Here is a 57,671-nt window from a genome sequence, read left to right on the forward strand (position 1 = left end):
AAGAACAATCGCTTTTACTGCAAATGCCAGTCCAATGTTTTGATACACAATTTGCTTGGTTTTTTTGCCGATGTTTATCGCTGTAAATATTTTATATGGCTGGTCATTTTGAATGACAATATCTGCAGTTTCAATTGTTGCATCACTGCCTAAACCACCCATTGCAATTCCTGCATCGGCAAGGGCAACTACTGGTGCATCGTTTACACCATCGCCAACAAAAGCAATTTTTAAGTTTTCAGATTTGAGTTCTTCTACTTTCTCTACCTTATTTTCAGGCAATAAATCGCCATAGGCTTGATCGATATTTAACTCTTTGGCAACAGCATCAACAACGGCTTGTTTGTCTCCCGAAAGCATTACTGTTTTTACATTTATTCTATGTAAACTTTCGATAGCTTGTTTGGCATCTTCTTTTATTTCGTCTGCAATTAGAAAATAGCCAGAATATTTTTGATTGATGGCAATAACGATAATCGTGAAAGGTGTATTGTCGATTTCGGCATCATAACTGATATTGAATTTCTTCATCAGTTTTACATTTCCTGCCAAGATTTCGTTTCCATCTACTTTGCCTTTTAATCCGTGTCCTGCAATTTCTTCGACGTCGGTAACGGTTGTGTTTTTCTCTGTTCCTTTTGCATATTCAATAATAGCTGTTCCAACGGGGTGAGTCGATTTGGTTTCTAATGCAGCCGTAAATTTTACTAAATCAGCTTCGGAAATATCCACAGCAACCACTTTTTGAACTTTGAAAACGCCTTTGGTCAGTGTTCCTGTTTTATCCATAACGACCACTTGAATGGTTGCCATTATATCCAGAAAATTAGATCCTTTGACCAGAATTCCGTTTTTACTTGCTGCACCAATTCCTCCAAAATATCCTAACGGAATGGAGATTACTAACGCACAAGGACAGGAAATAACCAAAAAGATTAATGCTCTGTACAACCAATCGCTGAAAACATAATTATCGACAAAAGCAATAGGTATGAGACAAATGGCAATAGCTGCAAACACTACTGCTGGCGTGTATATTTTGGCAAATTTTCTGATGAACAATTCGGTTGGTGCTTTTTTGGCGGTTGCTTCCTGCACCATTTCCAAGATTTTTGAGAGCTTACTATCTGAATAAGCCGTTGTTACTTCGACCAAAACAACTGTATTCAGGTTTATCATTCCAGCAAGAACGGTTTCGTCTTTTTGTTTGGTATCAGGTTTACTTTCTCCTGTTAGGGCAGCAGTGTTGAACGAAGCGGTGTCAGAAATTAACTTTCCGTCCAGTGCCAGTTTTTCTCCAGGTTTTAATTGAATAATTTCTCCAATTGTGATTTCAGATGCTTTTTTAGAAACAGCATTTTTACCTTCCATTACAGTTGCAGTATCCGGTCTTTGGTCTAATAATGCTTTAATGTTTGATTTTGCCCTTTGAACTGCCAATGTTTGAAACACTTCGCCAATTGCATAAAACAGCATTACAGCAACACCTTCTGGATATTCGCTAATTGCAAAAGCTCCAATGGTAGCAATACTCATTAATAAAAACTCTGAAAATATTTCACCTTTTCGGATGCTTTCAAATGCTTCTTTAAGCACAGGTAATCCAACAGGTAAATAGGCTATTATATACCACGCAGTTCTAACCCAATCTGTAAACCAAGTTGGTGTAAAATAGTTGTCGAAACCAATTGCGACAAGTAATAGTGTAAAACTTATGATTGCCGGTAGAAACATTTGAAGCGTGGTTTGGTCACCGCCTGAATGGTCGTGCTCGTCATCGTCTGAATGTTCGTCGTGGCTGTGCGCATCGTGATTGTGACCGTCATCGTGATCGTCATTGTTTTTGTGCTGTGCTTTTACAGGTTCGTCATCGCCACAGCAACTGTCTTTTTTGGTTTTGGCTTTAGTTTTTTTATCTGCCAAATGATTTATTTTTACTTCTTGTGAGCAACAAGTCATTTTGCCTTGTGCGTCATAAATATGCTTGTGTTTTGGGTCTGTATTTATCATAGATATTTGATTTTAATTGATTTAATTTAGATTAGATATTGCACTAATAGTAAGTGCCACAATAATTGTATTGAATGTAAATGATATTAAACTATGCATTAAAACAAAACGCCTAATTGTTCTTGAAGTTATTACAATGTCTGATACTTGAAAAGTCATTCCGATTACAAACGAAAAGTAGGCAAAATCTAAATAATCGGGTTTAGTTTTACTTGGAAATTTGATTCCACCAATATTAGTACCCGTATTGAGTTCATTATGGTCGTGGTATAAATGTGCATATCGAATTGTGAATGTCGTGTGCAAAAGTAACCACGATAAAACAACAGGCGAGATTGAAATAATGGAATGAAAAAGTTTATATTCATTTGTATAGTTTTTTTTAGTTAGTAATGCCAAAGTTCCAAAAAGACTAAATATGATTGCAATGAGTACAATGCTAAAAATGGTTTTAAGATTTTCGTCTTGTTTAGTAACAATATGGCATAGATGATCTGCTTTTGTAGTCGAAAAAAGAATCCAACTAAAAAGTAGCATAAAGATGCAAAAAGTATCCCAACTCAAAATAATACTATTATTAAAGTTGACATTTAAATAAAATAATAAGCCATAAATAATTATTGACAATGCAGAAGCAATAATTAATTTTTTAGACCCCGTTATTTTTTCAATCCAATGATGTTTGATATTATTTTCCATTTAGTTTAAAATTTATGCTATCATTCCTATTATTAAAAATATGAGAAACCCAACAAAAAACATTGCTGTTTGTAAAAGTGTTTCTTTTTCTTCGTGTGCTTCGGTGAGTAATTCTTCGGTTACTAAAAACAATAAAGCGGCTAATCCAAAGGACAAAACTAATTCTAACCATTCTTGTGATAAGGAAGATAGAAATGTAATGCCCAAAGTAGCTCCTATAAAGAAACAAAATCCTAAAATGGATAAGATTATTATATTTTTTTTTGCAGAAATATTACTTGTAGAAAGTGCTAATATTACAGCCAAGCCAAGAGCAAATGTTTCTAAAGCCAATGCTACAGAAAGTAAAATACCTTCCGTATTTCCTGCTGCAAAACCTACGCCTAAAAGCAAACCGTCTATTACTAAATCAATACCCAATGCAATTAATAAACCCATTGGCAAAGCATTTGAGGTTTTATTTTCTTCTTCTTTACTTTCTATTTTTTCGGCAAAATATTTTACTAAAACCATCGTGATAATGCCTAAACCAAAACCAATACCAACTTCTAATGGTTTGTGGTTTTTTATGATATCTGGCAACAACTCTACGGCTACCACCGAGAATACTACACCACCTGCAAAGTGCAAAACCGCACTACGAAAAGCACCATTTGGGGTTGTAAATAATCCTGTAAGACCACCAATTAAGATAGAAACTACTGGAATTAATGCGTATAAATAAACTTCTGAAATGTTTGTCATATTTTTTGATTATTAATTAACAACAATTATCTCCTGCTTGTATTGGTGGACATTTTACTGAACCATAACTGCAATAAACGCAACAATCTCCTTCTAATGGTTAGAGTATTGCTTTGCACTTATCATATTCGTAAAAGAACTAACAAGCATTGGTTGGCATTATTTCTTCTTTTCTGTATCCGCAGTTGGGGCAAGTTAAAGTTGATTTTAATTTCATAATTATTTAATTTTGATGTACATCGAATCAATTTATCGTTTGTAAAGTATTTATGTTTATTTATTATCAATGTAATTTGTTTCAATCTCTACTTGTTGATTTAGAATCCATTCTTTTGCTTTTTCTCTGTCGGGCAAATCGAAATACATCAACTTGGCTTTTGTAAATGGTTTCATAATTGAACGCATACTATTTTCCCATTTTTTAACACCTACAATAGCAATTCTTTCGATATCCGCAGAATGTGTAAAATTCATTTTCCCATAATTGATTTCGATTATACCATCTTCCCAAAAACCATTTGAACCAGAATCATCGTCCATTTCAAAATACCATCTAACTTTTTTACCGGTATCAATAATATTATGAATAAAAGGATGAATTTTTTCATAATCTTTAATACCTAATAAATCATTTGCCCTTGTAGCTATGATATTTTCCCCTGTAAAATCTAAAAGCTGTAGCATAATTATAAATATTTTGAAATTCAAAGTTGACTAATTCTTTTTTATGTTAATAAATACTAGATTTTACCATAGGTGATGCAACTTTTGATTCAGTAGAAGTTGTGTTTGATGTAGTCATAATTATTATCTTTTAAATTAATTTCACTATTTTAAGTACTAATTGTTGCAGTCTCCTTCACCATACTTGTTTATCATATTTTGCTTCCATTTTATATACCTTTTTTGATGGTGTAATGAAAGTAGAAAATACAACGCACAAGCACCTATTATAGCTATAATGAACATATTTAATCCAACGGCAACACCAACAGCTGAAGTACACCAAACCGTAGCTGCAGTTGTTAATCCGTGTGATGTTCCTGTACTAGAGTTGCGATAAATAATACCTGCACCTAGAAAACCAACACCTGTTACAATATTTGCAATTACTCTTGAAGTATCCGCAGAATTATTAACTAAATGTGCAGTAATAGCGGTAAATAAGGTTGAGCCAATACAAACTGCGGCATAGGTTCTTATACCAGCATCACTACCGTGTCTTTCTCTATCTAAACCAATAAATGCTCCTAATAAAAATGAAACAATCAGTTTAAAAACAATAATTAATTCGGCATTTATATCCATAAATCTATTATATTAAATGATTTTGGTTTTCTACAATTTTAGATAAATTAACCCATTGGAGCAATTAGTTTAAAAAAAGTGACTTACTGTTTTTAATAATTGCATCCAATGAGTATTACAGTTTATTCTTCCCCTTTGTTGGTTAATTTTGCATTTACAAAGAATGCGCCTTTTGTCACAATTTTTGCATTTGCAGGAATGTCTTTTACCAATGTTATAGCTGTATAACCCATATTAGAAACGCCTATTGCGACTTCTATTTTTTCAAAATTTGTTGTAGTCTCCTTGGTTTTTGGTTCTTCGGATTTGTTTTCTTCTTCTTGTGGTTCTTCTTCGGCTTTTTTATCCGTTACAATAAAAATATAGTCTTTCCCATCAGCACTTACTATGGCATCCGTAGGGATTGCATCGGTAGTAACATTATTTAAACTTACAATTGCCGTTATATTCATTCCGTCTATGAGTCCGGTTTTATTACCTTGAACAGTAGCGTGCACTGGAATACTTTTACTATCACTCTCAAATGAAGCCCCTACTGAATATACTTTTGCATTGTAATCTTCCCCTGAATTATTGGTGATTCTAAAATGGATAATTTGCCCCACTTTTAGCATAGGCAAATCTTTTTCAAATACGTTTAGATCTAAATGTAGTTGTGTGTTATCAACAATTTCGGCAACTGGTGAAGAGACATCAACATAACTTCCGATTTTAGAGAAAACATTACTAATTGTACCGCTTATAGGGCATGTTACTGATAATGCGGAACGTAAATTACCGTTGTTTAAGCTATTTGGATTAATACCCATCAATTGAATTTGCTGTTGCAAAGATGCTCTGCGTGTTCTAATTGATTTTAGTTCTGCATCGGCATTTTGGTAGTTTTTTAATGCCCCTGCATTTCCTGCATTGAGTTCTTTTTGTCTTGCTAATTCTTGTTCGGCAAAGATTATTTTACTGGAAGTACTCAAATATTCTTCCTGTAGTTGTATGAATTGCGGATTGACGATTGTAGCAATTACTTGGCCTTTTTTTACAAAATCACCTAACTGTACATTAATTGTTTTTATTACACCTCCGTACATCGAAGTAGCATTGGCTTTGTTATTATTAGGCACCCGTAATGCTCCATTGGCTTTCAATGTGGCTGTTAATTCTTTTTGTTCTATGCTTCCGTATTGTATACCCACAGTTTTAATTTGTTCAGCAGTTAATGATGCAATTGATGCTGGTGCTTCTTCAGTTTTAGGTTTCTCAACTACTTCTTCTGGTTTCGTTTCTTTACTCCCGCAAGAAATTAACGTTACGCATAAAGTGGTGAGTAAAAGATAATTTTTATATTTTATTTTTAAAGATTTCATTTTTTTGAATTTATTTGTTTGTGAAATAATTGTATTCAATAATCGCTTGGTTGTATGCATTTAGATTGTCTAAATAGTTTTTTCGTATTTCGATGGCTTGACTTAAATACAATGAAAAATCGGCATAACTTATTTCTCCTGCTCGATAGGATTGATTCGCGGCTTTTATGATTTCGTCAGCTTGTTGTAAGCCTGAAATTTCGTAAAATTGCAAACCTGACACACTTTTTTCAACTTCGGTTTGACGTTGTGCTAAAGAAGATTTAAGTATTTGTGTTTGATATTGCAATTGTTGTTCTTGTACTTCTTTTTCGGTTTTGGCGGCTTTTATTTTATTGCGATTGGCACCACTTCCAAATATTGGAAATGATGTTGCAAATGAGAAACCAGTATATGGATCGGCTACGCCATATAATTTTTGTGAAAAAACACGACCGGAAAATTCAGGTAAGCGATTGCTTTTTTGGATTGCAATTTCACTATTGGCAATCGACACATTTTGTTGCAATAAAAGAAGATTTGGATGGTTTTCTGTTGAATTTTGCAAACCATATTCTAACTTTTCTAATGATTTTGAAAGCGGTAAAATGGCTTCCGAACTATTCAATAACTGCATTAGTGCCTGTTGCTGTACAATCATTTCTTTTTGAAGTTGAATGATATTTGTTTCAATTTCTTTCAACTTTACGTTTGCTGAAATTTTTTCAATACCAGCACTTTCTCCTGTTTTAACTTTTATAATTGTGGTCTTTAGTAAACCAATATAGATACTGTCCAGTCGCTGATACAAAGCTGTTTTATCTTGTAAATACCATAATTGGTAATAAACAGAACGGATATTTTTTTTCAGCTCTGTATTGATTACTTCCTTGTTGAACTCATAGTATTTGGTTTGCTCTCGATAGTAATTCTTCTTGGCTTGGTTTACTTGAGGCATATAGAAGCTCTGCTGTAAACCAATTTTCCAAATACCCGTTTTATCCGAAGGGCGCAAATCTTCATTTTCTACAAATATTCCCGTTTTGGGAAATTCCTTGTTCCCTTTTATCAGGAACCGGTTTTTTGCGATTTGCGATTGATTGATGTTGTATTGCAAATTGTCTTTTAAGCCCAAGTTCAAAACTTCATCGATACTTTTTCGGGATTGTGCTTGACCATTATTGAATGAAAATAATAATCCAATAACTAAAATAGTTGTAATTGATTTCACTCTTGGTTTTCTTTTTAATTTTAGTTTTGTGTTGAATATGATGTAGAGCAACGGCAATACAAACAAGGTCAAGAATGTTGCCGAGATTAATCCGCCAATTACTACGGTAGCCAATGGTTTTTGTACTTCGGCACCAGCACTATGTGACATTGCCATCGGTAAAAATCCTAACGATGCTACGGTAGCCGTCATTAAAACTGGTCGTAATCTTATTTTTGTTCCTTCGATTACCCGTTTTATGACATCATCCCAACCTTCTTTTTCGAGTTGGTTGAATGTGCCGATTAATACAATTCCGTTCAATACCGCTACTCCAAACAAAGCAATAAAACCAATCCCTGCCGAAATACTAAAAGGCATTCCACGAAGCAGTAAAGCAAATACACCACCAATGGCACTCATTGGAATTGCCGTGAAAATTAAACCAGCTTGTTTCATTGAATTGAACGTAAAATACAAAAGCATAAAAATTAATAATAAGGAAATAGGAACGGCAATCATCAATCGATTAGATGCTTTTTGTAAGTTCTCAAATGTACCTCCATAGGTAAAATAATAACCTGATGGCAATTTTACTTTTGTTGCCAGCTTGTCTTGAATTTCTTTTACCACACTCTGAACATCTCTATCTTGTATGTTAAAACCTATTACAATTCTACGTTTTCCAGATTCTCTACTGATTTGTGCTGGACCTAATTTAAAATCTACTTTTGCAACTTGAGACAATGGTATTTGATTGCCAGTAGGTGTAGGTATCAATAAATTATTCACATCATCAATACTTCTTCTTGACGTACTGTCTAATCGCACCACTAAATCAAATTTTCGCTCATTTTCGTAGACTACACCTGCTGCTTTTCCTGCAAAAGCAGTACTTACGATACTGTTTATGTCTTCGACATTTAGACCATAATTGGCAATTCGCAAACGGTCATATTCTATATTGATTTGTGGTAATCCATCCACTTGCTCTACTTGTGGAGAAGAAACGCCTTTTACGTTTGTTATTACACTTTCGACTTTTTTGGCATACACAGAAAGACTGTCCAAGTTTTCTCCAAATATTTTTATAGCTACATCCTGTTTAATCCCAGTCATCAATTCATTAAAACGCATTTGAATCGGTTGGCTTTTCTCAATAAAAACACCAGGAATTACGCTTAATTTTTCTTCTATTGCATCGCCCAATTCATCATAGGTTCTGCCTGATTTCCATTCGTCTTGCGGTTTGAGAATAATCATCATATCTGTTGCTCCAGGAGGCATTGGGTCAGTAGGCACTTCACCAGCTCCCGTTTTTCCCACTACAATTTTTACTTCATCAAATTGCTTGGCGATTCTTGCGCCTTGCATCGAGGTTTCAATACTTTGGGATAAAGAAGTTTCGATAGGCATTTTAAATTCAAAGGCATAATCTCCTTCGGCTAAATTGGGGATAAACTCTCCACCCATTTTGGTAAAAATAAAAACGGTAATCAACAATAAAGCAACAGTAAGACCTACGACTTTGTATTTTATGGCAATTACTTTTTCTAAAAGAGGTTCGTATTTGCCGTACAAGAAATCCATCATTTTATCCGAAAATGTTTTCTTGTGACTGATGTGTTTTGGCAAAAACAAGGCACTCATCATTGGAATGTATGTTAACGAAAGTATCATAGCACCGATAATGGCAAACGAAACTGTTTTTGCCATTGGGCCAAACATTTTTCCTTCGATTCCTACCAATGATAAAATTGGGAAGTACACAATCATAATGATGATTTGTCCAAAGGCAGCACTGCTCATCATTTTCTTGGCACTGTTTTCAACCGCCAGATCCATTTCGAGTTGGGTGAGTCTTTTTTTGCTTTTATTGTGTTCCAGAAAATACAATGAAGCTTCGACGATAATGACGGCACCATCTACAATTAAACCAAAATCTATAGCTCCTAAACTCATTAGATTTGCACTTACTCCAAAAATTTTCATCAATCCTAAAGCAAACAACATAGAAAGTGGTATAGCCGATGCTACAATAAGTCCCGCACGAAGGTTCCCCAGGAATAAAACCAATACAAAAATCACGATTAATGCTCCTTCAATCAGGTTTTTTTCAACGGTAGAAATGGCACGGTTTACAAAGTTGCTTCGGTCAATAAATGGTTCAACTACAACATCATTTGGTAATGATTTTTGTATGATTAGCATTTTGTCTTTTATCCTTTGTACCACTTCATTACTGTTCGCACCTTTAAGCATCATCACAATACCACCAACAGCATCTACTTTTCCGTTAAAGGTCATTGCTCCATAACGTACTGCATTACCAAACTTTACATCGGCAACATCTTTTATAAAAATTGGAACACTGTTGGGGTTGCTCTTCACAACGATATTTTTTACATCTTCCAAGGAAGTAACCAGACCAACTCCACGAATGAAGTAAGCACTTGGTTTTTTGTCAATGTATGCACCTCCTGTATTTTGATTGTTTTTCTCCAAAGCACTAAAAATATCAGGAATTGTTACTCCCATCGCTTTTAATCGATTTGGATTCACGCCAACTTCATATTGTTTCAATTTACCCCCAAAACTATTTATTTCTGCAATACCGGGCGTTCCGTTGAGTTGTCTTGCTACTATCCAGTCTTGCATAGAACGCAAGTCCATCGCAGAATATTTATTTTCACTTCCTTTTTTTGGATGTAAAATATATTGATACACTTCACCAAGTCCTGTACTTACTGGACCTAACTCAGGTCTTCCAATACCTTCAGGTATTTGGCTAATAGCTTCTTTAAGTCTTTCACTAATAAGTTGCCTGGCAAAATAAATATTGACATCATCATCAAAAACGACTGTGATTACCGATAAACCAAAGCGAGAAATACTTCGGGTTTCTACTAAATCGGGAAGATTTGCTATGCTTTGTTCAATTGGGAAAGTTACTAATTGTTCGACTTCTTGGCCTGCCAAAGTTGGGCAAAGTGTAATGATTTGTACCTGATTGTTTGTAATATCTGGTACGGCATCAATGGGTAGCTTGGAAGCACTCCAAACTCCCCAAATGATGAGAAATAAAGTCATCAAACCAATGATGAATTTATTATTTATACTAAAATGAATGATTTTGTCTAACACTATTGAAAATAATTAATGTTTAATAATTGATTTTTGATTTACAGTAATTGATAGAATCAAATACAGTAAGCTGAATAATGGTAAACAATAGTATGATTAATGCACAAGACATTAATCGCTATTCATTTAAACATTAATCAAAAAAAAATTAAGCATTAATTTGAGGCGGTTGCCAGATACTTCCGAAGAAATTGGAAGTAAGAATTGATTTGTATTCAGGCAGTTTTTTGTCAATTATGTTTTTAATGGCAACAAAATTGTAATTGCATATTGTATTGTAGGCGAAACCTTGGCAACCACAACAGTTACAAATGCACAAAGGAGAACAGGTGTCTTTTTCGTGGTGCTGTTTTGAGCTATTGGTTATAGTTACTTTTACAGACGAAACGCCTTGTTCCTTGTCTGCACAAGGCATACAGGAAAGTACTACGATGATAATTGACAATATGATGTTTGTAAATTTCAAGACTGTAAAAATATGATTTTTATTTTTATAATTAATAAATTATTTATAATGATTATTAATTATTTGTAATATTTATTGTAGTAGTACCAATATTTTGCAGCAACTCCCAATAACAAAAGCAACAAAAGTAGTATTATCATTATAGTACGAATAACAGTGTAAACCGTTATTGGCTTTTTGGATTTAGGTTTAGGGTTGTTCGGTCTTTTTGTTTTTTGCTTTGCCATTATTATATCTATAACTGTAATTAATTTAAATAAAGAAAACTTTGTAACTAACTCTATCAAGTAGAATTGTATTCTTTTAATCATCAAAAAAATTAAGCAATAATTTGTGGGGGTAGCCAAATACTCCCGAAGAAATTGGAAGTAATAATTGATTTGTATTCAGGAAGATTTTTATCAATTATAGTTTTAACCGAAAAGATATTATAAGAACAAATAGTGTTGTGAACGTAACCTTGACATCCACAACAATTACAAACACACAAAGGGGAACAAACATCTTTATGGTGATGCTGTTTTGAAGTATTGTTTATAGTCATTTTTTCAAACGATACATCTTGTTCCTTATCTGCACAAGGCATACAGGAAAGAACTACGATGATAATTGATAATATGATGTTTGCAAATTTCAAGGCTGTAAAAATAAGATTTTTATTTTTATAATTAATAATTATTTATAATGATTATTAATTATTTGTAATATTTATTGTAGTAGTACCAATATTTTGCAGCAACTCCCAATAACAAAAGCAACAAAACGAGTATTATCATTATAGTACGAATAACAGTATATACCGTTATCGGCATTTTGGATTTAGCTTTTGAGATCTTCAATAAAAAAAAGTTCGACATTTGTTAGTATGAAAATACTTTAGAATTAATGCCATCATTAAATCTGTTACCACTAGTTATATAATCCTTTTTCTGATAGATATTCTTCATAAAAATAAGATACTGCGTTATAACAACTAGCAATATTTTTTTCTAGACAATTTAAGTACGAAGACTGATGCTTTTTTAAAATATTATCATATTTCTTCAGGATTCATTCACAAAAAAGTTCAACCCATCTAAACACCTACTCTCAGACATTAAAAGCCTAACAAGGACATGAAATACCTTTTTCAAAAGTCTAAAAAATTACTCCTTAATTTCACTCATTATTTAACAAATTAAGATAGGAGGCGCGAAGATGAACGATAATATAACTAAAGATGATTTAAGCCAATTTGGTCTATTGCTAGTGGAGCAGTTCAAAAAAATTATAGAGAAAAACCAAAATAAAGAAGAAGGTGGCTTAAATCCAGAATGGCTTAAAAGCCGTGTTGTCAGGAAACTAATGGATATGTCTGCTGCATCGTTACAGAATCTCCGGATAACGGGAAAAGTGCGCTTCAAAAAAGTTTTAGGATCTTATTATTATAGCAAATCAGATTTAATGAATCTGTTCAGCGATAAAAACTAATATGAGACTGCAAAAACTTTCAAGATACCTTTCCATTTTAGAAGAGGATCCCAGGCTTAATGTTTGGCATTTCGCTCTTTTAAGTGCTATTCTTTGCCTCGGATATAGACAAGGACACACGAAGATAATTAAAGTAAGTCGCAGCAAAATAATGTCGCTTTCACATATCAGTACACTACCTACCTACCATAAATACTTTAAGGAGTTACAGCAAATGGGATATATCAATTACCGCCCATCATACCATCCAGGATATAGAAGTGAAGTGGAAATAACAATAAAGCCTTACAAATCGTAAGGCTTTTTCTTAATTGACATGTAATCAAAATTTTTATAGCATAAATCATAGAATATTGTGCAACTATACCGTCTGAGAACCTATACTCAGAATTTGTTCGGCGGTATGCACAACACTTTAACACTACAAGTAGAAGTCGCAAATATGATTTGAGTGCATTAATCACTTGCCAATAAGTTTATAGTTCTTAAATAATGTTTACTTTTGTAGTAATCATTGTATTATGTCGTTCTTTTAAAGTCAATCAGTTTCATGCAGGAAAGTTTAAAATTCAAAGATTTCAAGGAATTTTTAAACTTGTGGCAACATCGTGGCATACCAGATTTTACAAAGTAAAATATCCGTAATAGCACGGGTTTTCGGGCTTAGGTTCGATTCTCGGCGATTCCACAAAAAGCCTTGTAATTAACTAATTACGAGGCTTTTATTTTTTTTAGTTGCCGTTTTAGTTGCCGTTTACTTCTTGTTGTAAAGTTTAAAGTACAATCGCAAAAGATTTAAAAATTAATCGTTAGACCTACGAAATTTTATAAATTTTACCCACATCATTACTAGAAAAAACATCTGTAAATGAATTTCTTATGAAATCACATTGCAATAATAATGATCACCACAATATTACCATCTGGTTTTCAACTTATTTTAAGTAGACAAAACTCAACATAAATACATAAATATTGATGATATTTGAAGACTTAAAAAGCTTCATAATAAAGGTATTTCTTTGTCTTTAAAATTTTTTGTAATGAAAAAAATCGCCCATCTCCTACTTATTAGTTTTATATTCATCTGTTTTACAGCCCACTCTCAGAAAAATATATGGGATGAAAATCCAAGTGATTCACAGGTTGAACTAGACAGTTTGTTAACAATCTTGCCTACATCTAAAGGAGAAAAGAAAATGTCTTTATTAAATAGAATTGCCGAGATATACTGGACCACCGATCCTAATAAAACTTTGAAATATGGCTCGGAAGCTTTACGTTTATCAATTGAGTTTAAAAATAAAGACCAAGAAGGGCTAGCACTAATAAATTTGTGTCAGGGTTATTTGTTTAATAATATCTATGACAAAGCTTTAAAATACGGATTACAATCCTTAGAAGTACGAAAAGCCATCGGAAATGATTATGATCTCGCCTTTACCTTACGCACACTTGGCTGGTTGTACTATGACATTGGGTATTATGAAAAAGCATTAGATTATCATAACCAAGCTTTAATCATACATGAAAAAATAGGCGACAAGCAACGAATTGCATACAGTTATAACAGTATTGGAATAATTCATGATGGCAAAGGCGATTATAATTTGGCATTATTTTTTTTTAAAAAATCTTTAAAGCTCATAGAAGATTCTAATAATATGGATAGGATTGCAGAAACTATGAAAAATATGGGCATTTGCTATCGCAAAATTAATGAACTCAATTTGGCCAAAAAATTCTTAGAGTCTGCACTGGTTATTGAGAGTCAAATTAAATATGACTATAAAAAGGTTTATATTCTTCATGAACTTGCCATAGTACACTTAAAACTTAAAAATTATGAAGAATGTTATTTATTGTTAGAAGAATCTAGGAATATTATTAAGGTATTGGGTAACAAAAAGGAACTACTTTTAGAGAATGATAAAATTATGTCCGATTATTATTTAGCATTAAATAATTATAAGCAGGCTTTCCATTTTTACAGGAAATATACTAATAGTAACGCTGAAGTTTTCACAAGCAAAAAAAGTGAAAAGTTGGCTGAAATGCGGATTTTATATGAGGCTGAACGACGCGAATCTGAAATCAAGTTATTAGAACAACAACACCAGTTGGAAGCACAGAAGAGAAAATCCTTATTGATTGGCTCTTTACTATTGGCGATCATAGGAATTCTAATAATAGCTTCGCTATGGAATAATATAAAAAAGAAAAAAGCTATTTATCTAAAAAATCATCAACTTTCGAAGGAAAAATTAAAATCACAATTTCTATTGCAGGAGAATTTAGAACGCAGATTGGATTTTAGAACTAAAGAACTTACAAATTTAGCTTTGTTCATTTCTCAAAGAACTAATATTTATAAGGATCTGACAAAATCTTTAAAAAATTTAAAATTTACCGATTTAAGCGTACTTAAACAAGACATCAATGCGCTTATAAACGATTACACTTTTAAATTTGATTTAAATGAAGATATTCAACAATTTCACTCAAACATAGAAACTCTACAAAGTGATTTTTTATTTAGAATTAAAGAAAAACATCCTAATTTAACGGATAAAGACATTCAGTTGGCGGTACAGGTTAAACTAAAACTTAGCTCTAAGGAAATAGCAAATATTAATAATATCTCTGCTAATTCAGTAGAAATTGGAAGGCATAGACTAAGAAAAAAATTAGGATTAGAAAACAAAGACAACCTAGTTAATTATCTGGAAAACATTTAGGCTATTAACCTTTTTGGACATCTTCAAGTATTATCCCTAGTCTTTCATAATAAATACCGTTCATAAGACTAATAATGAAAAATCAGTAAACAGTTTCGAAATTAATTTTGGAACTGTTTTTTGCTTTATAAGTGCTGCTTTTTATTTTATGCTGTTGATGCATTTTATTAGGTGTTAAGATACAATTAGCGTTGTGTAGTTTTTTTTTAGTGTAAAGTTTCACTCCATTTCTTACCAATAACTTCATAATTGGTATTCTTATATCAAACCAATCAACAATATATTCTTACTTTAAAATACACTTTTATTTTTTCTATGATTGAATTTTCATTTTGATCAGAATGTAATAATGAAAAAAACTGTTTTTTATTTTTTAATCTCGATCCCATTAAAAATGCAGTGTTGACATGGATAATTCTTTGTTAAAACCACTATCTACAATGGTTTTGTTTAAGGATGTAAAGGTCAAGTAAAGTTTCTTTTTGATGCTTTATCTTGAAATAATTTAATATTTGTGAGCCCAAAACTTAAAATTAAAATTGAATAATAATTTAACTAGCAAATAAATTATTACGAAGATCAAAAAATCAACAACAGTCTTTAAAACGTCTAATTTTTTGCTTTCTGTTCTAATGCATTTTGGATTTGTGACAATGTCATATCCACAGCACATTATTTAAAAAAAGAAGTTTTGGTGAAAGTATTATTGAAAAAGAATTGTCAAGAAGAATGCCTTTAATATCATACTAAATACGTTAAAAATGAATACAACTAAATTACTGTCAAAATTGTGGGAGCAATATGCTGAAATTACTCCATCTGCAAAAAAAATTCACGATCTACTAGAGCGAAAAGGTGAAGAAATAAAAAATGATCACATAGCTATTCGAACATTTAATGATTCGCGTGTAAATATTAATGTTTTAGAAAGACTTTTTCTAGAACTTGGCTATGAAGAAAAAGGAAAATATGTTTTTGAATCAAAAAAATTATTTGCCAAGCATTATGAACATACTACCGATAAAAATGCTCCACGAATTTTTATATCCGAATTAGAGTTAGAAAAATGTTCTCAAAAATTACAAGAAACCGTAAACACCATTTTAGATAATTGCGATCAAGCTACTTTTAGCAATCCTGAATTGGTGATTTGCGGTAGTGTTTGGGAGTCAAATTCTCAAGAAATTTACAACCAATTATTAGAAGAATCTGAATATGCCGCTTGGATGTATATTTATGGATTCCGTGCTAACCATTTTACCATAAACGTCAATGCTTTAAAAGATTTTGATACCCTACAAGACTTAAATGCTTTCTTAGAAGATAGTGGTTGGAAACTAAATGCTTCTGGAGGAAAAATCAAAGGAACTCCTGAGCAATTACTAGAGCAATCAAGCACATTGGCCGATTTACATATGGTTGATTTTAAAGAAGGATCTTTACAAATTCCCTCTTGTTATTATGAATTTGCTCTTCGTTATCCTATGTCAAATGGGGAGTTGTATCAAGGTTTTATAACTTCCTCTGCTGATAAAATTTTTGAAAGCACTGATGTAAAACTACAAAGCATTTAATAAAACCACCAAAGAAAAATATCATTTTAAACACGACGCAACCACATCAAAATAAGAGACTAGTACAATGACATCAATAGCATTACAATTTGGAATTAAAGAAGCTTTATCTCAATTGGGAATAAAGGAAATTAATGATGGAACTTCAACAGGTGTAAATAATTTTTCAAATGGTGAAATCCTTGAAAGTTATTCACCTGTAGATGGGCAATTAATTGCAAAAGTAAAAACTTCTACTACTGAAGATTATGAAAAAGTAATGAGTTCAGCTACAGCTGCATTCAAAACATTTCGATTGATGCCAGCTCCACAACGTGGTGAAATTGTGCGTCAGTTTGGAGATAAATTGCGTCAAAACAAAGAAGCCTTAGGGAAATTGGTTTCTTATGAAATGGGGAAATCATTGCAAGAAGGATATGGCGAAGTCCAAGAGATGATTGACATCTGCGATTTTGCTGTGGGACTTTCACGTCAGTTACACGGATTAACGATGCACTCTGAGCGTCCAGGACATAGAATGTATGAGCAATACCATTCGCTGGGTGTTGTCGGAATTATTTCTGCCTTTAATTTTCCCGTAGCAGTTTGGGCTTGGAATACAGCATTGGCTTGGATTTGTGGAGATGTTTGTGTTTGGAAACCCTCTGAAAAAACACCTCTTTGTAGTATTGCCTGTCAAAATATCATTGCCGAAGTTATAAAAGAAAACAACCTTCCTGAAGGAATTTCTTGTCTAGTCAATGGCGATTACAAAATAGGAGCATTATTAAGTAGCGATGTTCGTGTACCCCTAATCTCAGCAACCGGTTCTACACGTATGGGTAAAATTGTTGCTCAAACTGTGGCTGGCCGTTTAGGAAGATCGTTGTTGGAGTTAGGTGGAAACAATGCGATTATTGTAACGCCAGATGCTGATATTAAAATGACCGTTATCGGAGCTGTTTTTGGAGCTGTTGGTACGGCTGGTCAACGTTGTACTTCTACTCGTCGTTTGATTATTCACGAAAGTATTTATGATAAAGTAAAAGATGCCGTTGTATCGGCTTACGGACAATTGAGAATTGGAAATCCATTAGACGAGAAAAATCACGTTGGACCGTTAATTGATAAACAGGCGGTTGAATTTTATAATAATGCTTTGACAAAAGTGATTGAAGAAGGCGGTAAAATTCTTGTTGAAGGTGATGTGCTTTCTGGCGAAGGTTATGAAAGCGGATGCTATGTAAAACCTGCAATTGCTGAAGCAGATAACTCCTTTGAAATTGTTCAACATGAAACTTTTGCCCCAGTATTATATTTGATCAAATATTCTGGAACTGTCGAAAATGCAATCGATGTTCAAAACGGAGTAGCACAAGGATTATCATCTGCCATTATGACCAACAATCTGCGTGAAGCCGAAAGATTTTTATCTGTCACGGGTTCTGATTGCGGCATTGCCAATGTAAACATCGGAACTTCTGGAGCTGAAATTGGTGGAGCTTTTGGAGGAGAAAAAGAAACTGGTGGAGGCAGAGAATCCGGTTCTGATGCTTGGAAAGTCTATATGCGCCGTCAAACCAATACAATTAATTATACTACAAGTTTACCCTTAGCTCAGGGAATCAAATTCGATTTATAATTCATAATGTTTTTACGGAAAAAAATGCTTTACATAATGTAAACAGGATTTCGTATGCCATTTTTAAAAAAAGAATACCTAAAAAAAGAGAATCTAAAATTAACTAAAACCATTAACAAATGAAAAAAACAATCTCATTGATTAGGAGGCACAATTTTGTCCTCTTCCTGTTATGCCTCTGGCTACCAAACATCAATTTTGCACAAAATAGTCAATTGCAAAAAACCATTTCAGGAAAAATAACGGATAGTAAAGGCATTTTACTACCTGGAGTAAATGTAACTTTAGATGCAACTACTATTGGAACAAATAGTGATGAAAACGGAAAATTTACATTACAAATTCCTTCTGATATAAAAAATCCTACTTTAACTTTTACCTATATTGGATTTAACACACTAAAGGTTCCTGTGCAAAATAGCAAAGAATTAAACGTTGTACTTCAGGAAGAAAATAACAAGTTAGACGAAGTGGTTGTTATTGGTTATGGAACCATCAAAAAAGGAAATGTTACCGGAGCAATTTCTACTATAAAAAAAGAAAGCTTGGAAGCTCGAGGAACCAATAATGCTGCAGAAGCACTTCAAGGTTTAGTCCCAGGAGTAAATGTTCAAAAAACAGGAGGAACTGCTGGTGCTACTGTAAACGTTAAGATTAGAGGAATTAATACTTTTGGAAATACAAACCCATTATACATTATAGATGGTTTTCAAGGAGATATAAATTCAGTCAATCCTACAAATATTGAATCAATGGAGGTTCTTAAAGATGGTGCTGCAGCAGCAATTTATGGATCTGTAGCCGCAAACGGTGTAATCATTGTTACAACAAAATCGGGGCAAAAAGAAGGAATGAAAGTTGATTTTACTTCTTTTGTAAAAAGTACAACAACAGCCAAAACATTAGATTTATTAGATTCCCAAGGTTATCAAACCGTTCATAAAAGAATGTATGATGAATACAATAAATATGCTAATACTCCAGTTGCATTACCTGCATACATTACTAATCCGATAGAAAATAATACAGATTGGCAAGATCAGGTTTTCCGTTCTGGATTAGCACAAAATTATGGCTTAGGTGTTCAAGGTCGTCAGGGTGTGGTTAAGTTTGCTCTTTATGGAAACTTATCCTCAGAAAAAGGAATTGTTATTGATAACAATTTTGATCAAAGAAATGCAAGCGCAAGAGTTAGTTTCAAAAAATCAATTTTTGATGTTGATACTAAATTAGCGTATGTCTCAACTAAAAACGAACAACCCAATTTTCAGTTAAAAGAAGTTTATGCTATTTCGCCTTTAGTTCCTGTTTTAGACCCAAATGAACCTTATGGTTATGGCTTAACAAATAAAGACGGCTTACCTTTTAATACAAATCCAGTTGCAGATGAGCATTATAGAAGCGGTGATGCGAGAGGACAAGATTTAACAGCTAATATATCTATAACTGCTAATATCACCTCTTGGCTAAAGTTTAAAACCGCTTACTCTTATCATGAGCTAAACTCACAACAAACATGGCACAATCCGCCATTTATCGCAAACGTACAATCTCCTGAAAAATACACAGTACAAAGGGAGCAAAGAACTTTCTTGGATCAACAGATTTGGGAAAATACTATAACGGCAGCTAAAACTTTTGGAAATCACTCTTTTGACTTTTTATTAGGTACTACCATGAACCCTTCCTCTTCTAACTGGAATGATATTACAGTAGAAGGTAAAACAACGGATCATACTGTAGAAAATGGACAACTCGTGTCTATAGAGCATCCCGCAGGTTTTTTAGATCCTAGTTTCCAAACCATTGGAGCAGGAAAAGGAGGAACTTATTCAGCTGATGGATCTAAATACCAATACAATCGACTTTCTTATTTCAGCCGTATTAATTATTCTTACAAAGATCGTTATTTGGCTCAAGCTACGGTACGTTATGACGGTTCATCTAAATTCGGAAAAGACACTCGTTGGGGAGCATTCCCATCGGTTGCTTTAGGTTGGAAAATTGATAAAGAAGATTTCTTCCCAGAAGATTTTCTTGTGTCTAAATTAAAATTACGTGCGAGTTGGGGACAATTAGGTAATGAAGCAGCATTAGGATACTATGCTTCTAGTTCATTAATTCATTCTGGAAATTCCTTAAACTCAGGTTATGTACAAGGAACTGGAAGTAATCCATGGCCAGGTAGTATTGCAACTACATTAGAAAACAGAAAACTACAATGGGAAACGACAGATTCTAAAAACATTGGAATTGATTATGTTCTTAAAAACGGGAAAATTAGTGGTTCTATGAATTACTATCATAATGTTACTGACAATTTGTTAATCACAAAAAAATTAGCTCCATCTGCAGGAATTGATGATCCTATTCTTAATGTTGGTAAAGTGAGTAACAGCGGATTTGAATTCGAAATTAATTATGCTGATCAGGTTAATGACTTCAAATATAATGTAGGTTTAAATTTTAGTACCCTTCACAATAATGTAGAATCTCTTGCCAATGCAGATCAAGCTATTTATGGAGAAGGTCTAAAATATGGTGATGAGCATTTCCCTACTCAAGCACGAGTTGGCACACCAATTAGTGCCTTTTACCTATACCGAACTGATGGAATTTTTCAATCTATGACCGAAGTAGATAGTTATACCAATAATGGTACTATAATTCAGCCAAATGCTAAGCCAGGTGATGTTAAATTCAAAGATTTAAATAATGACGGAGTAATTGATGAAAAAGATAAAGAATACACCGGTACAGGTTTACCAAAACTAGAAGCCAACTTAATTCTAGGTGCTAGTTACAAAGGCTTTGATTTTAGCGCTTTAATAGGAAGTGGATGGGGAAATAAATTATACAACGGAAACAGGTATTTCTACGAATCTATGAGTTCAGGAACAAATATGCTGGCTACTACCCTTAATTCATGGACACCAGAAAACCACAGTGACATTCCTCGTGCTGTACTTGGGGATCCTAATGGAAACAGTAGAGAATCTGATCGTTTTCTTGAAAATGGAAATTTCGTTCGTATGCGTCAATTACAAATTGGATATACTTTACCTAAACAACTGTTAGATGCAACCAAAATAGACAAACTGAGGTTTTATGTAACTGCTGAAAATCTATTTACCATTACCAATTATTCAGGTACTGATCCAGAATTTTCAAGAAACACTTTACTAGATACTGGTGTAGACCGTTTCGTGTATCCATTCACAAGATCATTCATTTTGGGCGTACAATACGTATTTTAAGAAATTTATAAAGAAACAATCATGAAAAAGATATTCAATTTTTTTACTGTTTTAGGCTTATTAACACTAGCAGGATGCAATAGTGATGATTTCCTAGATCAAGAATCACCGGATCAACTTGACTCTTCAACATTCTGGAGAAACAAATCAGATGCCGAAGCAGGTCTTTCTGCAACATATGCCTTACTTGAAGGCTCTGTCGACGAATATGCGTTCACTGAGGTAAAATGGCCTGTAGAAGCATATCGCGAAGACATTTGTAAACTAGGAAGCGATGCCCTTAATTATCAAAATTGGGTAGAACTTGCTGATTTTACATACACCAATGGCAATAGTCAATTTACAAGTTATTGGACACTTAATTATCGTGGTATTAGTAATGCTAATCAAGTTATTACCAAGGTTGGACAAATGCCTTCATCTGCAATTACGGATTTAGACAGAAATCAAATAATTGCTGAAGCGCAATTTTTAAGAGCTTATTACCATTTAAAGTTAATTCTTAACTGGGATAAAATAAAAATCAGAAACAAATATATTACAGATCAAAGCCAAATAGATGCTCCTCTTTCAGAACGTACAGAAGCTTGGGATTTTATTATAAGTGAATTAAAAGCTGCTGCCCAAGTGCTTCCAGCTACTCAATCAGCAGAAAAAGCAGGGCGTGCAACTAGTGGTGCAGCTAACAGTTACCTTGGATTTGCATATTTAACTAGAGCATATGAAGAAACAGCTCAGAAACAAACTTACCTTACTGAATCCCTTGCTGCTTTTGATAAAGTACAAGGTTATGAACTGGTAAAAGATTACGTTAGTATGTTTAATGGAACTAACAAAAACTCAAAAGAATCTATTTTTGAACTTCAATTTAGTGAAAACACCTCTAATGGTGCTTTCTACCGTACTGCTCTTCATTTTTGGATGGCAGCAAGTGAATTAGGTGGTTGGGATGAAATTCTACCTACAGATATGTTGATGAATGAATTTAAAAAAGAAGGAAAAATAGCTTCAACAGGAAATTACGATTCTCGTCTTTACAGTAACATTTTCTTCAAAGATCCTTATTTTAATGACCCAGCAAATCCAAGGATTTTTGGTCAAACGTATGATGACAAATTCGGAACTACAGACAAACCTGTTTTCCGCAAGTACTTACCTCCTACTCAAGAACAAATGGATACTGAATTTTTGGGTATGAATGTTCCTTTAATGAGATACTCAAATGTTCTTTTGATGAAAGCTGAAGCCCTAAACGAATTACAACGTTCTCCAGAAGCTATACCATTTATTAATGAAGTAAGAGCTAGAGCCGATATGCCAAATATGGTAGGTGCAAGCTATGATGCGGTTAAAGCTCAAATTGAACATGAAAGAATTATTGAATTCCCGTTGGAGAATTTCCGTTTTTACGATTTACGTCGTTGGGGAAAAACAAAATCTGCTTTAGATGCTGTTGGGCGCACCAATTTTGATCCTGCAAAGAATAATTTCTACCCAGTTCCTTTAACCGAAATACAAAATAATTAAACTCATCACATAGAATTAGTACTAAAAAAAGAATAGTCCACTCAAGAGTTGGACTATTCTTTTATAAAATTTAAAAGATTAATTTTAAATAACTTAAAAACTCAAATCTTGAAACAAGTTCAACTTGAAAGGTTTTTATAAATTAAAAGAGGAATAGCAATAATATGCATTTTTAAAAACCCACTTTACTGCAAAGCTGAGATTCATCTCAAAATGCATAATCGAAACAAATATTATATTAAAATGAAACAATTTATATCGACTCTTTTATTCTTTTTGATACTTCAAAGTGCCTTTTCTCAAACAAAATTTCCAATTTTGGAGTTGAGTAAAAACAGCTTGAATTATAAAGGTTTTCCAAAAAACGCTACCGATCGTAAGTCATTGGCGTTTTCGGACAAAGGTGCTTGGTTTGGTTTTGGATTTCTTGAACCAGGATCTATTCAGGGTGGATTTTCAGGGCCATTTTTAATGACGGAACAAAATGGTGTTTGGCTAAGTTCTTCTTTTGTTTCCTTGCGTCTTTTGAATGACAACAAACAAGATGAAATCAACTGGGAAAAATCTTTAGTAAATCAAAATAGTTACAACAGTCATTTAGAACAATTGTTCCAAAATGAATTGCTTGAGGTTAAACAACAGTTGGTATTCTTTTCGGGAAATACGGCAATCCAAAAAACAAGTATTACTAATCGTTCATCAAAAAAAATTTCTTTAAATCCCGTTTTTGACTCTAAAACTTACCTAAATACGATTCAGTTTTCTAAAGAAAATCAAACCCTAAAATTAATTTCTTCAAAAAGCAATGCTGTTGGTTACATTCAGTTTTTTGACAAAAACACCGTTATCGAAACGACGAATGAAGGCTATAGTGCTAAATTAAATTTGATAACAGTAAAGCCTAATGAAACAAAAGAAATCATAGTTTCACAATCGTATATTTTTCCACAGTATAGTTGGGAAAATGAAAAAATAAAAATTTCAAAAAGTACCTTCAATTCAGTTTTAAGTACGAATCAACAGGCCAAAGAAAAAGAATTAGCTCAATTAATAGCTAAAAAGAAAATGGTTTATAACGGTGATGATTATTCTGTTTTCCTAGCAAAATTAATCCTCACTTTACAAAACAACACTAGAATTGCTGCAGAAGGATTAAAGCATGAAGGTGTATTTCCAAGCTATAACTACGAATGGTTTCATGGTTTTTGGGCGTGGGATAGCTGGAAACATGCTGCAGCATTAGCTCACTTTAGTCCTGAATTAGCTAAAAATCAAATGCGTGCTTTGTTTGATTATCAAGAACCAAACGGATTTATTCCAGATTGTATTTATCGGGATACGACAATTGAGCCTAATAATTATAGAAATACAAAAGCACCACTTGCAGCTTGGGCAGTTTGGGAAATTTACAAACAAAATAAAGATGTTAGTTTCATTAAAGAAATGTATCCAAAATTAAAAAAATACCATGATTGGTGGTACAAAGAACGTGATCATGATCAAGATGGTCTTTGTGAATTTGGCTCTACAGATGGTAGTGTAATTGCAGCTAAATGGGAAAGTGGCATGGACAACGCGGTACGTTTTGATAATAGTAAAATATTAAAAAATGGAGAAAAGGCTTACTCGCTAGACCAAGAAAGTGTCGATTTAAACTCATTTTTATATGCTGAAAAAAATTATTTGGCTAAGATGGCACAAGTTTTAAAACTAGCGGATGAAGAAAAAAAATGGAAATCTGAAAGCAATACTTTAAAAATACAAATTCAGACGCAATTTTGGGATGCTACTACTGGATGGTTTTATGACACATCAATTGATGGAAAAACATCCGTTAAAGAAATGGGGTGCGAAGGTTTTTTACCGCTTTGGACTGAGGTTGCTACTTCTGAACAAGCGAATGCGATTAAAAACAATTTATTAAACCCAATTACTTTCAACACATTTGTTCCGCTACCAACCTTGGCGGCTAACAATCCAAAATTTAATCCAGAAGACGGATATTGGAGAGGTCCAATTTGGTTAGATCAAGTTTATTTTGGTATCAATGGATTAGAAAAATATGGTTATAAAAAAGAAGTCGATTTACTTACGGGTAAACTTATTCAGAATACCGAAGGCGCTTTAGAAAAAGGAATGTCTATTCGAGAAAATTATCATCCAAAAACTGGAAAAGGATTAGAAGCACAAAATTTTAGCTGGTCGGCAGCACATTTTTTACTTTTAATTTTAAATAACTAATAACAAAAACAATTAAGTAATGACTCATTATAATTCCTTAATAACGAAACTTATATTTTTACTTTTAGCCTTATTCGGTTTTCAGTTGAATGCACATTCTCAAGAAAAAAACAATCCTCAGAGGTTTTTCAATAAAGCTGATTTAATGCAAATTGGGGTGTATTATTACCCTGAGCAATGGCCAAGAGAACAATGGGATCGTGACTTAAAAAATATAAAAAAGCTAGGTTTTGAATTCACCCATTTCGCCGAATTTGCATGGACATATATGGAACCTGAAGAGGGAAAATATGATTTTAAATGGCTTGATGATGCCTTATCAATAGCCGAAAAAGAAGGTTTAAAAGTGATTCTTTGCACGCCTACACCTACTCCACCAGCTTGGATGGGTGATAAATACCCTGAAATATATCTAGTTGATTCTAAGGGCAACCGAAGACAACACGGAAATAGAGCAAATATTTCAGTAACCAATAAAAAATACCGTGAATTCACAGCGAAAATAGTAGCTGAACTGGGAAAGAGATACGGTAAAAACAAAAATGTTATAGGTTGGCAAATTGACAACGAGCCTTTGTCTACGGAGGATTTTAGTCCTTCTGCTCGCACAGCATTTCAAATTTGGCTTAAAGCCAAATACGGGACTATTGAAAAATTGAATACGGAATGGGTTGGTAGTTTCTGGAGTACACGTTATTCTAACTTTGAACAAATCGTATTACCTAACACCGAAGTTTATTTTGAAGATAAGTTAAGTCCACATACGATTTTAGATTTCAAGCGATTCACTGCAGATGCTCAAGCTAGTTTCTTAAATGACCAAGCCGAAATATTGAGAAAATATACGGACCCAAAACAATGGATTACGACTAACTTCACTAATGTGACTTACGACTCAGACCCAAGAAGGGCTGATAAAATGGACTTCATCACCTATACAATGTACCCCGTAAGTGGTCAAAATAATTTAGGTGGAGCCAATTTTAGAATCGGACATCCTAGTAAAATCCATGAAGCAAACGATTATTATCGCTCCATCAGTGGCGTTACAGGGATTATGGAATTACAACCAGGACAAGTAAACTGGGCGAGTATTAATCCGCAATTGCAACCGGGAACGGTTCACATGTGGCTTTCACAAGCCTTTGGAGGCGGTTGCGCTTTTACCTGTACTTACAGATACAGACACCCACTAGGAAGTAGCGAAATGTATCACGAAGGTATTGTGGGCACTGACGGAGTCACACTTTCTACTGGTGGAAAAGAATTTGTACAATCAATTCAAGACATGAAACTATTGCGTAAAGAGTACAACCCAAAAGCAGTACTTCCGCAAAAAATTGCCAACAGAAAAACAGGTTTCCTGTGGAGTCATGAAAACCTTTGGGACTTAGAAAATCACAAGCAAACCAAAAATTGGAATACTTGGAGACATAGAAATACGTATTCTTCAGCCATCAAATCTACTGGAGCACCAGTGGATTTTCTTACAGAGGAAGATAATTTTGATGAATATCATTTTATTGTGGCTAGTTCGTATCAGCTTATTGATCAAAAATTAGTGGACAAATGGACTAAATATGTTGAAAAAGGAGGTAATTTGATTTTAACATGTAGAACTGGACAAAAAGACAAAAACGGACATTTTTTTGAAACCAACTGGAGTGCGCCAATCGTGCCTTTAATTGGAGCTGATGTTGACTTTTTTGATGTATTAGTTACAGATATGAAAGGAATTATAAAAGCAGATAACAATAACTTTCAATGGAACACCTGGGCAGATGTATTATCGCCTAGAAAAGGAACCGAAGTTTTAGCCACCTATGAAGACCAATTTTATAAAGGCAAAGCTGCCGCAGTTACTAGAAAGTTAGGTAAAGGAACAGTAACTTACATTGGCGTAGAAAGTACTGAGGGAAATTTAGAGAGACAAATTGTACGCAATGTATATGAAAGAGCAAATGTGGCTATTGAGAATTTACCAAGTGGTGTTTTTGTCGAATGGAGAGATGGCTTCTATGTAGGAGTTAATTATTCAAACGACCCTGTTGAACTTGCGATTCCACAAGGAAGTAAAATATTGGTTGGACAGAATCCTTTGCAGCCTGCACAAGCCGTAATTTGGAAATAAAATTAACGAATACAAAAAATTTACTGATGAATTTTTCAGAAAAAACAATTGAGCAATTAGCCAAAGAAAATTACGGGCTAACTGCAACCGCAAAATCATTAAATGGTTATGACGAGTTAAATTTTCTTTTATCTACTGATACAAACGAAAAGTATATTCTAAAAATATCTAATGAAGATCATCCCCTTCCGTTTTTAGACGCCCAGGTAAAAATCATTCAGCACCTATCAAATAGCAGCCTTGCAAATGTATTTCAGCAGTTTTGCATCAACAAACAGGGCGATGCTTTGACAAAAGTTGAAGCTGATTCTAAAATATATTATGTAAGAATTCTCAATTTTCTAGAAGGTACTTTTTGGGTAGAAAAAGAAAGTAAATCAAAAGAGTTATTTTACAATCTAGGATCCTTTTTAGGAAATATGGATTATGAACTTCGCTACTTTTCTCATCTTGCTATGCACCGTCGCTATACTTGGGATATCAATTGTGCTAGCGAGGCAAATGATAATTTAAAATACATTTTAGATCACGAAAAAAGACGAATCGCAGGCTATTTCTTGTTGCAATTTGATAGCGAAGTACTTCCTCTAATCCATACTTTGCGTCATGCCTACATACATAACGATGCTAATGATTATAACATCCTAGTTCAAGAAAATAACATAAGTGGTTTAATTGATTTTGGTGATATGGTTTACACAGCGCTTATCAACAATCTAGCAATTGCGTGTACTTATGCCATGCTTGGTGAGGAAGACCCATTGACAGTTGCTGCATCAATTGTTGAAGGGTATCATAAATCATATGCACTCACTGAACAAGAAGTTGATTTATTGTATTATCTAATTGCAGCGAGACTTTGTATCAGTGTGACACAATCAGCTTACAACTCATCTTTAGAAAGCAACAATGAACATCATTTTCTTACTGAAAAACCAGCTTGGGAATTGCTAAACCAACTTATTCGAATTAATCCAATAAAAGCGCAAGATACTTTTAGAAAAGTTTGTGGTTTTACAGGAATTATTACTGATGAAAATTATGATGATTTATTGGCAATTCGTCACGAAAAAATAGGTAGAAATTTAAGTATTGGATACAACGACAAACTAAAAATTACAAAAGGCGCTTTACAATTTCTCTATGATGATAAAGGAAGAACTTTTGTAGATTGTGTAAATAACCCATCACATGTAGGTCATTGCCATCCTGTTGTTGTTCGAAAAATGCAAAAACAAATTGCTAATTTAAACACGAATACACGTTATCTTAATGACACTATTATTGAATATGCCGAAAAACTTACTGCTACATTACCTGCAGCTTTAAGTGTATGCTATTTTGTTAATTCCGGTAGTGAAGCTAATGATTTGGCAATTCGAATGAGTCGCCATTTCACGAAACAGAAAGACATTATTGTACTGGATCATGCTTATCATGGTACATCGACGGTTGCTATGGAAATGAGCCCATATAAATTTGATGGTAAAGGCGGTTTCGGAAAAATGCCTTGGATTCATAAAGCGATTAATCCCGACTTATATCGTGGTACTTATAAATATGGAGATACAAATGCAGGCGAAAAATATGCTGCTGATGTGCAACGAATTATCGAAGATTTAAAAAAAGAAGATAAAGCGCCTGCTGTATTCATTTGCGAAACGCTTTTAGGTGTTGGAGGCCAAATACCACTTCCTAAAAATTATTTAAAAACGGCTTATGAACACGTTAGAGCTGCTGGAGGAATCTGTATTGCTGATGAAGTTCAGGTTGGTTTTGGACGAATTGGCGACCATTTTTGGGGTTTCGAATTGCAAGATGTCGTTCCCGATATTGTTGTTTTAGGAAAACCAATTGGTAATGGACACCCACTGGCTGCCGTAATTGTTACTAATGAAATTGCAAATGCTTTTAATAACGGTATGGAATACTTCAACACCTTTGGAGGTAATCCTGTATCTATGACGGCAGGTTTGGCTGTATTAGATGTGCTTCAAGACGAAGAAATGCAACAACATGCATTAGAAGTGGGAAACCACCTGATGGACGGTCTTAGAAAACTAATGGCTAAATATCCTATTATTAGTGATGTTCGTGGACACGGTTTATTCATAGGTGCGGAAATGGTTAAAGACCGAGATTCAATGGAGCCAGCTGTTGCTGAAATTGATATAGTTGTTGAAAAAATGAAAGAAAAAGGTTTTTTACTAAGTACAGATGGTCCTTTGCATAATGTTTTAAAAATAAAGCCACCAATGCCTTTCAATAAACAAAATGCAGATGAGATGATTGAGCTATTAGATATTGCTTTAAGCGAGTTGTAACAATCCATCATCCATATATAAAATACTAGATTAAGCAATATTTTTATTCTAAATGAAACATAAAAATTCTCTTGCCAAGAGTATTGTCAATCTTAAAAGTTTAGAACATAAATTAGAGGGTAAATTATTTTATGATCATACCATGCGCTTATTATACGCTACAGATGCGAGCACTTATAAGGAAATGCCTTTAGCTGTTGCGATTCCAATGTTGATATAAATTATCCTTATAAATTGAGTAAGTTGGCTTAAAATAATCACATTTTTAAATATATACAAAATCAAACTAAAACGATGGGAAAAAATAAATCGGAACAGAATTAATTCTGTTCCGATTTAACCAATTTTATATTATTAACCTAGTTAACCTATTTTAAGACGATTCCCGCAGCCATCTATTCAAAGTTTCCAAAATTAATGATTGCTCTTCTTCTGGAAAGTCTTTCACTCTTGTAGCGTGGCTCCCTTGTGGAAGTACCATTTTCAAGGCATCTAATTTAGGATTTGGTTTTGGGGAACAAGAAAACCAAGTATCATAACCTCCATAGATATATAAAATATGATCTCCTCTGGTTTCAACGTAATTTCTAACCTTTTTAATGTATTTCGGATTGTATTTAATAGGCACTCCTTTTGGTGAAAATCGGTTGTTTGAAGTGTTTTTTACAATTTGAAGTAAATCTTCAACTGGAGAAAAATCAAATCCGTAGTATCCTAATTCACTTAAATGTTGGTAATAAGATGGCAAATAATTGAAATACATTTTATCATTATAAGTTCCAACTCCAACGACTTTATTTAAATAATCAAACAAGGCTTTGGCAGGTGCTGTTTCGAGTGGAATCTCATCACATTTTCCTCCCCATTGCCAAAAAGAAAAAGGAAATTCTAAAACTGCATATTCAAGAGCTTCTGAAAAAGGAACTTCAGTAAAATCCATTTTTTTGGCAACAGCATATTTCTTAAATTCTTCTAAAACTGCTTCTCTATTTTTTAAAACAGTGCGCTGAAAACTTTCAATTTTGACTCTACATTCAGCAGTACCAACAGTTTTCGTATGCACTACCGTTCTAGGATCTTCTTCGGTATCGATCAAAGGAGCAACATAAGGCATTGCAACATCGACATCTTTCGGGTATTTCGATTTATAAATCAAAGCGGTCTCCCCTCCTTTACTTATTCCTGTAGAAATCCATTTCCCGGTATATAGCTCTTTTAGTTTGACTACAATATTATGGTAATCTTCTATTGCTTGATCATTGGTCAAATACTCCCAAGGTATCGGATTTGGGCGCGATTTTCCGTAAAAACGATATTCGACAGCAACTTGATTTGCTTTCAATAATGAACTTACTTCACTTTTAACATTTGCGGTATTATATCCATGTGTCTCAATAACCATCGGACTTTTAAAATCAATGTGTGACAAATAAATATAATGTTTAAAAGTTCCTTTTTCAGGATGTCCGTGATCTAATGGTTCATCTAAAATTAGTTGAAATGATTCGGTAAAACCTTCTAAATTATCAATTTGTGTTATTTCCGCTTTGGGAAATAATTGAGTCAATTTTTGATTCAATTCTGTCACTGTTTGAGCAGAACTCTCGATTGTCGTGCAGAAAAGCAAGAATAGTAAAACTATGTTTTGTATTTTTTTCATTTTTTGGGCTTAATATATTTTATAAAATTAAAACCAATACCTCCCTAAAACTGATATTATATTACCCTTAAATTATGATATTTTATCTGATTTTTGAAAAAATAATACAATAACTAAAAATTGATTTAACTTTATTTAAAATTTAAAAAAAATGAAAACAATCCAACATATTTCTGATGATTTTATTGAAGAAAACTGCAATTTCAAGAACTTAATTGAAGCCTTAAGAAAAGGATTTTCGAATACAGGAATCGAAGTCCCTATGCGCCATCATCACGATTTTAGAAATCCAGAAGAAAATAAAGATTCTACTATATTATTAATGCCAGCATTTAATCCAGGTAATGATTTGGGCGTAAAAATTGTAACCGTTAGTCCCAATAACGGAAAATACGATTTACCGGCAATTCAAGGAACTTACATTTACTTAGATGCTCATAAAGGGAATATCAAAGCAATATTAGATGCCAAATCATTAACCACAAAAAGAACTGCTTCTACTTCTGCTTTGGCCAGTAGCTACCTATCACGAGCCGATTCTGACAGTTTATTGATGATTGGAACTGGAGCATTAGCAACCAATTTAATTCAAGCGCATGCAAGTGTTCGCCCAATAAAAAAAGTTTTTGTTTGGGGAAGAAACTCTGCGAAAGCGCAAACAGTATGTGACGACTTGAAAGATTTTCCGTTTACATGCGAAGTCGTTGAAAATATTGAAGACGTGATTCGGAACGTAGCCATTATTTCGTGCGCTACTTTATCTGCTACTGCTTTAGTTTTTGGAAAATGGCTGCAAGAAGGGCAACATTTGGATTTGGTTGGTGCTTATAAAAAGGATATGCGAGAAGCTGATGACGAAGCCATTTTAAAATCAAGTGTATTTATCGACACTTACCAAGGCGGACTCAAAGAAAGCGGTGATATTTATATTCCACTTTCTACAAATATTATTACCGAAGATGCAATTAAAGCCGATTTATTCGAATTGTGTTCAGGAACCAAAAAAGGAAGAACTTCTGACAAAGAAATTACTTATTTCAAATCCGTTGGTCATGCGCTTGAAGATTTAGTTGCAGCGGCACACTTTTATAACGAATTTACTACCCAAAAATAATTTAAACCTAATGACATCAACTTACCAAAACATTCTAGAAAACACAAACTTTATAGTTCCCAAACATTGGGTGCAAATTAAAACAATTGACATGCATACTGGCGGAGAACCTTTGCGCGTGATTATAGATGGATTTCCTAAATTAAAAGGGAATTCAGTTTTAGAATACCGCCGAGACATCAGAGAAAATTATGATTTCCTGAGAACAACATTAATGTTTGAACCACGCGGTCATGCCGATATGTATGGCTGTATTTTACTTCCACCCAATGATAATGAAGCTGATTTTGGAATCCTATTTCTTCATAATGAAGGATACAGTACGATGTGCGGTCACGCAATTATTGCAATAAGTACGTTGGCGGCAAAAATGAATTGGATTGATCTTGTTGAAGGTGAAAATGAATTAAAAATTGACGCTCCTTGTGGCCGAATTACATCTTATGTAAATATTAAAAACGGAAAAGTTGCGGGTGTCAAATTTCATTGTGTTCCAAGTTTTGTAGTCGGTTTAGATCGTGTGGTTAATGTTCCTGGCTTGGGCGAAATCACTTATGACTTGGCTTATGGCGGCGCTTTTTATGCCTATGTTGACCTTAGAAAAAATAATTTAAACTTGAGCTTAACCACAGCTGATTACCGTGCAATTATACAAACTGGAATGGATATAAAACGTACCGTTATGCTAGATGATCGCGAAATATTACATCCTTTTGAAGATGATTTAAGTTTTTTGTACGGCACTATTTTTATTGATGAGCCGCATAATTCTAAAAACCACAGTCGTAATGTTTGCGTTTTTGCCGAAGGTGAAGTTGATCGTTCACCTACAGGTTCTGGTGTTTCAGGAAGAGTCGCAATTGAACATGCTCGAAAAAACATTGATTATAAAAAAACAATCACAATTGAAAGCATTACAGATAGCGAATTTAATTGTTCATTAATATCTGAAGTTGATTATGGAAATTTTAAAGCTGTTATTCCGCAAGTTGAAGGAACAGCACATATTACAGGAATGAATACTTTTGTTATTGACCCTATTGATCCCATGAAAAATGGATTCATTTTACGTTAATTCTAAAACATCGTACCCAATCATTTGATACCTTTATTCAAACAAAAACAATCTCAAAAAACTACAAAAATGACTATAGGAGTTGGCGGATCTACCGCAGAAATAGAGCTAGAAAAAATACAAGACATGACGTTGAATGTAAAACCCATTCAAATACAAGAATACCAAGCTCGTATTCAAAAGGCAATTATTTTGATGAAAGAAGCCAATTACAAAGCCATTTACCTCAACGCTGGAACCAATTTATATTATTTTACAGGAACAAAATGGAATCCATCCGAAAGAATGGTGGGTGCTTTACTATTTGACGACGGAACCTTAGAATACATTGTCCCAAAATTTGAAGACGGAACTTTTAAAAAATTCATGCAAATTGATGGAAAAATCAATTGTTGGGAAGAGCACGAGAGTCCGTATACTTTAATGGGAATGCTTTTGCAGCATAAGAATTACAATGACGGAACAATTGCGTTGGATGAATCTGCCAATTACTTTTTAATTGATGGCGTTACCAAAGCCAATCCAAATTACACTTTCGTAAATGCTCAACCCATTACAACGGGTTGCCGAATTCAAAAATCAGCTAACGAAATTGCTATTATTCAGCAAGCCAAAGAAATAACAATGGTTGTTCAGCGTGCAGTAGCACGTATTTTATATCCAGGTATTAAAGCCGATACTGTTGTCGAATTCATCAACCAAGCGCATATTAAAGCGGGTGTTTCTTCGGGTTCCTATTTCTGTATCGTTTTGTTTTCTGATGATTCGCAATATCCACATGGTGTAACTGTTCCTCAAGATTTAAAAGACAATGATATTGTTTTGATTGATACGGGTTGTCGTTTAGAAGGTTATTTATCAGACATAACACGTACCTATGTTTATGGAACTCCTACGGAAGCTCACCGCAAAATTTGGAACCTTGAAAAAGCTACCCAACAAGCGGCGTTTGATGCTGCAAAATTAGGAGCTACTTGTGGTTCTGTAGATGATGCTGCTAGAAAAATATTAGGAGAAGCAGGATTAAGCCCCGATTATGGAATTCCAGGATTACCGCATCGTGTTGGTCACGGCACAGGTTTGGACATTCATGAATACCCGTATTTAGTTAGAGGTAATCAAACACTTTTACAAGAAGGAATGGTAGTCAGCAACGAACCTATGATTTGCATTCCTGGACAATTCGGAATTCGACACGAAGATCATTTTTATATGACTACTGAAGGTCCAAAGTGGTTTACAACTCCTATGCACAGTATTGATAATCCTTTTGGATATTAATACATTTAGATAGTTAAACAAAAAAGGGAACATTTCCATTACAGAAATGCTCCCTTTTTAATTATTTATGTTTCTTCTATTTTGCTCCTGGAGGGCAATTTTTCTCAATAAATTTGACAAAAGTATCGCTTAGATGTTTCGAAGTTCCTTCACCTTCATAAATACCATGAGTACGGTTTGGATATATCATTAAGTCAAACATTTTGTCATATTTAACTAATTCATTTATCAAAACTTCGGCATTTTTATAATGAACATTATCATCTCCCGTTCCGTGAATATATAGTAAATTACCCTTTAAATTTTTAGCATGAGTTACTGGCGAAGCTTGAATATAAGACGCTTCACTTTCGGTTGGCAATCCCATATAGCGTTCTGTATAAATATTGTCATAAAAATGCTGATCAGTAACTGCTGCAATTGCTACTCCCGTTTTGTAAATTTCTGGATATTGAAACATCAAATTTAAAGTAACAGCACCACCACCACTCCAACCGTGTACTGCCACTCTATCGGTGTCAATAAAATTCCATTTTAAAATTTCTTTGGCAGCCATCGCTTGATCGCGAGTATTAATAATTCCAATGTTTTTATAAATACATTTTCTCCATTGGGTACCTTTTAAAACTGGAGTTCCTCGATTATCCATTGCAATTCCTATGTATCCTTTTGGTATTAACAATTCAATAAAATCATTAAAATACGGCATATCATTTGCTACAGAAGCCATGGGTTCGCCATAAACATAAAAAAACAATGGGTACTTTTTATTCGGATCAAAATCCAAAGGTTTTGCCATTATTCCATCCATTTCAATACCATCAACTGTTGTAACTTTAAATTTTTCTAAAGAAAAATCTCTATTCGGTTCTGTAAAAACATCCGCTTCTAACGGTAATACTTTTTTATGATTGGATAAAGAAACTAAACGAATATTAAAGTTACGATTGATACTAGAATTTAAGTGCTTTGCGTAAGTTCCATCTGTAGAAAACTCATAGTTATTGGTTCCAACATAAACTTCTGGCGTTACTCGTTTTGTTTTTTTCGAATTCAAATTCGTTTCATACAAGTAGCGTTGCGTTGCATCTTTTGGGCTAGCGATATAATAAACCGATTTTGTTTTATCGTTGTACGCTTTAAAGTAAGCGTCAAATCCCTGAGTAGTTATCAATTCTTTCTTTTTTCCGTCAATGCTTATTTTATAAATATGCATCCACCCATCAGCATCAGAGCTCCATAAAAAAGCTTTACCATTATCGACAAACTGACACGGAAATCCATCATATACCCCAGAAGAAATATCAAAAACATCAATCCAAGTATCTGATTTCTCTTGGTAAATTACATTAGCTTTCCCTGATTGAGTGTTACAGTTATAAAGTGTTGCTTGATTTTGATGTCTGTTTAATTGCACTACCATTACTTCTTGATTAGCAACCCACTCCATACGAACCAAATAATTATTATCAGGTTCACCTGGAATATTTAACCAATTTGTTTTTAAAGAAGCAACGTCGATAACTCCAATTTTTACCGATGACGGTTTCTCACCCGCTTTTGGATATTCCACAGGAACGATAAACGGATACAAAGCATCAGTATTATTAATCATTAAATGGAATTTTGTTTCGGTGGCATCTACACGCCAAAAAGCAATACTTTTCCCGTCAGGACTCCATCTAAAACCATCGCGAGCGGCTAATTCTTCTTCATAAACCCAATCAAAAGTACCGTTGATAATTTTGTCGGTTCCATCTGTAGTTAAAGACGTTATTTTTCCTGAATTTAGATTTTCAATATAAATATTGTGTTTTGAAACATAAGCCACATTTTCATTATCACTAGAGAATTTAGCAAACATCAGCGATGATTTTTCTAAGTTTGCTCCCAGTTGTTTTCCTTTCCCTGTTTCCAAATCAAAACACCAATAGTCGCCTTTGGTATTGGCTCTCCAAACTTTTTTAGAATTGGTATAAACCAATACTTTTGTTTTTGTTTCGTTCCAAACTAACTCTTCAATTACACCTTCAAAACCAGAAGTCTTCAATTGTTCTTTGGTCAAAACTGTTTTGTTTTTATCCAGTTTATCCACGTCATAAACTACAACGTTATTTTGCTCATTTACCCAAAAGGAATGGGAATTTGGCAACCAATTTAATTGGTTTATAATACTATTTTTTTGAGCAAAAAGACTTGAGCTAACAAGGATAAATAATAATAAAAGTTTTTTCATTTCGATAAGGTTATTTGGTTTTCATTAATTCTTCAATCTCAAAAATTTCAATAAGCATGTCTTCGCACAAATTGATGTTTCCATCAGCTGTAAGTAAATAATCATTTTCTAATCTAACACCGATTCCTTCCTCTCTAATATAAATTCCGGGCTCGCAAGTTAAAACCATTCCTTTTTCAAAAGGTCTTGAATACAAACCCACATCGTGAACATCGAGTCCTAAATGATGGGCTGTTCCGTGCATAAAATATTTTTTATACGCAGGACTCTCAGGGTTTTGATTTGCAATATCTTCAGAGGTAATCAATCTCAATTTAATCAATTCTGTTTCAATCAATTCAGCCATTTTCAATTCGTAATCTTTTGATAAAACTCCAGGTTTTAATAATTTCGAACCTTCTTTTAAACAATATAAAACGGATTCATACACCTCTTTCTGGCGAGGGCTAAATTTTCCGTTTACTGGAAGACAACGAGTGGTATCCGAATTATAATTGCCATAGCAAACTCCAAAATCGACCAAAATCATTTCCCCATCTTTGCAAACAGCATCATTGGTATTATAATGTAGCGCACAGGCATTTTTACCTGAAGCCACGATAGGTTTGAATGCGTGGCGTGTTGCTCCATTTTTTATGTAATGATAAGCCAACTCAGCTTCTAGTTCGTATTCCTTTACATTTGGTTTTGCTGCTTTTAATACAGATTTAAAACCTTTGATACTAATAGCAATTGCTTTTTGAATTAAAGCTACCTCGTCATCAGACTTAATTGGTCGTAAATCACGGGTAATTTTAGCAACTCTTTCGTATTGATGCAGCGGGTATTTTTCTTTACACCACAAAATCATACGATCTTGACGCGTCGACATATCTGAAGTTACTCTTTTAATATGCTCGTTATGTCCCAAATAAATCACATCCGATTCAAATGCAAATAGTTGAAATGTTTTTTCAAATTCGTGCGTCCATTTTACATTTTTAATACCCGAAATAGCCTTAACTTGTTCTTTTGTCAAAAAATCTCCTTCCCAAATTAAACTATGCTCGTTGACTTCTTTTACAAATAAAATGGCTCTATTTTCTTCTTTAAAAGCATCTGGAAAAAGCACCAAAATAGTTTCATCTTGCTCGATTCCTGACAAATAAAACAAATCATTATTTTGAGCAAAACCCATTACATCATCAGCATTATTAGGCATTACATCATTTGAAGTCAAAATAGCTAAACTATTACTTTGCATTTTTGAAGTAAATCGGCCTCGGTTATTTTCAAACAAAGAAACTGGAATCGAATCGTATCGCATATTTTTATATTTGGAACATTTTTGTGTCTACAGAAGTTGTTTTTCCTGAGATTATTTCGGTAATAATTTTTCCTGTTGCAGGTGCAAGACTTAACCCCATCATCGCGTGTCCAGTTGCAAAAGTCAAATTTACTACTTTTTTATCTTTAGTAATAATAGGCATACCCGATGGAGTACAAGGTCTAAATCCATACCAAGTATCTTCTACTTTTGGCATTTCAACTTCCATTTCAGGGTAAAATTCATTAATGGTATTTACAATTCCTTGCAGTCTGTTCTGATTAATTTTGGTGTCATTTGTATGAGTTATTTCCATAGTTCCACCGAAACGAATATCATTATTCATAGGAGTTACAGCTACTTTTCCTTCACATAGAATAGACGGAATTGAAGGCTTGTGATTTTCATCTTTCAACGTAAAGCTATATCCTTTCCCTGGCAAAATGGATATCGAAATCCCTAACTTTTTGGCCAAAGTTGGACTCCAAGAACCAGCTGCCAAAACAACTTCATCTGTTTCAAATGTACCTCTACTGGTAATAATTTTTGATATTTTATTTTGGTCAAAAACAAAGTCTTTCACGGAAGTGGAAGAATAAATCTCAACTTGTAAGTGTTGCAATTCTTTTTTAATGAATTCCATGAACCTTTGAGGGTACAAGTGGGCATCACTTTTATAATGAATTCCACCCAAAACATCTGTTATTGTTCCTTTTTCTAATCGAGAAACTTCTTCTTTTGTCAAATAATCGACTTCCAATCCCAAACGCTCTGCTTCCTTGGCTTCATGAAACATTTCGTTGGCTACTTTATCAGTTTTATACAACATCAAAAGTCCTTTTTCTTTATAAAAAAAAGAATCATTTTCCTTTGCAAAATCTTGGTACAACTCTTTACTCAACAATGACAAATCACGCAAAGCAGGCATACAATTCTCAACGTGCTTTTCGTTTGCGTGTTTGTAAAATTGAAGCCCCCATTTTATCAAATCAGCGTTTAATCTTGGTTTAACATAAAACGGACTTTGGCTATCAAACATCCATTTCATTCCTTGGGCAATCATCCCGGGTTGAGCAAGCGGAATTATATGCGAAGGAACAATCATTCCTGCATTTCCATACGAACAACCATCATTCATTTCAGATTGATCAAAAACAGTTACTTCATAACCTTCTTTGGCAAGATAATAGGCTGAACACAATCCTATAATTCCTCCGCCAACAATACTTACTCTCTTCATTATATTTGGAATTAGAAAATTCATTGATAAGACCGACAACGCTTATCAATGAATTTATATATTTTAAATTACATATTAAATCACTTGAAAACCGTGTGCATACGGATCATCATTTTCGTCTATAATTATGTTGTTATATCCATACACTTTTGCCCAACCTTGAATACTTGGAACAATTGCAGGGATTTCACCAATACTGGTTTCTTCGACAACGCGTGCAATAAACTTACTGCCAATATAGCTTTCATGGATAAAATCTTCATCCTTTTTTAGTTTGCCTTTGGCATATAATTGTGCAATTCTAGCCGAAGTTCCTGTTCCGCAAGGAGAACGATCTATAGCTTTGTCTCCATAAAAAACAGCATTTCGTCCCGATGATTTTGGATCTAATGGTTCACCTGTCCACAACATGTGGGTTACATCACGAATGGTATCATTTTCAGGATGAATAAAATAATTAGGGTATTTTTCGTTGATTCTTTTGCGAACTTCTTGACTAAACTGAATAATTTTGCCAGCCGTAAAATCTTGAATCCCTGAAAAATTTTGCTGCGGATCTACAATTGCATAATAATTTCCACCATAGGCAACATCAAAAGTAATTTCACCCAATTCTGGGCAGTCAATTGTCAAACCTTCTGCAGCTAGATATGATTTCACATTTGTCAAACGAACCCAATCCACTTTATTTCCTGTTTGTTGGTACTCTATATTTACCAAACCTGCTGGAGCCTCCATTTTAATTTTTCCAGGAACTTTAGGAGTAATTAATCCTTCTTCTATGGCAATTGTTATGGTTCCAATAGTTCCGTGACCACACATTGGTAAACAACCTGAAGTTTCTATGAATAAAATTCCAAAATCATTTTCGGGATTGCTTGGTGGATACAAAATACTACCGCTCATCATATCGTGACCTCGGGGTTCGAACATTAATCCTTTACGAATCCAATCGAACTCTTTTAAAAAATGTTGTCGTTTTTCACTCATATTTGCACCAACTAAATTTGGTCCACCGCCCGCAACTACTCTCACAGGATTTCCGCATGTATGCGCATCTACACAAAAAAAAGTTTTCTTAAACATAATTTATAGGTGATTGAGTTTGGGTATTGTTTATGGTTCTTAAAATTTGCAACGGATTTTCATTTTGTAAAGCCAATGGCAATAAACTATTAGGCCAATTTTGATAACTAAAAGGACGCACCCAACGGTAAACAGCGTGTGTTCCTACAGCAGTAAATCTCGAATCTGAGGAAGCTGGGTAAGGCCCTCCGTGAATCATTGCTGGACAAACTTCTACTCCAGTTGGAACTCCATTAAAGATTAAACGCCCTACTCTATTTTGCATTGCTGCAATGATTCCTGTATGTGCATTTAATTCATTTGCTTCTCCAATTATAGTTCCTGTTAACTGTCCATCCAATTGATTTACAATTGAAAGTAATTGAGATTCATCATCACATTTTACAATGATTGAAAATGGACCGAAAACTTCGTGAGATAACATTTTATTCTCTAAAAATGTTTTTCCATCGACAGTCAAAACAATTTGAGCACCATGATTTGGAGCAACTTCTCCTTTATATTCTGCTACTTTTGAAACGCCTTCTTGAGAAATAACCTTTTGAGCGCCTTCTTGAAAACCCGATTGCATCGTTGGATGCAGCATACAAAAAGGTTCTATTTTCTCAATAGCAGTAGCTAATTCTTCGGTAAATTTAGTAAGTTCGGCACCTTTTACCGCGATCAATAATCCTGGATTGGTGCAAAACTGACCCGCTCCAAGCGTAATCGATCCTGCATAAGCTGTAGCCCATTTTTGACTATTTTCTTTTAAAGCATTAGGCAAAAGCACTACAGGATTTACACTTCCCATTTCGGCAAAAACGGGAATCGGTTCCGGGCGTTGTGCAGCCAAATCAAATAAAGCTCTACCTCCACGAATACTTCCTGTAAAACCAACAGCTTTAACAAGGGGATGTTTTACCAAACTTGCTCCAAGAGTTGTTCCTCCACCTACAAGATTCGAAAAAACGCCGTCTGGCATATTTGTTTTTTTGGCAGCTTTAATAACTGCCGAAGCCACCATTTCACCAGTGCCAATGTGCATGGAATGACTTTTTACAATAACGGGACAACCCGCAGCTAAGGCAGAGGCCGTATCCCCTCCTGCTGTAGAAAATGCAAACGGAAAATTACTAGAGCCAAATACAACAACAGGTCCTAAAGGCACTAGCATTTTTCGTAAATCTTCTTTTGGAGCAGGCTGTCTATCTGCAATTGCTGTGTCAATAGTAGCTTGAACCCAACTTCCTTCAGTTAGCATATCTGCAAACGAACGCAATTGACCAATCATTCTACCTCGCTCACCTTCTGCTCTCCCTTTTGGGAAACCAGATTCGCTGCAATACTGAACTAATAATTCTTCACCTAAAGCTAAAATTTCGTCTGCAATTGCATTTAAAAAATTCGCTTTTTCCAAACCAGAACATTTTTTATAAGCAGCAAACGCCTGATTGGCCAAAATAACCGTTTCATCAATTTCTTCTTGAGTTGCTTCTGTAAAAACCCAAGGATTTTCCTTATTCAATTGCGGATTAAATGTTTTAAACGTTTTCGTTCCGCTTGCTTTAAGTTGACTTCCTATATAATTTCTTCCTGTAATCATTTATATTGTTTTTATGAATTTAAACTTTACAAATCAAAACCGTAAAGCCAATCATGTGAATATGCTATTACAAATTTTTGTAATCTGGTAAAGTTGGTCTTGTACGTAAACCTTCAGCAATAACAGCCAAAACTTTTTCTCTTTCTGCACCACGAAGCGGTAATCTAGGCGCACGTACATATTCTGTACCAATTCCTGTAGCTACTTCTGCCAATTTGATATTTTGAACCAAGAATGCATTGATGTCCAATTCTAACAAAGGCAAAAACCATCTGTATATTTTAAGAGCTTCATCGATTCTTCCTGCTTTAGCCAATTTATAAATAGCCACTGTTTCTCTTGGAAAAGCATCTACTAAACCTGAAACCCATCCATCAGAACCCATCAATAAACTCTCTAATGCCAAAGTATCTACTCCAGATAAAATCTTTAAACGATCACCAAAACGATTAATAATCCTTGTTACATTTGATATGTCTCTTGTAGATTCTTTTACCGCTTGAATATTATCGTATTTCAACATTTCTTCAAACATATCCAATGTAACTTCAATTTTATAATCTACAGGATTATTATATACCATAATAGGCAATGAAGTGTTTTTGGCTACTTCCGTAAAATACACAACTGTTTCATAATCTGAAGCATTATAACGCATTGGTGGCAACATCATTAATCCTTTTGCACCGTCTTGTTCGGCTTTATTGGCTGCCAAAATTGCTCCGCGAGTCGTTTGCTCTGCAATATTCATTATAATAGGAACTTGTCCGTTTACCATCGCAACAGTACCTTTTACAAGTTCTCTTTTTTCTTCTTCCAAAAGTGTACTTGCTTCACCAAGTGTTCCTCCTAAAATAATTCCTTCAACTCCTGCTTCTAATTGTGCTTTTACATTTACTTCAAACATTTTGAAGTCTAGTTTATCATCTGCAGTAAATTTTGTTGTTACTGCTGGCATTACACCTTTCCATTGAATACTCATAATATCGATTTTAATTATAGTTCAAAATTATTTATAATGCAGGAAGGCTACCGCCAATAAATTACCTCAAAATAATACTATATTATCCTATATATGGTTATTGATAAAAAAATAGACTAATATATTACCACTTTTATAGATAAATAAAATACATTTGATATAAATTAACCTAACCAACCATGAAAGTTTTTCCGTTTAAAATACCCAAATCAGGCGAAGAACCTCTTATTTATCAAGAAGATAGAGAAGTTGTATTTTATGACAAACTCCATCAACACGAAGAAATTCAAATTAGTTTTATCGAAAAAGGTGAAGGTGCTGTTTTTGCAGGAGATACTATTTCACATTATCAAGAAGGAGATATTTTGGTTATTGGTAGTAATTTACCTCATGTTTTTAGAAGTGATGCTCGTGAAAATGAATCGTCAATCATGTGCACCCTGTTTTTTACCACTAATTCTTTTGGAAAAGATTTTTTTAATTTAAACACCTTCAAAAATATTCATCCTTTTTTAGAAAACAGTAAAAACGGATTCATCATTCATAATCCTCCAAAAAAAATAATCAAATCATTTAAAAAATTAAAAAAAGCGGACAACTTCGAACGCTTTATTCTGTTTTTAGATATCATAAAATGGATTTCGAATAATGAAAAAGAGCAACTTTCGAATTATTTATATGATAAAAAAATTACAGATAATGAAGGCAAACGAATGCAGACCGTTTTTGAACATGTTATGACTAACTTCCACAAAAACATAACTCTAGACGAGATTGCCTCAATTGCAAATATGACCAAAAATGCTTTTTGCAGGTACTTTAAAGTTAGAACCAACAAGTCTTTTTTTCAGTTTTTGATAGAGGTAAGAATTGAAAGTGCTTCAAAATTATTGGCCAACAACAATGAACTTTCCGTTTTAGAAATTGCCGAATTATGTGGTTTTAACAACATTTCAAACTTCAATAGAAAATTTAAAGAGCTAAAACACAATTCCCCTTTGCAATATAGAAAATTAAATATCTAAAAGGAATTCCATACTTGTAAAAGACTCCAATACGATTTATAGTAGCCCTCCACAATTGGAAATGTGAAAACATCCAAAAAGTTGAATGTATAGTTGCTGAAGGACCTACAGTACTGAAAAAAGACAGTTTGTATTATTTAATTTATTCAGCAAATGATTTTAGAAATTCACATTATACTGTCGGATATTATGGCTTTTAATTATTCCAAACTATAACCCACTTAATTCTAATTCTGTAACTTGTCTTTGAGCTCTTCCATATCTTGCTGCATCTTGCTGATAATGACTTCTAAACTGTTGGCATCGAAAACTTCAGGTTTATAATTTTCGCGTTCAAGACTTCCGGTATATTCCCATATTTCAGCTATTTCAGAAAATCTAATCTCATAAGGTTTATAAAAATTATTATCCGACTTTAAAACCAATACATTTTTTCCGTTTTTATTTAGCCGCTTATATACCATTTCCTGATTCTTGGTAATGATAATATAAGTTTTACCATCCACAACATCTCCAATTTTTTCAATATACCTTCCAATTATATAAGACTTGTCGTTGTGAGCAGGCATAGAATCTTCATCCACAGGGAAAGTCCTGTACTTTTCATTTTTGTCGAGCCAAGGGAGATAAATATGTTCAAGCTCTGAAATAAATGTGGAATCAGAATATCCCCCGGCAGCATAACCCGCTTTAGCATTATGGGGTACAATCTCAATATAATTATTTTGATTTCGATCTACCATTATCGGCAGTAATATTCTGTTATCGCCAAGCTTTAGCAAATTTTCTATGGGAATACTTTTCAATTCAACAGAAAGAAATATATCAATACTAGTATGATAATAACGGGAAATATTCTGTAAAATTTCCAACGGAGGATCCGATTTATTTTCTTCATATTTTGAATATCGGTCGCATGTAATAGACAAATTATCAGCAACTTGGTATCAGGAAGATGTAATAAAAATTGCTTTGCATTATGGAGGATTGCCAGCAGCAGATGGCGATATTTTACGTCGGGCCATGAGTGGCAAAGGGCGGTCAAAAACAGCATTGCAAAAAGTAAAGGACAACTTTTTTGATTCCTGCAAAAAGCAAGGACATCCACAGCTCCCCGAATGGTTTCTTGGTACGGTGATAGAGACCGAAGCGGAAGGGAACCAAATGCAGACTGGCCTACAGAACTATTATCAATAAAAAAAAGAGTTGAAATTGAAACACAAATAAAATTTAATGCAGTATTACTCAATCTTTACAGAAATAGTAAAGACGGCGTAGCTTGACACAGTGACAAAACGCCTAGCACTAATAAAGATATGATTATTGCATCGGTAACTTTTGGAGAAACTCGTATGTTTCGCCTGCGACATAAATTTATAAAGCATATTCCGCAAATAGAAATCCCATTACATCACGGGTCGTTTTATTGATGGCAGGACCAACAAACAGTTACTGGGAACATCAGTTACCAAAAACGGCGAGAGACGTACTTCCTAGAATTAATCTTACTTTCAGACAGATTAAGCAAACATCATAAATATAAAAAACATTCCCAATTTCAAGGTATTCGATAAAATAGTCGTCTATCATATTAATTTTACTTTAATCTTAAAAAATATAAAAAATGAAAAAGACATATTCACTTGTTATTCACCCTCCCGAGCCTATTCTTGCTTTGGTAAAGTCTATGAAAGAACAATTGGCAGCTGAAGTGGGTTGGTTCAACAGTAAAAACTCCGTGGGACATATTACCATCTGCGAATTTAAGGCAACCGAAAAGGGAATTGAGAATATCAAAAATCAAATTCTTAAAATATGTGATACACTATCCCCTGTTGAAGTGTATCTAAATGAGTTTGGTTCCTTTCCCAAAAACGGTGCTTTTTTCATAGCACCCGACAACGATTCCAAGAAAAGCTTAAAGAACATCATGAAACGATTTCATAAATCACTACTCATTCCAAATATGCTAAAAAGCGACAATCCACATCTCTCCATTGCCCGAAGATTAAGTTCCGAAAATCTAATAAAAGCCAATCAATTATTTACCGAAATTGATTTACATTTTGTTTGTGACCGATTGGTTTTGCGCCAATTTGACGAGAAAATAAAACAGTTTTTTGTAATCGATACTTTCGAATTTAATGACAATCTGCAACCAGAATCAATACAGGGAACACTTTTTTAATAATGCTTCACTAAATAAGACAAAATACATAGTTGTAATTGATGCCAATTATACCTTTTGATAGAATCAAAAAAAAACGGATAAACAAAAAGTATTAAATTGCAGTTTTATAAAGAATTGCAATTATCCCCAAATAGCTTATCAATGAAAATTTCAATAAAACATATTTTTATCATCTTCCTCTTGTTTTTTGTATCGTTCGCAAAGGCACAAAAGACAACAATTAATTTTATAGAAAATGATTATAAACTGGCGCTTGAACAATCCAAAACATCCAAAAAGCCAATTTTTGTAATGGTTTATGCCACTTGGTGCCCGCATTGCAACAAAATGAAAGCTACTGTTTTAAAAGACCCAGCTGTAATTGATTTTTTTAACGCCAACTACATCAATGTAATGATGGATGGGGAATCTCCGACGGGTAAAGATTTTATGAAAAAATTTAGGGTAACTTCCTTTCCGACATTTTTATACTTGAACGAAAAGGAAACCCATCTCTATAGTACGGGAGGTGAATTCACGCCGGAAGAATTTATTTCGGAATCCAAAAAAGCATTAAATCCAAATACACAATTACCTTATTTAGAAAGCCAATTTAATGACGACATTCGAAATTCAGAAAGTTGTCTGCTTTATTTAAACGCCCTAAGAAAGAGCATCGACAGAGACAAAACCGATGAAATTGTGGCCAAATATCTATCCACCCAGCCCAAGGACCAACTCTTTACAGCAATCAATTGGAAGATTATTGCCTTTGGCGTTAATAAATTGAATACAAAAGAATTTGATTTCGTTTTGGATCACCAAAGCGATTTTGCTAAAGTGGCATCACCCAAAAGAGTCGAAGCCAAAATTGTAAGCGTAGTCAACCAATCCTTAAAACACAACATGGAAAGCCTAGATTCAATCGGATATTCCAAGAACAGAATCCTTGCCAAAAACAGCAATTTAACTAAAGTGGATTCCTTAGTGTTCAAACTCGATCTACAAATGTATGAAGCCTGCAAATGTTGGGATAAATACAAACAAACCACATTGGAATCTGTCCAAAAATGGGCTTGGAACGACTACAAAACCATCAACGAAATCACCAAAATTTACATACAGCACATCAATGATAAAGAAGCTTTACAATCTGCTGTCACTTGGGCAAAACGGTCTGTCGAATTGAACGATTCCGCCGAGAGTAATTTCTCATTAGCACGATTATACAATAAAACAAAAGATAAAAAAACAGCCATAACATACGCCCGAAAGACCAAAGCCATTATTGTGGCAATGGGTTGGGACACCAAAGAAATAGACCAATTTTATTTGGATTTAGGGATAAAATAAATTCTATCTGTTCTCAATACCAAATTTTTGTCATAAAAAACAAGTCGCTATTGAATACTTTTATTCTTCAACCTATCGATCAATTCTCTGCGATACGTAATCCCGACAGGTAATCTTTCATTTTTAATGATGACAAAATCTTTTTCGGTGGTGTCAATTTTGTCCAATGCAATAATATAGGATTTATGGATACGCATGAAGTTTTTTTCAGAAGACATTTCTCAAATTCGCTGGTCGTAATCGAAGCCAAATACGTTCTTTTTAGCGTGTACAATTTTACGTAATTTCCAAAACTCTGTGCAAACAAAAGCTGGTCCAATTCGATGTCAATAAAATAGCCATCGACTTTTACACTAACTGAATTAATTATTTCTTCTTCAACTTTAATTGCGTTTTCAGTTGAAAAGAAACGATCTATTGCCTTTAAAAAACGGGGGAAATAAATGGGTTTTAACAAATAATCAATAACGCCATAATCATAACTTTCGAGAGCAAATTCAGAATAAGCAGTAGTTAAAATGGTCTTGGGATGTGAAGGAAGTATTTTCAGCAATTCCATTCCTGAAATTTCTGGCATATTGATATCCAGAAACATCAAATCGACTTTGTTTTCACGAAGATAATCCATGGCTTCAATACCATTATAACCTTGAAACACCAACTCTAATTGTGGATTTTGTCTGATATAATTCGCCAAAACATAATGTGCTGCCGGCTCATCATCAACAATAATACACTTTTTGAGTTCTTTCATTATAATGTCTTTTTGAGTTGTAATTTCAAATCTACAATATACGTATTTTTGTCATCTTGAATATCTAATTTATAGTCTTTACCGTAAATTAAATTTAAACGTTCTATAGTGTTTTTTAAACCAATTTTAGTCGAAACCACATCAGTTTTCTTCGGAATTGAATTCACGACATGCAAATGCAGTAAACCGTTTTCAACAGTAATTATGATTCGGACAAAACATTTTTCTATGGCACAAGTCCCGTGTTTGAAAGCATTTTCGATAAAAGCGATCAGTAACATCGGTGACACTTTATAGGCATTTTCATTGTCAATTTTGCAATCGTACGTAATATCGCAACGGTAACCTACACGTTCTTTCTCCAGTTGCACGTAACTATTTATAAAATCAAGTTCGTCCTCAAGCGAGACACATTGTTTGCTGTTGCTTTCGAGCTGATAGCGCATTAATTGCGATACTTTCATAATCAAATCGGAGGTTCTTTCGGGAAATTCTAAGCTGATTCCGTAAAGTGTATTGAATGTGTTGAATAAAAAATGAGGATTTAATTGCCCTTTAAGAGCATTCAACTGCATTTGATTGAACAGTAAAGCTTCGTCCGTTTGTTTTTTGTGAATTCTATAAAATTTAAAAACAATTATCGGACTCAAAATACAAACCAATGTCCCTAAAACACTCGCCAATTGATACAAATAGCTTCTTTGATGCGAGTTTTGATACAAATGACTTTTACTGAAAATATCCAAAGTAGACATTTCAAATAAAAGAACCGAAAATACTAATACTCCCAATAAAGTTAGAGACAAATAAGTTAATGGTCTTTGCCCCTTAAATAGTACTGGAAGCAGAAAAAAACGATTGAATTGGGCGTGCATGTACAAAATGAGATAGAAAGAAATACCCATTAAAATAGATGCCAAAGAACTAAATAACATCCAATCGTTCTTTAAAGTATAAATCGTCAATGAAAAACCAACAACGGCAATTTCTTGCCACCATTTGTTGTCCATTAAATTATCAAATTTTTTATTCATTATAAATACTTAAATAGGTTGCAAATTAACCACTAATATTTCGTTTTTATTTCTAATAAATGACCAATTGAATTGGTCATTTATAATCGTATTACATCATTTAAGAAAGGGTATTTCCCTGCAAGTGAAATAATTTTGTGCCACTAATTATATTTTGAATTTTATGTGTTTTAAAAAAATCACTTTATTGTTTTTCTTGATTTTTGCCTCCGTGAGTTATTCACAGACCTTGTCTTTGAAAGAAGCCATAAAAACGGGTCTTGAAAACTTTGGCTCTATCAAAGCAAAAAACAATTACGCCAATGCTTCGCGAGAGACACTTAAACAAACTCGTCGCGATTATTTACCCAACCTTAATCTATCTGCCCAGCAGGATTACGGAACTATCAATGGGCAAAATGGCCCTTTATATGGATTTAATGGTTTAGGAACCGCTTCTTCCGGCCCAACATTGGCAGAACAAAACTGGAACGCCGCTTTTGGTGCTTTGTATTTGGCCAACGTGAATTGGGACTTTTTTACTTTTGGGAAAACCCAAGAAAAAATCAATCTGGCTAAAATTGATGTTCAGAGCCGTGAAAATGACCTGCAGCAAGAGCGATTTCAGCAAGAGATTAAAATTTCTTCGGCCTATCTGAATTTATTGGCCAGCCAAAGATTATTGATCTCACAGCAAAAGAATTTAAGTCGTACCGAAGTTTTCAGGAAGAATGCTGTTGCAAGAGTCAAAAACGGTTTACTTGCCGGAGTTGATTCCACTTTGGCGACAGCCGAGGTTTCTAAAGCCAAAATTGCCTTAAATCTGGCTAAAAATTTGGTAAAGGAACAAAACAATAAATTGGTCGATTTGATGGGGATTACTCCTCAGGACATCATCACCGATACCGTTTTTGTGAATCGAATTCCAAAAAACATCATAATGGATGAAAAAGCCAGCGACAGTTTACATCCATTGCTTCAATTCTACAAAACAAAGATTGACTACAGCAATCAACAGGTTAAATTATACAAACGATTTTACTATCCAACGATGAGCGCTTTTGGTGTTTTGCAAACACGAGCTTCCGGGTTTAATAATGATTATGCATTGGATAGAAATTCTTTCAGCAGAAATTATTTGGATGGTGTGAATCCTGACCGTTCCAATTATTTGGTTGGAATCGGAATTAGCTGGAATTTGACAACTCCGTTTAGAACGAGCAAACAAGTGAGTGCCCAAAAATTTGTTTCGCAAGGTTTACAGGAAGAATACAACCAAGCTGATCGTGAACTAAAATCACAATTGACTTTGGCTGATGATAAAATAAAAATCACGCTTGACAATTATGCAGAAGCCCCTATTCAGGTAAAAGCAGCAGCTCAAGCCTATTTGCAAAAATCAACTTTATACAAAAATGGTTTAACCGATTTGACCGATTTGACACAAACGCTGTTTATCCTCAATCGTGCCGAAATTGACCGTGACATCGTCAACAATAATGTTTGGCAATCGTATTTGCTGAAAGTAGCCGCAATTGGCAATTTTGACTTATTTATAAATGAATTTTAATAAAAGATCCTGATGAATTTAATACGATTTGCACTCCGCAAACCCATCTCGATAATGGTATTGGTAGCAGGCTTATTCTTTTTTGGAATAGGTGCCATACAAGATATCAAAGTGGATATCCTACCCAAAATGAACCTTCCGGTAATTTATATTGCCCATCCGTTTGGAGGATATACTCCTGACCAAATGGAAGCTTATTTTGGAAAAACCTATGTGAATATCCTTCCTTTTGCCAATGGTATAAAATCAGTGGAGACCAAGAATATCCAAGGTTTGATGATTATGAAATTGACCTATTATGAAAACACCAATATGGCACAAGCTGCTGCCGAATTGGGTGCACTTTCCAATAGAATTCAAGCGGCGTTTCCTCCCGGAACACAACCGCCTTTTATCATTCGTTTTGACGCCTCTTCATTACCGATTGGACAATTAGTTCTGAGCAGTAAAATCAGGTCCAACAATGAATTACAGGATATGGCAAATGTATATGTTCGCGCTTCCTTTACTTCTATTCCCGGTTTATTATCGCCAGCTCCCTTTGGCGGAAGCCCGAGAACAATAGAAGTAAATGTTAATCCTAATTTGTTGCGTTCCCACAATATGACACCTGACCAAATTGTGGAAGCGATACGACTAAACAACCTTACCGCTCCTTCCGGAAACGTGCGAATTGGCGATAAAAACTATATCACGCCCACAAACAATACAATTAAAGAAGTTAAGGATTTTGAAAAAATTCCGTTGTTTAAAGGCGGAGTTCAAAACCTGACTTTAGGAGATGTGGCTACCGTAAAAGATGGTGCTGATATCACGGCAGGTTATGCTTTGGTCAACGGAAAACGTTCTGTTTACATCAGTATTGCCAAAGCGGGCGATGCTTCAACTTGGGATGTGGTTAAAAAACTAAAATCCGAATTACCAAAAATTCAAAGCACATTACCCGAAGATGTTAAATTGTCTTATGAATTTGACCAATCCGTTTATGTAATCAATTCGGTAAAAAGTTTAATTACCGAAGGAATTATCGGAGCGGTGTTAACTGGGTTAATGGTTTTATTGTTTCTTGGGGACAGAAGAGCTGCCATAATTGTGATATTAACGATTCCGATTTCCATCATTTCGGGAGTTTTATTCTTGAAATTATTTGGACAAACCATCAATTTAATGTCATTGAGCGGGCTGGCTTTGGCTATCGGAATTTTGGTGGATGAAAGTACGGTAACCATAGAAAATATTCACCAACACCTCGATATGGGAAAACCCAAGGCACTCGCCATTTGGGACGCCTGTAAAGAAATTGCGCTGCCAAAACTGCTGATTCTGCTTTGTATTTTGGCCGTTTTTGCCCCTGCCTTTACGATGGTAGGAATCCCAGGAGCTTTGTTTTTGCCTTTGGCGTTAGCGATTGGTTTTTCGATGGTATTTTCATTTTTATTATCACAAACTTTTGTGCCGGTTATGGCCAATTGGTTGATGAAAGATCATCCAAAAATGGAACACACCTCAAATATTACAGATGATGAAGCCGAGTTTAATGCTTGCGGATTAACACCGGAATCCGAAAAAGATATCATCAGTCAAAAAAAGGTTATGGTTGAAAGAGATGATTTTAATAATGACCATAAAATAAGTCATTTTGAAAGATTCAGAATTCGATTCATGAAAACGCTGGACCGTCTTTTCCCATACAAAAAAGCGGCTACTTTCGGGTATCTTATCGGAATTACACTTCTTGCCATGGTCTTCATTACTTTTATTGGAAAAGATGTTTTCCCAAAAGTAAATTCGAGCCAGTTTCAGCTTAGATTGCGCGCTGCAGACGGAACACGATTGGAACGTACAGAAGAAAAAGTGGTTTTGGTATTGAAAGAATTAAACAAAATGGTGGGCAAAGAACACGTTGGGATTTCATCGGTTTATGTGGGTCAACATCCATCTTTGTTCTCTATTAACCCAATTTATTTATTTATGGCTGGTCCGCATGAGGCCGTTTTTCAAGTCAGTTTGAAAGATTATGAAACCGATATGGAGGATTTTAAAGATGCGTTTAGAACCCGAATTAAAAAGATTCTGCCTGATGTAAAAATCTCGTTTGAACCAATCGAGCTTACAGACAAAGTATTGAGCCAAGGCTCCCCTACTCCAATTGAAGTTCGAATTGCAGGAAAAGACAAAAAAAGAAATGAATTGTACGCTAATCAGATAGTCGAAAAACTAAAGAAAATATCCTATTTCAGAGATGTGCAAATTGGACAGCCAATTCATTATCCTGCAATGAATATTAACATCGACAGAAAACGTGCAGCCGAATTGGGTGTTGACATGAATGATATTTCACGCTCATTGGTCGCTTCGACATCTTCTTCAAGATATACCGAAAAAAATACTTGGATTGATGAAAAAGCGGGCTTGTCGTATAACGTTCAGGTGCAAGTGCCTTTGAACCAAATGAAAAGCAAAAATGACATCGATGAAATTCCGCTGTTAAAAAATTCGCTTCGTCCTATTTTGAGTGATGTGGCTACAATCACACCTACAGTTGTAAGTGGTGAGAATGACAATTTAGGAGCGATGCCTTACATCACCGTTACTGCAAATACCTATAAAACCGACTTAGGGAAAGCGACTAAAGATGTGGCGGCAACGATAAGTTCATTAGGGGAATTGCCTCGTGGTTTGTTTATCGAACCAATTGGTATGACCAAAGTATTAAACGAAACATTAAGCAGTTTACAACTCGGATTATTAGTTGCCGTATTTGTCATTTTCTTAATGCTTGCCGCCAATTTTCAATCGTTCAAAGTTTCTGCTGTTATTTTGACAACCGTTCCGGCTGTAGTTCTGGGAGCCTTATTAATGCTAACGATTACTGGTTCAACTCTAAACTTACAATCGTACATGGGAATCATCATGTCGGTTGGGGTTTCGATTGCCAATGCCGTTTTGCTGGTCACCAATGCTGAACAATTACGAAAACGCAATGGTAACGCATTAGAATCGGCTCGGGAAGCCGCTGCTTTACGACTTCGCCCTATTATTATGACCTCTGTGGCCATGATTGCGGGAATGTTACCTATGGCGATTGGTCATGGCGAAGGAGGCGATCAAGTTTCTCCATTAGGAAGAGCCGTAATTGGTGGATTATTATTTTCGACCTTTACAGTATTGCTGATTTTGCCTTTAATTTTTGCCTGGGCTCAAGAAAAAACATCCATAAAATCGATCTCTTTGGACCCTGAAGACGAAGAAAGCGAGCATTATATATCATCACTAAAATAATAAAATGAACACTAAAATATTACAACCGACCGCGCTATTTTTTGTAGCACTATTTATTCTAAGCAGTTGCAATTCGAATAAAAAAGAAGAGCCTGTTGCCGAATTGGAACCTAAAATGGAAACCTTCTCTTTGGCAAAATCAAAACTGACCACCGACTTGCGTTTACCGGCCGAGTTATCCGGTTTTAGCCAAGTGGATTTATATGCTAAAGTGAACAGTTATGTAAAAACACTCAAAGTAGATATTGGCTCCGATGTAAAAAAAGGACAATTGCTTATTGAACTGGAAGCACCCGAAATCAGTTCGCAATTATCGGCTTCTGAATCTCGCCTGCATTCGCAAGAAGCAGTCTATACAGCCAGCAACAGCACCTACCAACGATTACTTGAAACAAGCAAGGTCGAAGGAACAATTTCCAAAAATGACTTGGAACTGGCTTTGTCCAAAAAGAATTCAGACTTTGCGCAATTAGCCGCTGCCCGTGCTGGACACAAAGAAATCAAATCGATTCAAGACTATTTACAGATACGAGCTCCTTTTGACGGTAAAGTAACTGCACGAAATGTAAACACTGGCGCGTATGTGGGACAAGGAGCCCAAATTCCGTTGCTGACTGTGCAGGACCAAAAGAAACTTCGTCTATCGTTATCTGTGCCTGAAGCGTACACAGGTTACCTAAAAGTGGGTGATATGATTGGGTTTAATGTAGTGTCTTTACGTGGCGAAACATTCAAAGCTAAAATCAGCAGAATGTCTGGAGCACTGGACCTCAAACTACGCTCGGAACGTGTCGAACTGGATGTAATCAATTCTGATGAAAAATTACTTCCCGGAATGGTTGCCGAAGTGATCCTACCGCTTAACAGCAAAAAAGAAACTTTTGTTGTTCCTAAATCGGCTGTTGTGAATACTGCAGAAGGAATCTTTTTGATAAAAGTAGTCAACAAAAAAGCACAACGCATCAATGTAAGCCTTGGACTTGAAGTTGATGATAAAATTGAAGTTTTCAGTGATTCATTGCAACAAAATGATGTTTTACTCAGTAAAGCAAATGAAGAAATTAAGGATGGCGATGATGTAAAGGAATAAATCTATAATTGTTAATTTGTTTAAAAAGTGCTGTAAGACTTAGGTTTTATGGCACTTTTTTTAGGAGCTTATTCCTGCTATCCGTTTCAATCTTTTGTGCCGAACCCCGGCACAAAAGGATTTACCCTTCTATCAGGGCTAGGGCTTTTGCGATTTAAAAGATGCTTTACTCTATAAAAATCCTTCTGAAAACTTATAAAAGTTTTCTCGCTCTTCGAAGTCTCCCGACTTCGAACTTTTTTCAATGTTCTTGTAAAAGGTAAATCTATTAAAAGCCTCCCGCCTTTTTCCGTAATTGTCTTTAGAATTCAACACATTACAAAATTGAAAAAAAGTAAAACAATCAATACAAATTCAATTTTGCAAAAAAATTTTGGTTTGTTAGTTTATAGTTTTTATCGTACTTTCGATTAGCCGAAAATACTCGTTTTCATAACTTGTAAACCTCTAGAAGTGCGAGAAATTTGGCAGCAACTAACACGCAGAGTCATTCAAAAACAATTTTTATATTAAACTAAAATGAATAGTAACTTTTTCTATAATTTACTTCTATGGTTATCAATTCTAATTTTACCAGATATGGTATTTTCTCAATCAACAGACTTTACCATTCAAGATGTAACGTTTGAAAGTGGTGGCATCACTCTTGCAGGCTCAATTTTAACACCTAAAAAAACAGTTGCAGCAGTTGTAATTGTTCATGGTTCTGACCCTGTAAAAAGAGAAATGGAGTTCGCTAAACGCCTTGCCAAAGAAGGTATTGCTGTACTGACCTATGATAAACGTGGAGTTGGAGAATCTGGTGGTGTATATGTAGGACCTTCTGTTGGCACGAATAATATTGACACTACTAATCTTAATTTATTATCTCAAGATGCAAGTATAGCAGTAAATACATTTCGAACCTATTTGAAAGATAAAAAAATACCTATTGGATTAGTTGGCTTCAGTCAGGCAGGATGGATAATCCCAATTGCTGCAAGCAAAAATCCTAAAATAGAGTTTATGGTTTTATTTAGTTGCCCTACAATTACAACCCTAGAACAACTTCGATTTCAGTTTTACACTAATGGAAACAATAATTTTTGGGAAAACCATACAGAATCAGATGCTCTTGACCATACTAAAAATGACCCAGACAGATATCAATTTACAGCTACTGACCCAAAAATTTCCTTGAATACTCTTTCAATTCCAGGGCTTTGGCTTTTTGGTGAGAAAGACATCCAAATTCCGGTAAAGTTGTGTATAGAACAATTAAATACATTTAAAGTTCAAGGCAAACCTTTCGAATACACCTTGTTTTCAACATTAGGACATAATACTTCTTCTGGCAATATTACAGAACCTTTTGATATTTCAATTCAATGGATAAAACAGAAAGCTTTGAATATTAAGAAGTCTAAAGCATCTAAATAAAACACCCCGCTCCCCGAAGAGTTCTATGAAAACATGTATGCTCGGCAAATGTCTCTGACTTTGTGTTTCTTAAAAAGTTCTTAAAAAATCATAAACGTAATAAAAGTATCCCGACTTTTTCCGTGATTGTCTTTAGAATTCAACACATTACAAAATAAAAAAAAAGCAAAACAATCCATACAAATTCAATTTTGAAAAAAAAATTGGTTTGTTAATTTATAGTTATTTATGACGATTTGAATCGGAAGGATTATCAAGTTCATCATTCACAATTTTCAAATTTCCATCAGCGTCAAACTCGTCATCTTCTAAATCTAAATCTGTGTTTAAATTATCATTTGTTTCATTGGAAGTAGGGTCTTCCAACGGATTTGGGTTGTTTGGGTTGTGACCGTTTCTTACCATAAAACCTTGCTCGGCAATTTCAGCTAAACTTTGATTTTTTTTTCTCTTATCAAGTTGATTGTCTCTCTTTTTCATAATCGTTGTTTTTAAAATAACTATTATAAAATTAATCTAAAACAAAATAATATAGTTTCAACCAAAACTTTTATTGTTGCATAATTATCAGTTTTTTATATTTAAAAATCTCCTTATGAAAAACTAAATTTCTCGTTTAGCCCCGA

Annotated in this window: 40 protein-coding genes and 3 pseudogenes (1 of these 43 only partly in view); 21 read left to right on the plus strand and 22 right to left on the minus strand. The window is 34.3% G+C overall.

What is annotated here, in order from left to right:
• The 10 genes and pseudogenes from HQN62_RS14265 to HQN62_RS14305 form a co-directional block, all read right to left on the minus strand.
• Positions 1 to 2,010, minus strand: partial view of a heavy metal translocating P-type ATPase gene (locus tag HQN62_RS14265; RefSeq protein ID WP_173504878.1) — the 5' portion only. It extends 111 nt beyond the left edge of the window; 2,010 of the gene's 2,121 nt are visible here — the first part of the coding sequence; its start codon is at positions 2,008 to 2,010; its stop codon lies beyond the left edge, outside the window.
• A 21-nt stretch (positions 2,011 to 2,031) separates the two neighbouring features.
• The gene (locus tag HQN62_RS14270; RefSeq protein WP_173504879.1) at positions 2,032 to 2,709 is read right to left on the minus strand and encodes a DUF1345 domain-containing protein; all 678 of its coding nucleotides are present in this window, start codon (positions 2,707 to 2,709) and stop codon (positions 2,032 to 2,034) included.
• 12 nt (positions 2,710 to 2,721) lie between these two features.
• Positions 2,722 to 3,453 carry a ZIP family metal transporter gene (locus HQN62_RS14275; protein ID WP_173504880.1) on the minus strand — a complete coding sequence of 244 codons (732 nt, stop codon included), beginning with the start codon at positions 3,451 to 3,453 and terminating at the stop codon, positions 2,722 to 2,724.
• Positions 3,454 to 3,469: 16 nt separating this feature from the next.
• Positions 3,470 to 3,670, minus strand: a pseudogene (locus tag HQN62_RS18970) (GDCCVxC domain-containing (seleno)protein).
• A gap of 56 nt (positions 3,671 to 3,726) precedes the next feature.
• Complete coding sequence (locus HQN62_RS14280) at positions 3,727 to 4,137, minus strand: SpoIIAA family protein (RefSeq protein ID WP_173504881.1); 411 nt, start codon at positions 4,135 to 4,137, stop codon at positions 3,727 to 3,729.
• Between the two features lie 156 nt (positions 4,138 to 4,293).
• Positions 4,294 to 4,761 (minus strand): MgtC/SapB family protein, encoded by a 468-nt coding sequence (locus HQN62_RS14285; RefSeq protein ID WP_173504882.1) that lies wholly within the window; start codon positions 4,759 to 4,761, stop codon positions 4,294 to 4,296.
• A 122-nt stretch (positions 4,762 to 4,883) separates the two neighbouring features.
• The gene (locus HQN62_RS14290) at positions 4,884 to 6,122 is read right to left on the minus strand and encodes an efflux RND transporter periplasmic adaptor subunit (protein ID WP_173504883.1); all 1,239 of its coding nucleotides are present in this window, start codon (positions 6,120 to 6,122) and stop codon (positions 4,884 to 4,886) included.
• Between the two features lie 10 nt (positions 6,123 to 6,132).
• Positions 6,133 to 10,455, minus strand: coding sequence for a CusA/CzcA family heavy metal efflux RND transporter (locus HQN62_RS14295; RefSeq protein ID WP_173504884.1), 4,323 nt, complete (start codon positions 10,453 to 10,455; stop codon positions 6,133 to 6,135).
• Between the two features lie 148 nt (positions 10,456 to 10,603).
• On the minus strand, positions 10,604 to 10,921 hold the full coding sequence (locus HQN62_RS14300; RefSeq protein ID WP_254454443.1) for a DUF6660 family protein: 318 nt from the start codon (positions 10,919 to 10,921) through the stop codon (positions 10,604 to 10,606).
• A gap of 319 nt (positions 10,922 to 11,240) precedes the next feature.
• Complete coding sequence (locus HQN62_RS14305; RefSeq protein ID WP_173504885.1) at positions 11,241 to 11,558, minus strand: hypothetical protein; 318 nt, start codon at positions 11,556 to 11,558, stop codon at positions 11,241 to 11,243.
• Positions 11,559 to 12,118: 560 nt separating this feature from the next.
• On the opposite strand from HQN62_RS14305, the gene HQN62_RS14310 reads away from it, so the two are divergent.
• The 9 genes from HQN62_RS14310 (at position 12,119) to HQN62_RS14350 (ending at position 29,804) form a co-directional block, all read left to right on the plus strand.
• Positions 12,119 to 12,391 carry a DNA-binding protein gene (locus tag HQN62_RS14310; protein ID WP_173504886.1) on the plus strand — a complete coding sequence of 91 codons (273 nt, stop codon included), beginning with the start codon at positions 12,119 to 12,121 and terminating at the stop codon, positions 12,389 to 12,391.
• Positions 12,392 to 13,434: 1,043 nt separating this feature from the next.
• Positions 13,435 to 15,129 (plus strand): tetratricopeptide repeat protein, encoded by a 1,695-nt coding sequence (locus HQN62_RS14315; RefSeq protein WP_173504887.1) that lies wholly within the window; start codon positions 13,435 to 13,437, stop codon positions 15,127 to 15,129.
• 761 nt (positions 15,130 to 15,890) lie between these two features.
• Entirely contained in the window at positions 15,891 to 16,703 is an 813-nt protein-coding gene (locus HQN62_RS14320) for a DUF1338 domain-containing protein (RefSeq protein ID WP_173504888.1), read from the plus strand.
• Positions 16,704 to 16,770: 67 nt separating this feature from the next.
• Entirely contained in the window at positions 16,771 to 18,324 is a 1,554-nt protein-coding gene (gene amaB / locus HQN62_RS14325) for an L-piperidine-6-carboxylate dehydrogenase (protein ID WP_173504889.1), read from the plus strand.
• 119 nt (positions 18,325 to 18,443) lie between these two features.
• The gene (locus HQN62_RS14330; protein WP_173504890.1) at positions 18,444 to 21,581 is read left to right on the plus strand and encodes a SusC/RagA family TonB-linked outer membrane protein; all 3,138 of its coding nucleotides are present in this window, start codon (positions 18,444 to 18,446) and stop codon (positions 21,579 to 21,581) included.
• Between the two features lie 21 nt (positions 21,582 to 21,602).
• A complete protein-coding gene (locus HQN62_RS14335) occupies positions 21,603 to 23,108 on the plus strand; it encodes a RagB/SusD family nutrient uptake outer membrane protein (RefSeq protein ID WP_173504891.1) in 1,506 nt (501 codons plus the stop codon).
• Between the two features lie 243 nt (positions 23,109 to 23,351).
• Complete coding sequence (locus tag HQN62_RS14340; protein WP_254454444.1) at positions 23,352 to 25,349, plus strand: MGH1-like glycoside hydrolase domain-containing protein; 1,998 nt, start codon at positions 23,352 to 23,354, stop codon at positions 25,347 to 25,349.
• Positions 25,350 to 25,368: 19 nt separating this feature from the next.
• Entirely contained in the window at positions 25,369 to 27,480 is a 2,112-nt protein-coding gene (locus tag HQN62_RS14345) for a beta-galactosidase (RefSeq protein ID WP_173504892.1), read from the plus strand.
• A gap of 26 nt (positions 27,481 to 27,506) precedes the next feature.
• On the plus strand, positions 27,507 to 29,804 hold the full coding sequence (locus HQN62_RS14350; RefSeq protein ID WP_173504893.1) for an aminotransferase class III-fold pyridoxal phosphate-dependent enzyme: 2,298 nt from the start codon (positions 27,507 to 27,509) through the stop codon (positions 29,802 to 29,804).
• Positions 29,805 to 30,177: 373 nt separating this feature from the next.
• On the opposite strand, the gene HQN62_RS14355 is transcribed toward HQN62_RS14350, so the two are convergent.
• Positions 30,178 to 31,464 (minus strand): S28 family serine protease, encoded by a 1,287-nt coding sequence (locus HQN62_RS14355; protein ID WP_173504894.1) that lies wholly within the window; start codon positions 31,462 to 31,464, stop codon positions 30,178 to 30,180.
• A 151-nt stretch (positions 31,465 to 31,615) separates the two neighbouring features.
• Between HQN62_RS14355 and lhpI the strand changes: the two genes are divergently transcribed.
• The 3 genes from lhpI to HQN62_RS14370 all read left to right on the plus strand — a co-directional run bounded on the left by lhpI (position 31,616) and on the right by HQN62_RS14370 (position 34,934).
• Complete coding sequence (lhpI, locus tag HQN62_RS14360; protein ID WP_173504895.1) at positions 31,616 to 32,578, plus strand: bifunctional Delta(1)-pyrroline-2-carboxylate/Delta(1)-piperideine-2-carboxylate reductase; 963 nt, start codon at positions 31,616 to 31,618, stop codon at positions 32,576 to 32,578.
• Positions 32,579 to 32,588: 10 nt separating this feature from the next.
• Positions 32,589 to 33,653 (plus strand): proline racemase family protein, encoded by a 1,065-nt coding sequence (locus HQN62_RS14365; RefSeq protein WP_173504896.1) that lies wholly within the window; start codon positions 32,589 to 32,591, stop codon positions 33,651 to 33,653.
• 69 nt (positions 33,654 to 33,722) lie between these two features.
• Positions 33,723 to 34,934 (plus strand): M24 family metallopeptidase, encoded by a 1,212-nt coding sequence (locus HQN62_RS14370; protein WP_173504897.1) that lies wholly within the window; start codon positions 33,723 to 33,725, stop codon positions 34,932 to 34,934.
• Positions 34,935 to 35,010: 76 nt separating this feature from the next.
• Here the strand turns inward: HQN62_RS14370 and HQN62_RS14375 are convergent, their stop codons facing one another.
• The 6 genes from HQN62_RS14375 to HQN62_RS14400 all read right to left on the minus strand — a co-directional run bounded on the left by HQN62_RS14375 (position 35,011) and on the right by HQN62_RS14400 (position 43,369).
• Positions 35,011 to 37,170: a S9 family peptidase gene (locus HQN62_RS14375; RefSeq protein WP_173504898.1), complete on the minus strand. Its 2,160-nt coding sequence runs from the start codon at positions 37,168 to 37,170 to the stop codon at positions 35,011 to 35,013.
• A gap of 10 nt (positions 37,171 to 37,180) precedes the next feature.
• The gene (locus tag HQN62_RS14380) at positions 37,181 to 38,476 is read right to left on the minus strand and encodes an aminopeptidase P family protein (RefSeq protein WP_173504899.1); all 1,296 of its coding nucleotides are present in this window, start codon (positions 38,474 to 38,476) and stop codon (positions 37,181 to 37,183) included.
• Positions 38,477 to 38,480: 4 nt separating this feature from the next.
• A complete protein-coding gene (locus tag HQN62_RS14385) occupies positions 38,481 to 39,716 on the minus strand; it encodes an NAD(P)/FAD-dependent oxidoreductase (RefSeq protein WP_173504900.1) in 1,236 nt (411 codons plus the stop codon).
• A 75-nt stretch (positions 39,717 to 39,791) separates the two neighbouring features.
• Complete coding sequence (locus HQN62_RS14390; RefSeq protein WP_173504901.1) at positions 39,792 to 40,802, minus strand: 4-hydroxyproline epimerase; 1,011 nt, start codon at positions 40,800 to 40,802, stop codon at positions 39,792 to 39,794.
• Positions 40,795 to 42,387, minus strand: a complete 1,593-nt coding sequence (locus HQN62_RS14395) for an aldehyde dehydrogenase (NADP(+)) (protein ID WP_173504902.1) — start codon at positions 42,385 to 42,387, stop codon at positions 40,795 to 40,797. The genes HQN62_RS14390 and HQN62_RS14395 overlap by 8 nt, the downstream gene beginning before the upstream one ends.
• A gap of 67 nt (positions 42,388 to 42,454) precedes the next feature.
• Positions 42,455 to 43,369 carry a dihydrodipicolinate synthase family protein gene (locus HQN62_RS14400; RefSeq protein ID WP_116797760.1) on the minus strand — a complete coding sequence of 305 codons (915 nt, stop codon included), beginning with the start codon at positions 43,367 to 43,369 and terminating at the stop codon, positions 42,455 to 42,457.
• 179 nt (positions 43,370 to 43,548) lie between these two features.
• Here HQN62_RS14400 and HQN62_RS14405 point away from each other — a divergent pair, with 179 nt between their 5' ends.
• Positions 43,549 to 44,394, plus strand: a complete 846-nt coding sequence (locus tag HQN62_RS14405; protein WP_173504903.1) for an AraC family transcriptional regulator — start codon at positions 43,549 to 43,551, stop codon at positions 44,392 to 44,394.
• A 227-nt stretch (positions 44,395 to 44,621) separates the two neighbouring features.
• Here HQN62_RS14405 and HQN62_RS14410 read toward each other — a convergent pair whose 3' ends face one another.
• A complete protein-coding gene (locus HQN62_RS14410; RefSeq protein WP_173504904.1) occupies positions 44,622 to 45,323 on the minus strand; it encodes a S24 family peptidase in 702 nt (233 codons plus the stop codon).
• Between the two features lie 16 nt (positions 45,324 to 45,339).
• Between HQN62_RS14410 and HQN62_RS14415 the strand changes: the two are divergent.
• The 4 genes and pseudogenes from HQN62_RS14415 to HQN62_RS14425 form a co-directional block, all read left to right on the plus strand.
• Positions 45,340 to 45,504: pseudogene (locus HQN62_RS14415) on the plus strand (hypothetical protein); the annotation flags it as partial.
• Positions 45,505 to 45,710: 206 nt separating this feature from the next.
• On the plus strand, positions 45,711 to 45,824 hold the full coding sequence (locus HQN62_RS19130; protein ID WP_371811606.1) for a hypothetical protein: 114 nt from the start codon (positions 45,711 to 45,713) through the stop codon (positions 45,822 to 45,824).
• Between the two features lie 194 nt (positions 45,825 to 46,018).
• The gene (locus HQN62_RS14420; RefSeq protein ID WP_173504905.1) at positions 46,019 to 46,582 is read left to right on the plus strand and encodes a 2'-5' RNA ligase family protein; all 564 of its coding nucleotides are present in this window, start codon (positions 46,019 to 46,021) and stop codon (positions 46,580 to 46,582) included.
• 144 nt (positions 46,583 to 46,726) lie between these two features.
• Positions 46,727 to 47,917 (plus strand): thioredoxin family protein, encoded by a 1,191-nt coding sequence (locus HQN62_RS14425; RefSeq protein WP_173504906.1) that lies wholly within the window; start codon positions 46,727 to 46,729, stop codon positions 47,915 to 47,917.
• 47 nt (positions 47,918 to 47,964) lie between these two features.
• Here the strand turns inward: HQN62_RS14425 and HQN62_RS19135 are convergent, their stop codons facing one another.
• The 3 genes and pseudogenes from HQN62_RS19135 to HQN62_RS14435 all read right to left on the minus strand — a co-directional run bounded on the left by HQN62_RS19135 (position 47,965) and on the right by HQN62_RS14435 (position 49,705).
• Complete coding sequence (locus HQN62_RS19135; RefSeq protein ID WP_371811607.1) at positions 47,965 to 48,135, minus strand: LytTR family transcriptional regulator DNA-binding domain-containing protein; 171 nt, start codon at positions 48,133 to 48,135, stop codon at positions 47,965 to 47,967.
• A gap of 257 nt (positions 48,136 to 48,392) precedes the next feature.
• Positions 48,393 to 48,671: pseudogene (locus HQN62_RS19140) on the minus strand (LytR/AlgR family response regulator transcription factor); the annotation flags it as partial.
• Positions 48,671 to 49,705, minus strand: coding sequence for a sensor histidine kinase (locus HQN62_RS14435; RefSeq protein WP_173504907.1), 1,035 nt, complete (start codon positions 49,703 to 49,705; stop codon positions 48,671 to 48,673). The pseudogene HQN62_RS19140 and the gene HQN62_RS14435, both read right to left, overlap by 1 nt.
• 163 nt (positions 49,706 to 49,868) lie before the next feature.
• Between HQN62_RS14435 and HQN62_RS14440 the strand changes: the two genes are divergently transcribed.
• From HQN62_RS14440 to HQN62_RS14455, 4 genes are all read left to right on the plus strand, one after another.
• Entirely contained in the window at positions 49,869 to 51,254 is a 1,386-nt protein-coding gene (locus HQN62_RS14440; RefSeq protein WP_173504908.1) for a TolC family protein, read from the plus strand.
• A gap of 12 nt (positions 51,255 to 51,266) precedes the next feature.
• Positions 51,267 to 54,536 (plus strand): efflux RND transporter permease subunit, encoded by a 3,270-nt coding sequence (locus HQN62_RS14445; protein WP_173504909.1) that lies wholly within the window; start codon positions 51,267 to 51,269, stop codon positions 54,534 to 54,536.
• Positions 54,537 to 54,540: 4 nt separating this feature from the next.
• The gene (locus HQN62_RS14450) at positions 54,541 to 55,626 is read left to right on the plus strand and encodes an efflux RND transporter periplasmic adaptor subunit (protein ID WP_173504910.1); all 1,086 of its coding nucleotides are present in this window, start codon (positions 54,541 to 54,543) and stop codon (positions 55,624 to 55,626) included.
• A 519-nt stretch (positions 55,627 to 56,145) separates the two neighbouring features.
• On the plus strand, positions 56,146 to 57,045 hold the full coding sequence (locus HQN62_RS14455) for an alpha/beta hydrolase family protein (RefSeq protein ID WP_173504911.1): 900 nt from the start codon (positions 56,146 to 56,148) through the stop codon (positions 57,043 to 57,045).
• Positions 57,046 to 57,267: 222 nt separating this feature from the next.
• Here HQN62_RS14455 and HQN62_RS14460 read toward each other — a convergent pair whose 3' ends face one another.
• A complete protein-coding gene (locus tag HQN62_RS14460) occupies positions 57,268 to 57,525 on the minus strand; it encodes a hypothetical protein (protein WP_173504912.1) in 258 nt (85 codons plus the stop codon).
• Between the last annotated feature and the right edge of the window lie 146 nt (positions 57,526 to 57,671).

Origin of the sequence: Flavobacterium sp. M31R6 (genome assembly GCF_013284035.1) — a bacterium.
Taxonomy (GTDB): domain Bacteria; phylum Bacteroidota; class Bacteroidia; order Flavobacteriales; family Flavobacteriaceae; genus Flavobacterium.

Bases quoted from the DNA above. Each gene is read 5' to 3' on its own strand.
- HQN62_RS14395 (WP_173504902.1), bottom strand. From the start codon at position 42,387: ATGATTACAGGAAGAAATTATATAGGAAGTCAACTTAAAGCAAGCGGA.
- HQN62_RS14330 (WP_173504890.1), top strand. From the start codon at position 18,444: ATGAAAAAAACAATCTCATTGATTAGGAGGCACAATTTTGTCCTCTTC.
- HQN62_RS14340 (WP_254454444.1), top strand. From the start codon at position 23,352: ATGAAACAATTTATATCGACTCTTTTATTCTTTTTGATACTTCAAAGT.
- HQN62_RS14320 (WP_173504888.1), top strand. From the start codon at position 15,891: ATGAATACAACTAAATTACTGTCAAAATTGTGGGAGCAATATGCTGAA.
- HQN62_RS14280 (WP_173504881.1), bottom strand. From the start codon at position 4,137: ATGCTACAGCTTTTAGATTTTACAGGGGAAAATATCATAGCTACAAGG.
- HQN62_RS14400 (WP_116797760.1), bottom strand. From the start codon at position 43,369: ATGAGTATTCAATGGAAAGGTGTAATGCCAGCAGTAACAACAAAATTT.
- HQN62_RS14420 (WP_173504905.1), top strand. From the start codon at position 46,019: ATGAAAAAGACATATTCACTTGTTATTCACCCTCCCGAGCCTATTCTT.
- HQN62_RS19130 (WP_371811606.1), top strand. From the start codon at position 45,711: ATGATTATTGCATCGGTAACTTTTGGAGAAACTCGTATGTTTCGCCTG.
- HQN62_RS14425 (WP_173504906.1), top strand. From the start codon at position 46,727: ATGAAAATTTCAATAAAACATATTTTTATCATCTTCCTCTTGTTTTTT.
- HQN62_RS14450 (WP_173504910.1), top strand. From the start codon at position 54,541: ATGAACACTAAAATATTACAACCGACCGCGCTATTTTTTGTAGCACTA.
- HQN62_RS14345 (WP_173504892.1), top strand. From the start codon at position 25,369: ATGACTCATTATAATTCCTTAATAACGAAACTTATATTTTTACTTTTA.
- HQN62_RS14385 (WP_173504900.1), bottom strand. From the start codon at position 39,716: ATGAAGAGAGTAAGTATTGTTGGCGGAGGAATTATAGGATTGTGTTCA.
- HQN62_RS14270 (WP_173504879.1), bottom strand. From the start codon at position 2,709: ATGGAAAATAATATCAAACATCATTGGATTGAAAAAATAACGGGGTCT.
- HQN62_RS14460 (WP_173504912.1), bottom strand. From the start codon at position 57,525: ATGAAAAAGAGAGACAATCAACTTGATAAGAGAAAAAAAAATCAAAGT.
- HQN62_RS14455 (WP_173504911.1), top strand. From the start codon at position 56,146: ATGAATAGTAACTTTTTCTATAATTTACTTCTATGGTTATCAATTCTA.
- HQN62_RS14315 (WP_173504887.1), top strand. From the start codon at position 13,435: ATGAAAAAAATCGCCCATCTCCTACTTATTAGTTTTATATTCATCTGT.
- HQN62_RS14355 (WP_173504894.1), bottom strand. From the start codon at position 31,464: ATGAAAAAAATACAAAACATAGTTTTACTATTCTTGCTTTTCTGCACG.
- HQN62_RS14375 (WP_173504898.1), bottom strand. From the start codon at position 37,170: ATGAAAAAACTTTTATTATTATTTATCCTTGTTAGCTCAAGTCTTTTT.
- HQN62_RS14370 (WP_173504897.1), top strand. From the start codon at position 33,723: ATGACTATAGGAGTTGGCGGATCTACCGCAGAAATAGAGCTAGAAAAA.
- HQN62_RS14365 (WP_173504896.1), top strand. From the start codon at position 32,589: ATGACATCAACTTACCAAAACATTCTAGAAAACACAAACTTTATAGTT.
- HQN62_RS14285 (WP_173504882.1), bottom strand. From the start codon at position 4,761: ATGGATATAAATGCCGAATTAATTATTGTTTTTAAACTGATTGTTTCA.
- HQN62_RS14380 (WP_173504899.1), bottom strand. From the start codon at position 38,476: ATGCGATACGATTCGATTCCAGTTTCTTTGTTTGAAAATAACCGAGGC.
- lhpI (WP_173504895.1), top strand. From the start codon at position 31,616: ATGAAAACAATCCAACATATTTCTGATGATTTTATTGAAGAAAACTGC.
- HQN62_RS14390 (WP_173504901.1), bottom strand. From the start codon at position 40,802: ATGTTTAAGAAAACTTTTTTTTGTGTAGATGCGCATACATGCGGAAAT.
- HQN62_RS14440 (WP_173504908.1), top strand. From the start codon at position 49,869: ATGTGTTTTAAAAAAATCACTTTATTGTTTTTCTTGATTTTTGCCTCC.
- HQN62_RS14405 (WP_173504903.1), top strand. From the start codon at position 43,549: ATGAAAGTTTTTCCGTTTAAAATACCCAAATCAGGCGAAGAACCTCTT.
- HQN62_RS14310 (WP_173504886.1), top strand. From the start codon at position 12,119: ATGAACGATAATATAACTAAAGATGATTTAAGCCAATTTGGTCTATTG.
- HQN62_RS14290 (WP_173504883.1), bottom strand. From the start codon at position 6,122: ATGAAATCTTTAAAAATAAAATATAAAAATTATCTTTTACTCACCACT.
- amaB (WP_173504889.1), top strand. From the start codon at position 16,771: ATGACATCAATAGCATTACAATTTGGAATTAAAGAAGCTTTATCTCAA.
- HQN62_RS14445 (WP_173504909.1), top strand. From the start codon at position 51,267: ATGAATTTAATACGATTTGCACTCCGCAAACCCATCTCGATAATGGTA.
- HQN62_RS14350 (WP_173504893.1), top strand. From the start codon at position 27,507: ATGAATTTTTCAGAAAAAACAATTGAGCAATTAGCCAAAGAAAATTAC.
- HQN62_RS14275 (WP_173504880.1), bottom strand. From the start codon at position 3,453: ATGACAAACATTTCAGAAGTTTATTTATACGCATTAATTCCAGTAGTT.
- HQN62_RS19135 (WP_371811607.1), bottom strand. From the start codon at position 48,135: ATGTCTTCTGAAAAAAACTTCATGCGTATCCATAAATCCTATATTATT.
- HQN62_RS14335 (WP_173504891.1), top strand. From the start codon at position 21,603: ATGAAAAAGATATTCAATTTTTTTACTGTTTTAGGCTTATTAACACTA.
- HQN62_RS14435 (WP_173504907.1), bottom strand. From the start codon at position 49,705: ATGAATAAAAAATTTGATAATTTAATGGACAACAAATGGTGGCAAGAA.